Consider the following 55089-nt stretch of genomic DNA (forward strand, 5'->3'; position numbering starts at 1 on the left):
GGCCTCTAGCCCCCTGACGACGTGGTTCAACCCATACACATACACCGTCCTCTGCACAACACCTTCCGCGAGTCGCGGCCGAGCGCCGCACCCGTGGTGGGTTTGATCGAGGGAATTTCGGGACGTGTATCGCGGTCCCCGAGGAGCCGGAAGCAGCTCGATGCGCCGGCAGCTCAATCTCCACGATAACGGTTCCCCACGCGGCAGCGGTCGCGGGAACCCGCCCGCGCTCGCGGGCCAGGGGAGCACGACGGGGGCGGCGCGCACGCGCCGCCCCCGTTGTCACCCCTGGCCGCGAGCGCGGGCGGGTCCCGCGCCCGCTGCCGCGTGGGGACGTGTCGTGGAGATGAGCTGCCGGCTGCATCGAGCTGCTGCCGGCTCCCGGGGACCGCGACACGTCCCCGCCCTTCCCTCGACACCACCACGGGCGCGCCGGCCCGCGCTCGCGGATGGTGTTGTGCACGCGCCGGTGTATGTGTATGGTTGAACACGTCGCAGGGGGCATGAGGCCCCCGGCACCCCGACGGCCAAGGAGGCCCCCATGTCCAAGCACATCTATTCCGCCGGCTCCCTGCGCGCAGCCCTGCGCGCCGGCTCCCTCGCCGCCCGCGTCTCCCCCAACCGCGGCCCCGTCCACCTGGAGGTGCTCCCGGAGAACGCCCTGCGCGTGATCAGCACCCACGAGGACGCCTACGCCTGCGCCTACGCCGACTCCGACCGCCCGGCCCCCGCCGCGCTCGCGGGCCTGCCGCCGGTGGTGCTGTGCGTCCTTGACGTCTCCCAGCTGATGCGCCACCTGGACGCGCTCCCCCTGCCCGAGACCCCGGTCAACGTCACCGCCACCGCCGACCGCGTCCACGTCGACGTCGTCGGCGGCCGCGAGCGCTGGACGTTCGCCAACCTCGCCGCCCCCGGCGTGCCCACTCCCGCCATCCCCCAGGCCCCCGGCCCCGGCGTCGAGCTGCCCGCCCTGCCCGCGACCCTGGGCCTGCCCGGGCTGCTGATGGACGTGCTGAGCGGCGGCGGCCGCCTCCACGGCACCCGCTACCTGAGCCAGCGGATCCACGGCGTGCCCGGCGCACTGGACCTGATCGGCTGGAGCATCGGCACCTGGGCACACGGACGCGCCTACGTCGCCCCCCTGGACGGCTACACGCCGGCCGCCCGCGAGGCCGCCACCCTGGCCGACCGCGACAGCCTGGCCGCCCTGCCCGCCGCCTGACCGGCAGGCCGCGAGCGCGGGGGCTCCCGCGCTCGCGGCATCCCGGGGACGTGTCGTGGAGATGAGCTGCCGGCTGCATCGAGCTGCTGCCGGCTCCCGGGGACCGCGCCACGTCCCCGCCCGGCCCGCGTCACGACCACGGGCGCGTGGACCTGCGCTCGCGGGTGGTGTTGTACTTTTGCCATTGCGTGTGTATGGTTAGACACGTAGCGGGGGGCATGAGGCCCCCGGCACCCCGACCAAGGAGGCACCTCCGATGCCTGAGCACCACCTTCTCGACCTCGACTCCCTGCCCTCCGCCTTCGAGCCCTGCCCGGAGTGCGGCGACGTGATGTGCCAGCCCGACCCGTGGGGCGAGGACTGCGACGACCGCGCCCGGCGCCGCCAGGCCGTGGCCACTCTGGAGGACCAGCGCCGCCAGGCCCACGCCCTCGCGGCCCCCGCCGCCGCCGCGCGCGCCCGCTACAAGCGCCTGGCCCGCCGCGACGAGCCGCACCCCGACCTGGTCCCGGCCCTGGAGGAGGCCATCCGGCTGAGCTGCCAGCGGCGGGACCTGCTGGAGCGCATCGCCACCGACTCCGAGGCCCTGGCCCGCGCGAACACCGCCCACCCCAAGCACGCCGCCCTGGCCCAGAGGGCCGCCGACGACCGCGCCGCCGTGGAGGCCTGCCACGACGTGGACCGCCTGCGCCTGAGCCGCTGACCACCTCGCCAGCCCCCGGCGGCCGCGAGCGCGAGAGACCCCCGCGCTCGCGGCCGCCGGGGGACGTGTCGTGGAGATGAGCGGCCGGCTGCATCGAGCTGCTGCCGGCTCCCGGGGACCGCGACACGTCCCCGCCCTTCCCTCGACACCACCACGGGCGCGCCGGCCCGCGCTCGCGGATGGTGTTGTGCACGCGCCGGTGTATGTGTATGGTTGAACACGTCGCAGGGGGCATGAGGCCCCCGGCACCCCTTCCAAGGAGGCTCCCGTGAGCATCGTCAAGAACCCCACCACCACGATCCGATCCCTGCGCCAGGCCCTCCACGCGGCCCTGGCTCCGCTGGGTTGGGCCAGCGACCACGCCCGCACGCACGGGCGCATCTGGTTCGAGCTGACCGAGGCCGGCTACCGCATCACCGTCTGCCGGCCCCGGGAGTGGGCGCGCACCTACGCCCCCTGCGAGCCGGTCACCCACGGACAGGGCATGGCTCCGGTGGCCCTGTCCTTCCCGGACGCCCTGAACCTCAGCTACGAGCTGGACAGCCTGCCCGGGACCTACCCGGCACACCTGGACACGCGCGCCGGCTGCCTGTTCCTGAAGGTGCACGACCCGGACCGCCCCGGCCACGCCTACCGCCATCGCGTCTACCGCCCCGCCAACCCCGAGAGGGCCAGCGCCCCCGAGGGCCCGTTCCCCCTGCCGCAGGCGGACCAGCTGATCCCCTCTCCGGTCCCCACGCACGCGGGCACCCTCGCGTCCCTGCTGGGCGCAAGCGCCCGCCTGGCCTCCAGCCCCCGCCTCTACGCCGTCCCCGGTCAGCCGACCCTGACGGACTGGAGCATCGGCGATTGGGCCCACGGGCGGCTCTACACGCCCCCGCGCCACCGCACCCGCCCGCGCGACCTGGCCGACGAGCACGCCGGGCTCGCCGCCCGGCACGAGGCCTCCGCCCTCTTCCTGCCCTGATCCCCACCGCACCCCCGGCCCGGCCGTGCGCCCCGCGCTCGCGGTCGGGCCAGGGCGGGGCGGGGACGTGTCGCGGAGATGAGCTGCCGGCTGCATCGAGCTGCTGCCGGCGGCCGCCGTGGACCGCGACACGTCCCGGCCCTGACCGCGTCCCGTCCCCGCCGGCTGCTCTGCCGTGCGGGGGGGACATGCGGGGCCGATCGCGGCCTTATCCCCGGTAGATGCCCCCGGGCGCTGACCCCGGCGCCCCTACCGAGATGGAGTCCTCATGCCCACCCCCATCACCGCCCACCACACCGCCGCCGGAACTTGGCTCATCCCCGCGACCCCCGAGGGCCAGGATCTGCTGGACGCTGTCCATGCGGCCGCCCCGCCGACCAGACCGCTCTTGCACGACCTTCTGGCCCTGGTGGTGCCGCTCGTGGCGGCGTTGGCCTGGGTGGTGCTGGTCCCGCCCCTCACCGCCGCGTCCGCCACACCTCACCCTGACTCCGCCGGCCTGGCGATCAGCCGGGTCTTTGGGGCGGTGCTCACGGCCGCAGCTGGTCTGTTGCTGGCCCCTTCCATCCTGCGAGCGCAGGACCGGGCGCGGGCGGGACGGGCCCGCGTGAGGCTGGAGGAGTCCGGGCTCGCCGTGGAGGCCCCGCCCGTGCTCTGGGGCCAGACCCTGGAGCGGGAGCATCACTACCGCCAGACGCTCCAGCTCGCCGTCGCCCATGGCCGCGAGCGCCCGGAGGACCCCTTCTCCCCCGAGCGGATCGACTCCGCTCTGGCGAGCCTGCCCGACGTCGACGGCGTCCCGGCCCTGCGCGTGCTGTGGCACGCCGGCCAGCAAGGCACCGCCGAGGACGTCGCCCGCGCTCTGCTGGAGCGGCGCGCGGCTCAGGAGGCCGCGGCCGCCCGCGCGGCCCGCGCGGCCCGCGCGGCCCAGGAGGTGGGGCGCGCGCAGGCTCTCCACGCGGCCCACGACGCCGCTACCCATTCCCCCTGACCCCACACGCACGCCGCTCACGGATGGTATTGCATCCGCATGACTTGATGTGTATGGTTATACACATCGCAGGGGGCACGACGCCTCCAGCACCCCAACCCAGGAGGACTCCATGTTCACGTTCACCCGCTCTCACGTCACGGCCGCCCTCTGCCTGTCCGGCTGCCTCATCCTGTCCGGTTGCTCCAGCGACCCCCGAGACACTGGCGAGGAGGTGAACAGTGCCGTAGCCGGCACGCGCGCCATCCCTCAGTCGTGGATCAAAGTCGAGGAGGTCGTCGGGGCCCACGAGGTCCAGCGTCGCTACCTGACCGCGGATGCCCAGCCCGAAGATCAGCTGGTCCCGCTCGCCAACAAGGCAGGCTACGGGGTCACGCAGGAGCGACCCGTGGACGACCCCAGCCAGGGACGGCTCATCCTCAGTCGCCATGTCCCGGCGGGTGACTTCTTCTCCGGCCGGCAGGAGAGCACAACAACCCTGACCATTGGGGCCATCACCCCCGCCTCCCAGGACCCCACGTTGTGCCAGACCACCCCTGCCTCCCGCACGCTGTGCGAGCAGCGCGGCGTGGAGGAGGTCATGATCGTTCCGGTGACATTCGAGCGCATCACCAAGGACTGAGAAGCCCCCTAGATGTTGTGGGTCATGAGGTTCTTGCCACGGGGTACGGGCTGAGATGAGACGAGTGGGCCTCTCCCGCAGGATGGAAGTTCCTACACCACCGACCTGCCCGAGAAGACCCACTCATGACTCACGCTAACGCACCCCTGACCCCGACCGGCCGTCTCAGGATGGTCCACCGCCACCTGCACGACGGGATCCCGCAGGCACACGTGGCCGCCGAGTTCCGGGTGAGCCGGCCCACGGTGGCCACCTGGGTGGCCCGCTACCGCGCCGAGGGCGAGGCCGGGCTGCTCGACCGGCCCAGCCGTCCGCGCCGTTCACCTGCCCAGCTCGACCCCGAGGTGGTGGCCCAGATCCAGACCCTGCGTCGCAGGGAGAAGTGGTCAGCCCGCCGCATCCATCACCACCTCGTCTCTGAAGGCCACCAGCTGTGCCTGCGCACTGTGGGCAGGTGGCTGCACCGACTGGGCATCTCCCGGTTGCCAGACCTCGCGCCCACGGGTGAGGACCTGCGCCAACGACCCCAGAAGATCACCGCCCGCGGCCCGGGGCACATGGTGCACCTGGACGTGAAGAAGATCGGGAAGATCCCTGACGGGGGCGGCTGGCGTGCTCACGGACGTGAAAGTGAAGCAGGCCGTGCTTCCAAGCGTGGTGCCGGCCGGCGGGTCGGGTACACCTACCTGCACTCGGCGATCGACGGGTACACCCGCCTGGCGTACACCGAGGCGTTGGAGGATGAGAAGGCGGTGACCACGATCGGGTTCTTCTGCCGGGCCCGCGCGTTCTTCGCCGCCCACGGCATCACCGTGGACCGGGTGGTCACGGACAACGGGAACAACTACCGGGCCGTGGACTTCACCGCCAAGGTGGTCTCGCTCGGGGGCCGGCATCACCGGATCCGACCCTACACCCCGCGCCATAACGGGAAGGTCGAGCGGTACAACCGGCTGATGGTCGATGAGGTCCTCTACGCCCGCCCGTATACCTCAGAGCAAGCTCGGCGTGAGGCGCTGGCCGTGTGGGTGAACCACTACAACTACCATCGGCCTCATACCTCCTGCGGGAACGCCCCTCCGGCCTCGTTGGCACCGGCCCGAGTCAACAACGTCATGCCCTCCTACACCTAGACACACCGGCCCGCGAGCGTCTAATAGAAGCCACACCCCATCACCCCACCCAAGAAGGGCACCATGACCGCCACCACCTCCCCCCTACCCAAGGGCACCCGTGTTCGCGTCCACAGCGGCCTGCTCACCGCTCCACTGGAGTGCCACGTGATCGCCATTCTCGAACCCCTCCCACCCAAGCAACGCGCCCACCCCAACGCCTCCACCACACGGGAGACGACCACACACGAGCCAGCCACGCCCCCGGAGCCCCTGTACGCCCTTGGGCACATCCACCCTCGCCCATGGCCCTTCCCTCCGCGCATCACCCGACTGCACCACCTAGCCAGCCGCGACCTGCTCGAAGTGCTCGAACTGCCCCCCACCCGTTCCCGCTAACCACACCCGCACCCGTCCCCGCTCGCTCTACGACACCATCACGGGCGCACCGATCCACGCTCGCGGATACTGTTGTGCTGCCGCCGGTATACGTGTATGGTTGAACACGTCGCAGGGGGCACGAGGCCCCCGGCACCCCGACCAAGGAGACCGCCATGGATGACTACTGGGACCAGATCCGCATCACCGAGGCCATGCTGCGCCTGCACGAGCCCACCACCGCCCAGGGCGTCATCGACGTCCTGCACCAGTACGACCCCCACGGTCCCGGCTCTGTCGGCGACGCGTTCTACTCCGGCGCCAACGCCGACCACACCCTCTCCGGCGCGCTGGCCGATGCCGGATGGACCGTGAGCGAGTACGAAGCCCACTACGCCTACACCCTCACCAGCCCCGACGGCCGCGAGCGCCTGCGCTACATCGAGGGCGACGTCTACATCGCCTGACCCACCCCGGGCGGGCCGCCACCTGGCGGCCCGCCCGGCTGGAGGACGAGAAGGCTGAGGGCGCCGGCCCGGACGAGGCCCGCGACGCCGCCGATGACGCCTACCTGGAGATCCTCGAGCTGCACCCGGGCCTGCGGGAGATCACCTTCGGCCTGCCGGCGGATCTGGACCCGGCGACCCCGGGCGCGGACATGATCCGGGCCGCCGAGCACTTGCGCGCGCTGGCCCTGCGCCTGCCCGAGTGGGCCATCCACCGGGCCTTCTGCATGCTCCACCGTCGGGCCACGGTCACCGCCACCGCTGCCGGCTTCGAGCTGCACCAGACCCTGGTCGGCGGCGACGACGTCCACGAGGAGACCACCACGACCGCGCGCGACCCGCGCGCCGACGCTACCGCCCTGCTGGAGGTCCTGGGCCTCTGAGCCGGCCCGCGCTCGCGGGCCGAGATCCTGGGGGGACGTGTCGCGGAGATTCGCTGCGCTCCAGTGTTGCACCCACCCCCCCAGGGTGTGTATGGTTAGACACATCGCAGGGGGCACGAGGCCCCCCGCACCCCGAGGCCAAGGAGGCCCCCGATGTCCCAGCTGCTCTACCGCCCCGCCACCCTCGCCCGCGCGCTCTACGCCGGCTCCCAGGCCGCCCGCGCGGCCGCCACAGACACGGACCCCGACGCCGGCGGCGTGGGCCTGGTCCTCCAGCCAGACGGCTCCCTGCGGATCTACTCCGCGGCAGGGGAGAGCTTCTCCCGCGCCTACGCAGACCCGGCCCCGCGCACGGACACCGGCGACGAGGCCTCGCTCGCAGTGCTCTCGCTCCACGGCACCCAGACCCTGCTGGCCCGCCTGGCCGAACTCGACGACACCTACGAGACCGTGGAGCTGCGCGCCGACGCCGTCGGCATCTACCTGGTGCGCGACCTCTGGGTGATCTTCGCCTCCGCCAGCAACAAGGCCGACACGCTCTCCCCGGTGGACACGCTCGCCGTTCGTCCGCGCGACATGGCCGGCCCGGTGCCCCCGAGCACCCCGGACGGCGCCGTCCCCGGCCCCCTGTGGGGGCTCCACGCCGGCCTGTGCCTGGACCTGCTCACGGGCGGGCCGGCCATGGGCCCCGAGGACAGCCTCGACGCCTGGGCCGTCCGCGAGCGCGACGATCTGCTGGCCTGGCACCTGGGCGACTGGGCGCTGGGCCGCACGCACGCCGCCCACGTGAGCCCGCGCGGCTGACCGGCACCCGTCCCCGCCGGCCTCGCGCCGGCGGGGACGGGGGGACGTGTCGCGGAGACGAGCTGCCGGCTCCATGGAGCTGCCGCCGGCTGCCGGGGACCGCGACACGTCCCCGCCCGCTCCGCGTCACCACCAGGGGCGCGCCGATCCGCGCTCGCGGATGATGTTGTGCAGTCGCCGTTGCATGTGTATGGTTGGACACGTCGCAGGGGGCATGAGGCCCCCAGCACCCCTTCCAAGGAGGAGCCCCATGGGCATCATCACCACCGCCGACCACCTGTACCGAGCCCTGGACCTGGCCGCCTGGCCCACCCGCCTGCCCGCCACCCACACCCCCGGCACCCCGACGCCCGCGGTGATCCTGCGCGCCCGCCAGCAGTGCCTGGAGCTGACCGGCTCCGATGGCACCCACACCTCCCGCGCCGGCGCCCGCGCCCTCGACGTCAGCACCGGCCCCCTCGAGTCTGGGGCCATGCTGCGCGCCGACCAGGCCCACCACCTCATCAAGACCCTGCGCGCCCTGCCCGAGCGCACCCTGCACCCGGTGGCCGTGGAGGCCGACGACGAGCTGGTCTACCTCCACCTGGCCGACTCGACCCTGCGCCTGCCCAACATCGCCGCCACCGTCCGCCCGCCCGTGGTGGACCCCGCGCTGATCGACCCGGACGTGCTGATCACCTGCCGATGCCTGGACACCCACGTCCCCGCCGGAGTCCTCGCCGAGCTGACCCGCACCGCCCACCGTCACCGCCGCCTCGGTCCCCTGCGCCTGCTCGCCGGCGGCCGCCCCGGCTACCTCGGATGGGACCTCAGCGGCTGGGCCCACGGCATGATGCGCCAGGACCCCGCCGAGGCCGTCAGCACCCACCAGCCCCCCTTCCATCTGCCCGAGTCCATCCTGAACCCCGCCCGCTGACCCCTGCCCGCCCGCGAGCGCGGGGCCCACCCTGGCCCCGCGCTCGCGGCACGCCGGGGACGTGTCGCGGAGATGCGGGGCCGGCTGCATCCGTGGCACAGCCGGCGGCTGATGCGACGCAGGGTGTTGCACATCCGCCCGCGTATGTGTATGGTTAGACACATCAGCAGGGATCACCCGGATCCCCGCACCCCATAGAAGGGACAGCCATCATGGCCAACGCAATTCTGATCACCCCCACCGGCGACGTCACCGAGGAGCAGGTCAACGGCCTGGAGGACTTCCAGCGGCACGTCGGCGGCTACGTGGAGGCCCTGTCCTCCGACGATGGCGACCACACCATCTGGCTCAACGAGGAGGGCAAGATCGCCGGCCTGCCGGTCAACTCCAAGGGTCACCGGATCGTCCACGAGCTGACCATCCTCGCCCCGGACGACGTCATCGTCGGCCCGGTGCTGATCACCGGCGACCTGGCCGACGACGGGGAGACCTACCTGCCCCCCACCAAGGCTCTGCGCGAGCGGCTCGGCCTCGACGACTGAGCCCCACGGGCGGGCGGGCCCCGCGGCCCGCCCGCCCCGGCCGCGCCGGGGCCACCCACGAATCCCACGCCCCTGTTGCGCTGTCACTCTTGCGCGTGTATGGTTATACACATCAGCAGGGGTCACCCGGACCCCCGCACCCCCGACGAAAGGGACTCCGATGACCAAGGCCACGATGATCCACCCCGACGGCACCACCGCCGACGTCGAGCTCCACACCATCCCCGCCGACGTCGACCGCCTGCTGGGCGCCACCGCTGAGGTCTACAACCCCGGCGACTACGACGGCATGGACGGCGACTGGTCGCTCTGGGCCGACGCCCGCCACAGTTCCTCCCGCCCGTTCAACTCCACGGCCACCGAGATGATCCACGACGCCGGCTTCGACGCCCGCGAGATCATCACCGGCCCCGTCCTGGTGATCCGCTGATCCTCCCCCGCCCTCCCGCCACACCGGCGGGAGGGCGGGCAGGATGACCATCACGACCTCCACGCCCCCAGGAGACCCCATGCCCCTGAGCGCCCGCTCCCGCATCCTGATCACCCCCCACGGCTCCGAGGAGTCCTTCGAGGGCACCGTCGGCGGCCTGATCCGCCACGTCCGCCACGCCGACCCGTCCGCGATCACCGCGCTGGAGCAGTCTCTGCACCGCGCCTGCCGCCTCCCCGACACCGGCGACGTCCGCGAGGCGAGCCTGGAGCACAACCTCGCGGTCCTCACCGCGGCCGACCTCGAGCGCTTGGAGCCCGGGGCCACCATCACCATCCTGGACGCCTGATCCGCCCCGCACCGAAGGAGACCCCCCTGATGCGCACCCGCCCCCTGATCCTGCTCCCCCTGGCCCTGGCCGGCCTCGCCCTCCAGGGGTGCACCGCCACACCTGCTCCTGCCCCGTCGACGAGCGCGAGCGCGGCCCCCACGGCAGCCGCGAGCAGCACCACGGCACCCACTGCGGCCGCCAGCTCGGCCACCCCCACGACACGTCCCTCCAGCTCGGCCCCCGCCAAGCCCGTGGACGTGCAGATCCGCATCCAGTGGATCCCCCGCGACGGCACCACCACCACGGCAGCCCGCGGCGGCGTGAACCTCTTCGTGGGCGGCACCGGCGCGGACACCCACACCAAAGAGACCATCCCCGCCGAGCCCGCCGGCACCACCCCCCTGACCCTGCGCACCCAGGCCAAGCCCGGTGAAAAGATCCAGGTGATCGCCAACGTCCCACAGCTGCCCGCCGCCGGCGACCTGCACTGCGAGATCATCGCCGACGGCACCACCGCCCCCCTGGACGCCCAGACCGGCGACCCCAAGGGCATGCCCATGGTCCAGTGCGAGGCCACCGTCCCCGAGCCCACCAGCTGAGCATCCCGCGGACACCGCGACACGTCCCCGCAGCACCTCCACGACACCCGCAGCTGCCACGAGCACTGGCTGGCGTCTAGGAAGGACCGGGGACCAGCCCAGATCCCTACGACAGCTCAACCCAGGAGCCGTGAATGCCCCCGGGAGTCTGGCTCATCCCTGCGTGCGCGGGGCTTCCTGTGGTCACCAAGGGGGCCTAGACGGGGGGTAGGGCTCATCCCTGCGTGCGCGGGGCTTCCTGGGAATGGTATCGGCCATGTCAGTTCTCCTTGGGCTCATCCCTGCGTGCGCGGGGCCTCCTCGAACAGCGGGATCTCCGCACGCGTCAGCTGGGGCTCATCCCTGCGTGCGCGGGGCCTCCGTGTGCAGTACGCCGTGGGCGACTGCTGCGCCGGGCTCATCCCTGCGTGCGCGGGGCCTCCACTACCTGGCCAGGGCGGATGCTCCGCGCTCTGCGCTTTCCCCTTCGGTTGAGGGGGGTTGGGATGACCAGCCAGTTGCCCGGCTGGACATGCCCACACCCTGGGGTGCGGGCTTGACGCTTCCACGCCCCTGCCCCGCGGCCCCGCCAGATGGCGGGCCCGAGACAGCAGCTCCACGTCCGTTTCGACTCTCCCGACGGCCTCGGGCGAGCTCGACCCCTGCTCCACGCTCCTCCTGCACAGCCCACGCCCGGATGTTGATCGCGGCGTTCACGTCGCGGTCGATCACCAGGTGGCAGGCCTCGCACTCGAAGGTCCGCTCGGCCAGGGACAGCGTGGATTTGACTGTCCCGCAGCGCGAGCACGCCTTCGAGGAGGGCGCGAATCGGTCGATCATCTTCACCTGGGACCCTGCCCAGGAGGTCTTGTAGTCCAGCTGCCGGCGCAGCATCCCCAGCCCGGCATCCAGGATCGCCCGGTTCAACCCGGACTTGGCGGCCACGTTCCTACCCGGCGCCTCGAGCGTCCCGCGGGCCGAACGGGTCATCCCCGCCACGTTCAGGTCCTCCAGGGCGACCACCGCGAAGTCCGTCGCCAGTCTCGTGGACACCTGATGCAGCAGCCCCGCCCGACGTAGGGCGATCCCGTGATGGAGTGCCGCGATCTGCCGGCGCACGCGCTCGCGGCGGTTCGAGCCGGGCTGGGTGCGGGCGTAGGCGCGCTGGAGGCGGGTCAGGCGGGCGGCCTGGCGGGCACCGGGGCGGCCGTTGTCGATGACCTCGCCGGTGGAGAGGGCGGCCAGGTGCTTGACGCCCAGATCCACGCCGACGGCGCCGTTGGCGCGCTGGCGACGGCTGGGCCCGGTCCGGATGGGGGTGGGGTCGGCAACGAGGATCGAGGCGTACCACCGTCCGCCAGCCTGGGAGATGGTCATGGACCGGATCTGGGCGCCGCGGCGGCAGGCGCGGACCAGGCGGCTGGTCTTGTCGTAGGTGCGGATGGTCCCCAGGGAGGCCAGGCGCAGGTGCCGGTGGTCGGTGATCACCCCGCGGCGGGGCTCGCCGCGCTTGTAGGGGGTGCCCGCGGCGCCGATGACCTCGGGGGCGGGGATGGTGAAGCTGTCCCGGGACCGGCCCTTCTTCTTGAACCGCGGCAGGCCGACGCGTGCACCGGCGCGCGTGCCGGAGGCGGAGGCCATCCAGTTCTCGGTGGCCTTCGCGGCGTTCTGGAGGCCGGAGACCAGGACGCGGCGGGGCACGGTGTGCATCCAGGGCTCGGCGTATCGCTCGTCGGTCCATGCTTCGGCCGGGTCGGCACCGGCGGCGATCGCGGCGGCGGCCTCACGGTGGCGGCGGATCAGCGGGGTCAGGTGGGCCGTGGAGTACGACTGGTAGCTGGCCACGCGGAGGGTGGGGTCGGCGGCGCGCTCGGCCTTCATGCGCGCGGCCAGCTCGGGGCCGGCCAGCCCGCTCTCGGCCAGCTCGGTGCGACGGGCGGCACCGGCGGCCAGGGCGGCCCGGTTGTGGGCGATGAGCATGTTGTAGGCCACGCGCGCGGCGCCGGCGTACTGGGCCAGCAGGGTGGCCTGGGCGGGGTTGGGGTCCAGGCGGTGCTTGAACGCGCGCAGCCTCGGGGCCAGGGCGGTACCCGTGGTAGTCGTCATCGCTCACACCTCCTCCTGCGCCAGCATCGTCCATCCGTTCAGGGGCATGGTCACCCACCCCCCGGACACGTTACGGCCTCGCTCACCCAGCCGGGCAGGAGGCCAACACCCTGCGCATCGCCGCGCGCTCGCGCTCGGTGACGCTCAGCCCCCACTTGGCCTTCACCACCACCTGGTGCTCCACGAGCTCACATCGGCCCGCAACGGTGTCCGGCAGCCAGTCCGCCGCGGTCGCATCCGACTTCGAGGTGTTCGCCGGCCCATCCACGGCCAGCAGATTCGCCGGGTCGTTGGCGAACGCCGTGCGCTGGGACTCGTCCCACGCCCACGCCCCGGAGGCCCAGGCATCGGCAAGGGAGACCGTGTGGTCGATATGCACGGCCTGGGAGTCCTGGGAGGAGAAGGGGATCGTAGCGCCGCTGTAGGGGTCCACGAGCTGGCCGGAAAGCACCTTGCACCCCCGCGTGCCGGGCTTGATCTGCACCTGTGTCAGGTCGCGCCGCAGCACGTCGTTGCGGGTGTCACAGCCGTTGCGGTCCACGTCCGCCCAGCGCTGGCCGAACGCGTCTCGCGTGTAGGCGCTGGCCGGTGCCGCGGAGGTCAGGGCCAGCTGCTCGAGCTGGCCCCCGACCGGGCCGGCCGCCGGCGTCGGGGACGTGTCGCCGAGTGAGGGCAACTCCACTCCGCTGGGCAGCGCCACCTTGGGAAGCTTCACCTCTGGCACCTGGACCCCCTGCACATGTCCACCCCCGACGGCGCCAGCCACACCCAGAGCAGCCACCACGGCGACGACGCTCGAGACCCATCGACGCACGCTCACGAGCCCGCCCCCTCACGCTCCTGCGGAGTAGGCACAGCCTCGATCACGGCGTGCAGCCCATGGCTCACCCGCAGCCGGCGCGCGGCCTCGGCGGTGGCCGCCCGGTGCAGCTCCACGGGAATCACCTCGATGCCATCACCCATGTCCGGCTCCTCCATCTCCGGCAACCACCTGTAGAAGGAACCGCGGGAAGCGTAGGTCAACATCAGCGCGGCACCGGCCTGCTCATGCACGCGCAAGGTCTCGGCGATCAGCTCCTCCACGAGGCGCTCGCGGTAGTCCTCCAGGCGGGTCATGGCCGAGTCGATCCAGGACCAGTCCCGCGGCGGGTTCTTGCCGAACTCCCAGCGGGTGATGCTCTTCTCCGCGACACCCAGGGTGTCGGCGAGGGCGTCGCGGGACAGACCGAGGGCCTCTCGGCGGCACTTCAGCTCGATAGCGTTCATGGCTCAGCCCTCCGCCTTCTGGTCGGCCGGCTCGTCCTGGTCGGTCACGCCGTACTCCTGACGCAGGGCCTCCTCCTCGAGGCGCAGGCGGGTGATGGCCTTCATCAGGGGCTCGCGACGGGTGTGCAGCTCGTTGTTGGCGGCGTCCTCCCAGCTGTCCAGGGTCCAGCCGGCGCCCTGGATCTTGCTGACCATGACGGCATCGGGGGCGCGCAGGTCGTTCTTGATGCGGGTCCAGGTGGAGGGCGAGGTGAAGCCGGCTTGCCGAGCCATCTCGTTGACGGAGTAGTAGAAGGTGGTCATGGGGGCGCTCTCTCAATCTGGAGGCGACAGAATCACCTCACGTAGGTCTAGCGATACACGTCAAACCATACGCGTCATGCCATACACCCGCAACCCTTATCCACAACCTTCCCTCCCCGTCACCACTGCCCCTGCTACGGTTTGCACAGGTCGAACGTGAGCCCATCCCGTAGGGCCTGCGACTTAGAAGCCCTCCTGGCCATCCCCCCTCCGCGCCGGGAGGGCTTCGCTCTGCCTGGCGCCCAGAAGGGACATCACGGCCGCGCGACGGCCTTATCCACGGTGAAGGACACCCGCGGATCGGAGGAGCCATGAGCATCGAGGTCGAGCACCTGGAGGCCGCCCTGGCCGAGGCCAGCGAGGTGGTGACAGACAGCGAGCGCGCGCATGCGAGCACCGCAGCCTGTCATTGGTGGCACTGCTGCCAGGTGCTGCGGCGGTTCATCGACACCCCGGACGCCTTCCCGCCGGCGGCGCTGGTCGCCTAGACTGGACCCCAGAAGCGCCCCGCTTTCCCGTTGATCTGACAGTCGCAGGAACCTCGCGGGGCGCTTTCGCGCGTCCAGAGCTTGTTGCCCTCCACTTGCCAGCCCACCTAGTATGTTGACGTCAGATCAACGTAAGGGTGGAGGTGTCCCTGATGATCCAGGTGTCCTGGCAAGGGCGGATGACCACGTCCCTGCCGAGCACAGATTCCGAGGTGGCCCGCTGGGTCGCCCACGACCGCCCCGAGATGGTGTGCGCCCAGACCGCCGACGGCACCGCCTACCGGCCCGACGCCGCTCAGGTCCTCGCGTTCATGCAAGCCCAGGCCCACCTGGCCCAGATGCTGCGCTTCCAGTACGCCGCCGCCCACGGGCTGGTGCCCGCGCACGCAGGCGCCCTGCTGACCGCGCCCTAGTTGTTGTGGGTCATGAGGTTCTTGACATGGGTACCGGGCTGAGATGAGACGAGTGGGCCTCTCCCGCAGGATGGAAGTTCCTACACCACCGACCTGCCAGAAGAGACCCGCTCATGACTCACGCTAACGCACCCCTGACTCCCACCGGCCGTCTCAGGATGGTCCACCGCCACCTGCACGACGGGATCCCGCAGGCGCACGTGGCCGCCGAGTTCCGGGTGAGCCGGCCCACGGTGGCCACTTGGGTCGCCCGCTACCGCGCCCAGGGAGAAGCCGGCCTTCAGGACCTGCCCAGCCGGCCGCACCGTTCACCTGCCCAGCTCGATCCGGTCTTGGTCGCCCAGATCCACGCCCTGCGGCGGGAGCGCAAGTGGTCCGCACGGCGCATCCATCACTACCTCGTCTCCGAGGGCCACCGGGTGTGTCTTCGTACCGTGGGACGGTGGCTGCACCGACTCGGGATCTCCCGCCTACGGGACCTGACCCCGGCCGGAGAAGACCTGCGCCAACGACCCCAGAAGATCACCGCGAGAGGGCCGGGGCACATGGTGCACCTGGATGTGAAGAAGATCGGGAAGATCCCAGACGGGGGCGGCTGGCGCACCCACGGACGTGAAAGTGAAGCAGGCCGTGCTTCCAAGCGCGGGCCTGGCCGGCGGGTCGGCTACACCTACCTGCACTCGGCGATCGACGGGTACACCCGCCTGGCCTACACCGAGGCGTTGGAGGACGAGCGGGCGGCCACGACCGTGAGCTTCTACTGCCGGGCGCGGGCGTTCTTCGCCGCCCACGGCATCACCGTGGACCGGGTGATCACGGACAACGGGAACAACTATCGGGCTGCGGACTTCACCGCGAAGGTGGTCTCGCTCGGGGGCCGGCACCACCGGATCCGCCCCTACACCCCGCGCCATAACGGGAAGGTGGAGAGGTACAACCGGCTGATGGTCGATGAGGTCCTCTACGCCCGCCCCTACACCTCAGAGCAAGCTCGGCGTGAGGCCCTGCAGGTGTGGGTGAACCACTACAACTACCATCGGCCTCATACCTCCTGCGGAGACGCTCCTCCGGCCTCACTGGCACCGACCCGAGTCAACAACGTCATGCCCTCCTACACCTAGTCCCGCCACTTCTGCGGAATGGCATCCACCATCATCTCTCGAAAGGTCTCGGGAGCGTCTGCCTGGCCCCTCATGGTTGCCTTGTCCTGCACTACCACCGCGACGAGCAGAAACAACGGAGTGAGAGTACTGAGGATGTAGCCCGGAGCAGACCACATCTCCGCCGCAAGGCCCATCACCAGTAGCCACAGAGACCCGTAAAGGATCGTCGCCCATGCGGACCACGGAAACCGCTTCCATCCCGTAGGGCGAAGACTCGCCAGCACCCGCAAGCTGGTTGCCGCCAAGACCGCAAGGACAGCAGACTCCTTTACCCATGCAGGCTCGTCGGCGGTCGCGCCAGCCGCCGCCAGCAGAGCACCCCCCGCCGTTATCACGGAGGCCAACAACGTGATAACCGCCGCTCTGTATCTCCCCTTCCTCGCCCACTTCTCTTGCAGCTCCTTCGCACGAGCAGCCACCACATCATCGGGCAGTGGGTCAGCGGGCCGTGGTGCTCGATCTTGGGCAACCACAGCGCGGAAAGCAGCCACCACCCCGCACACCCCCAGCACCCAATCGACCACGTTCAGCGATCCACTCCTGCGCCCCGGTGCGCGCGACATCCTCAGCACCCCCTCTCGAGGACGCGGGCGTGTAGGGGCGTCTGCCCGGGATCCAGCACCGCGTGTTCAAGACCCGTGCTCTCGGTCATGGTCGTTCTCCGTTCAGGTAGTTCGGCGCCGTCTCAGTCGTCCTCGCCGTGCAGGTAAAAGCGCAACACGCCCACGATTCGCTTGTGGATCTCAGGGGTGGCCGTGACAGACATGGGTACGAACACAAGTGAATCGCCCCGGGTCTGGTGGAGGCTCTGATCCAACGGAAGGATGCAGAGCATGCCAGCACCACGGAAGTACCCCGACGAGCTCCGCGAACGCGCCACGCGGATGACTCTGGAAGCCCGTCAAGACCCCGCCACGAGGACCGGAGCGTTCCGCCGTGTGGGAGAACAGCTCGGGATCAATCCCGAGACGCTGCGCAACTGGGTCCGCCAAACCGAGATCGACCACGGCCACCGCCCCGGGATCACGACCAGCGAGGCCGCCCGGGTGGCCGAGCTGGAGAAGGAGAACCGTGAACTGCGGCGGGCGAACGCGATCCTGCGCTCGGCGTCGGCTTTCTTCGCGGCGGAGCTCGACCGCCCACAGCGCTGATCGTGGACTATATCGACGAACACAAGCACGAGTTCGGTGTCGAGCCGATCTGCACCACGCTCTCCGCAGCAGGCACGCAGATCGCACCGAGCACGTATTACGCGGCCAAGACGCGCCCTCCTTCAGCGCGCAGCCTGCGCGATGAGCAGGTGCTCGTTGAGATCCGGCGGGTGCATGAGGCCAACTACGGGGTCTACGGGGCCCGAAAGGTCCACGCGCAACTGCGGCGGGAGGGCCTGCAGGTGGCCAGGTGCACGGTGGAGCGGCTCATGCGAGCCGCAGGCCTGCGCGGGATCAGCCGCGCGAAGGGCCCGAGGACCACGGTCCCAGGCCGCGGCCCGGATGAGCGTCAGGACCTGGTGCAGCGCGACTTCACCGCGGCGGCTCCGAACCAGCTGTGGGTCGCTGACATCACCTACTGCCGCACTTTCAGCGGATGGGTGTACGCCGCGTTCATCATCGACGTGTTCTCCCGACGGGTGCTGGGCTGGCAGCTGTCGAAGTCGCTGCGCACGGACCTGGCCCTGGACGCGTTGGAGATGGCGTTCTGGACGCGTCAGCGTGCAGGCCAAGACGTGGCCGGGCTACGGCATCACAGCGATAAAGGAGTCCAGGGTGGATTCAATCGGTCGTCGCAACACCCTCTCGGAATCACTGGAGGTATGGGCGATGGCAAGCAAGGACTGGGCGAGGAAGATCAGTGACGTGCCCGAGGGGACACGTCGGCAGTGGAGAGCGGATCGGGCCTTGCGGGCCCCGATGCGCTCTCCTGGCAGGCCGCAGCCCTCACGGGAGGTCCAACGCCAGTTCTGGCGTGTGATCGCCACCGGTGTCACCACGGTCGAGGCATCCCTGACTGTGGGCGTGTCCTGGCCCGTCGGGGCGCGCTGGTTCCGTCACGCTGGCGGGATGACCCCGCTGTCCTTAGCCGAGCCCACCGGCCGGTATCTGTCCTTCGCTGAGCGTGAGGAGCTCGCGATCCTCCATGCCCAGGGCCAGGGGGTCCGTCAGATCGCACGCACGCTGGGACGTGATCCCGGCACGATCAGCCGTGAGCTGCGCCGTAACTGCGCCACTCGTTCCGGGAAGCAGGAGTACCGGGCCACGGTGGCGCAGTGGAAGGCCCAGGAAGCTGCCAGGCGGCCCAAGCCGGCGAAGCTGGCCACGAACCAGCGACTGCACGACTACGTCCAGGCACGCCTGAACGGGGTGGTCCTGGGCCCCGATGGCGTGGCCGTGCCGGGACCGGTCGGGCCCGGTTTCAAGGGGCGGAAGATGAAACCGCGCCGGGCGGACCGGCGGTGGTCCACGGCGTGGAGCCCTGAGCAGATCAGCCACCGGCTGCGCCTGGAGTTCCCGGATGATGTGTCCATGCGGATCTCTCATGAAGCGATCTATCAGTCCCTGTTCATCCAGGGGCGTGGGGCGCTCAAGCGTGAACTCGTCGGGTGCCTACGTACCGGGCGGGCTCTGCGCGAGCCGCGGGCACGTACCCGGAACAAGCCCCAGGGCCACGTCACCGAGGACGTGGTGTTCAGCAAGCGCCCACCCGAGGCCGCTGATCGTGCTGTGCCCGGGCACTGGGAAGGGGACCTGATCATCGGGACCGAGCGTTCAGCGATCGGGACTCTGGCCGAGCGCAAGAGCCGGGCCACGATCCTGGTCCACTTGCCCCGCCTGGAGGGATGGGGTGAGCGGCCGCCGGTGAAGAACGGGCCGTCGCTGGGTGGGTACGGGGCCGAGGCGATGACCGCGGCCCTGATCAAGGCGATGGCGACGGTGCCGGAGCAGCTGCGTCAGAGCTTGACGTGGGATCGGGGCAAGGAGCTGGCCGGGCATGTCCAGTTCACGATGGCCACGGGCACGAAGGTGTTCTTCGCTGACCCCCACTCGCCGTGGCAGCGGCCGACGAACGAGAACACGAACGGGGTGCTGCGGCAGTACTTCCCCAAGGGCACGGACCTGTCGAGATGGTCGGCCGAGGACCTCGCAGCAGTCGCGTACACGCTGAACAACAGGCCCAGGAAGGTCCTGGACTGGAAGACTCCCGCGGAGGTCTTCGCCGAGCAGCTACGCTCGCTCTCAACGCACGGTGTTGCAACGACCGGTTGAACCCGCCCAGTACGTCGCCGTGCGATACACCCAGCGGCTCGCCCAGGCCGGCGCAGTCGCCTCAGTCGGCTCGACGGGGGACTCGTATGACTGTCAGTCTCTGAGGGCCGGATTCCGCGAGGATGAGGAAGTCCTGGCCGTGGTGCTCTGACCCATCTCTACGATTGACCCACATGGTGTCTTGGCGTTGATCTGTCGGGCCCGCGGCCGGGCAGGGCGTGTCAGATGGTCTGTGTAAGCCGTACCGAGAGGAACGGTAAGAATCATGACCATGATCGACGAGAAGAACCCAGGCGAGCCCTCGGGCCAGGACCTGGTCGAGCAGCTGAAAGCCTCAGGGCAGCTTGATGCCCTGTTCGCGCAGATCGACGCGGGCGGCGTCGAGCTCACCGGTGACGGCGGGTTCGTGCCCGCGCTGGTCAAGGCCGCGCTCGAGCGGGGCCTGCAGGCCGAGCTGACCAGCCATCTGGGCTACGAGAAGGGCTCGAGCGAGGCGCCGAAGCACGCCAACTCCCGCAACGGGACCACCCCGAAGACCGTGGAGTCCGAGGTCGGGCCGATCGAGCTGGACGTCCCGCGAGACCGGGGCGGGTCGTTCACCCCGCGCCTGGTGCCCAAGGGCCAGCGGCGCCTCGGGGGCCTGGATGACATGATCATCAGCCTCTATGCCGGCGGAATGACGATCCGGGACATCCAGCACCACCTGGCCTCCACGATCGGCACGGACCTGTCGCACGAGACGATCTCCAACATCACCGACGCCGTGAGCGAAGAGGTCCTGGCGTGGCAGTCGCGGCCGCTGGAGGAGTTCTATCCGGTGATCTATCTCGACGCAATCCGGATCAAGATCCGAGAGAACAGCCAGGTCCTCAACCGTGCCGCCTACATCGCCGTCGGCGTGGACCTCGAGGGCATCAAGCACGTGCTGGGGATCTGGGTCCAGGACACCGAGGGCTCGGCGTTCTGGGCCCACGTCTGCGCCGATCTCGCCAACCGGGGCGTGCAGGACGTGCTGATCGTGTGCTGCGACGGGCTCAAGGGCCTGCCGGAGGCGATCGAGGCGACGTGGCCGGACTCGATGGTCCAGACCTGCGTGGTTCACCTGATCCGGGCCGCGATGCGGTTCGTGGCCTACCAGGACCGCAAGAAGGTCGCCGCCGCGCTGAAGCCGATCTACACCGCCCCCAACGAAGAGACCGCGAGGAAGGCGCTGGCCGAGTTCGAGGCCTCCGAGCTCGGCACGAAGTACCCGTCTGCAGCCGCGACCTGGGCGAACTCCTGGGAGCGGTTCATCCCGTTCCTGCAGTTCCCACCCATGCTCCGCAAGGTCATCTACACGACCAACAGCATCGAGTCGCTGAACTTCCAGCTACGGAAGGTGACCAAGAACCGCGGCCACTTCCCCTCGACCGAGGCGGCGGTGAAGCTGCTCTGGCTGGCGATCTGCAACATCGAAGACAAACGCGCCGCCGAACGCGCTCGGGACCGGGGCAAACCCGCCGGCCAGCGCAAAGCCCAGGGCCGGCTCGTCGAAGGCCAGGCCGTCACGAACTGGAAGCAGGCCCTCGCCCAGCTCGCCGCGGCCTACCCCGACCGGATCAACCCCTACCTGTGACCACCCCGCTTACACAGACAAGTTGACACGCCCGCCGGGCACGTACGACCACTGCCGCCGGTCCGGGCGTGACCTGATAGGAGCCTGGAGCATTTTCGTGACCGTGTCCCCGTGACAGTCCTGTCCGCCCACCGGCGTCGGTGCCGCCCCCGCACCCGTAGCCGAAGGACAGCCTCGTACATGAGCCAGATCGCCCCCACCCGTTCCGGTCACGTCGTGATCGGCGTGGACACCCACAAGCACATCCACGTGGCCGCCGTCATGGACTCGATCGGTGGGATTCTCGCGACCGGCACGATCGCCACCGACCGTGCCGGTTACCAGCAGCTACTGGAATGGGCCGCGGACTACGGCACCATCATCGCGTTCGGCATCGAGGGCACAGGCTCCTACGGGGCTGGTCTGGCCTCGTACATCCGTCGCCAGGGGCACAAGGTCGTGGAAGTCTCGCGCCCAGACCGACGCCTGCGTCGGTTGAACGGGAAGTCCGACACCTTGGACGCTGAGAACGCGGCCCGCGCAGTCCTCGCGGGTTTCGCTACCGCCACGCCCAAGAGCGCCGACGGGAGCGTGGAAATGATCCGTCAGCTCAAAGTCGCTCACGACACTGCGGTCAAAGACCGCTCTGCAGCGATGATCACGTTGAAGGCGATGCTCGTGCACGCCGAAGAAAATCTACGCAAGGTACTGCAGGGGAAGACGCAGAAGATGATCGCCCGCCGCTGCGCTTCCCTGCGCCCCCGCGCGCTGAGCACGCCGGAGGAGGCCAATCGTCATGTGCTCCGGTCGCTGGCCAGGCGGTGGCTGTCGTTAAACGAGGAGATCCTCGAGCTCGAGGCCATGATCAAGGGGCTCGTGATCGCGCGTGCGCCGCACCTGCTCGACCAGTTCGGGATCGGCGTGGACACGGCAGCGGAGATCCTCATCGTGGCCGGGGACAATCCCGAACGGATCAAGAGCGAGGCAGCATTCGCCAAGCTCGCCGGCATCAGCCCCGTGCCTACAGGCTCAGGGATGAGCAGCGGAAAACATCGGATCAATCATGGCGGTCACCGTCAGCTGAACGCAGCCATCTACAGGACAGTCATCGTGCGGATGCGCTTCCATGAGCCCACGATCGCCTACGTGGCACGACGCACCGCGGAGGGCAAGTCCAAGCGAGACATCATTCGCTGCCTCAAGAGGTACGTGATCCGCGAGGTATACCACCTCGTGAAGACCAACCCTCGCACCGGTCAGATCGCGAGTTGACAACTATAGGAGCATCAACGCCCTGGCCGAGAGCGTGAACGGGCTCTACAAGGCCGAACTCATCCACTCCAAGCGGATCTGGGAGTCCGTGTAGGCGGTGGAGCTGGCCACCATGGGGTGGGTGCACTGGTGGAACACCACCCGCCTCCACGAGACCCTCGGCTACCGCACTCCCGCAGAAGTTGAGACGGCCTACACTCACGACCAGGATTCAGCGCCCGTTGCGTCCTGACCTCGGAACGAAACCCAGGGCGCTTCACATCGAGTGTATCGACGTGCCACGAGCGACCCCTTCGCGCGTCTATCAGGATCGACTCGTCCCGTCCCACCCCTTTACGGAACCCCAAATGGCGATATCATCGCCATATGACGATTGATGCGATCCCGGCCGAGCCTCAGTTCGAGGTGGCAGACAGTCATGCCGCGCTCTTCCATGCCCTCGCCGAACCCACACGCTTGGCTCTCCTCCAGCACCTCTCGACCGGTGAGCACCGAGTTCGCGACCTTGTCGAACACATGCACCTTGCCCAGTCGACCGTCAGCAAGCATCTCTCGTGCCTGCGCGACTGCGGTCTGGTCACCGCGCGCACTGAAGGCCGCGCTTCCTGGTTCACCCTCGCCGATCTGCCCCGACTAAAGGGCCTGCTCGAGGTGGCGGACGACCTGCTCGACACCTCCGGGACCACCCTCTCCCTGAAGAACCACCGCGATCACGAGAACCTCGAGGACGGGGACCTCTGATGAGCTCAGGACACGACCATTCGCACGGCGGCAGCGGGTCGAGCACCGCCCGGACGCGACTCGCCATCGCCTTCGCCATCACCTCCGTCATCGTGCTCGCGCAAGCGATCGGGAGCGTCGTCACCGGAAGTCTTGCCCTGCTCACGGACACGGCGCACGCCCTCGTCGACGCCTCCGGACTGCTGGTCGCGCTGATCGCGGCGACCATGATGTTGCGCCCGGCCAGCAGCAGCCGAACCTGGGGATTCGCTCGCATCGAGGTACTGGCAGCCTTGGCCCAGGCCACGCTCCTGATCGTGGTCGGCACCTACACCGCCGTCGAGGGTATCTCGCGACTAACCGACCCCCCGGACGTCCCCTCAGGAGAGCTGCTCATCTTCGGTGTGATCGGCCTGGTCGCGAACATCGCCGCGATCCTCATCCTGGCCGGAGGCAAGGACTCGAGCCTCAACATGCGTGCCGCGTTCCTCGAGGTTCTCAATGACGCTCTCGGTTCGCTCGGCGTGATCACGGCCGCGATCGTGATCCAGCTGACCGGATTCCAACAGGCCGATGCACTGGCTGGTTTGTTCATCGCCGCGCTGATCGTGCCTCGGGCGTTCCGCATCATGGCCGAAACACTGCGGATCCTCATGGAGTACACCCCGAAGGGAGTGGATCTCGATCAGGTGCGCGAGCACATCCTCGCTCTCGACCACGTCCAGGACGTCCACGACCTGCACGCCTCAGCGATCGGGAGCAATCTGCCGATCTTCTCGGCTCACGTCGTCGTCGGGGAGGAGTGCTTCGAATCAGCCCACGCACTGCGGATCCTCGAAGAGGTCCATGTCTGCGTCAGGACGCACTTCCCGATCGCGTTCGAGCACGCCACGATCCAACTGGAGAGCCCGTCGGTGCATCGAGGTGAATCCGAACGTCCCTTGCACACTTAGCGCCCACGGATCCGCACTCCTCCTAACCGCAGGCGAGGGCGACAAAACGGCGCGCACCCCACTCGATGGTGGGGTGCGCGCCGCGGGTAGTCGCTGGGCTCAGCGGAAGGAGACGAAGGTGGGATTACCCCAGATGGTGCGCTCGGTGACAGCCCAGTACGTGATCCGCGAGGTATACCACCTCGTGAAGACCAACCCTCGCACCGGTCAGATCGCGAGTTGACAACTATAGGAGCATCAATGCCCTCGCGGAGGCGTTCAACTCGCTGTTCAAGGCGGAGCTGATCCGGAACAAGGGGCCATTCAAGTCCATCGAGGGCCTGGAGATCGCGGTCGCGGAGTACATCGACTGGTTCAACCATCGGCGTGTGCACGGCGAGATCGGGATGGTTCCTCCGGTCGAGTTCGAGGACGTCTACCGGGCGTGTCAACTTGTCTGTGTAAGCGGGGTGGTCACAGGTAGGGGTTGATCCGGTCGGGGTAGGCCGCGGCGAGCTGGGCGAGGGCCTGCTTCCAGTTCGTGACGGCCTGGCCTTCGACGAGCCGGCCCTGGGCTTTGCGCTGGCCGGCGGGTTTGCCCCGGTCCCGAGCGCGTTCGGCGGCGCGTTTGTCTTCGATGTTGCAGATCGCCAGCCAGAGCAGCTTCACCGCCGCCTCGGTCGAGGGGAAGTGGCCGCGGTTCTTGGTCACCTTCCGTAGCTGGAAGTTCAGCGACTCGATGCTGTTGGTCGTGTAGATGACCTTGCGGAGCATGGGTGGGAACTGCAGGAACGGGATGAACCGCTCCCAGGAGTTCGCCCAGGTCGCGGCTGCAGACGGGTACTTCGTGCCGAGCTCGGAGGCCTCGAACTCGGCCAGCGCCTTCCTCGCGGTCTCTTCGTTGGGGGCAGTGTAGATCGGCTTCAGCGCGGCGGCGACCTTCTTGCGGTCCTGGTAGGCCACGAACCGCATCGCGGCCCGGATCAGGTGAACCACGCAGGTCTGGACCATCGAGTCCGGCCACGTCGCCTCGATCGCCTCCGGCAGGCCCTTGAGCCCGTCGCAGCACACGATCAGCACGTCCTGCACGCCCCGGTTGGCGAGATCGGCGCAGACGTGGGCCCAGAACGCCGAGCCCTCGGTGTCCTGGACCCAGATCCCCAGCACGTGCTTGATGCCCTCGAGGTCCACGCCGACGGCGATGTAGGCGGCACGGTTGAGGACCTGGCTGTTCTCTCGGATCTTGATCCGGATTGCGTCGAGATAGATCACCGGATAGAACTCCTCCAGCGGCCGCGACTGCCACGCCAGGACCTCTTCGCTCACGGCGTCGGTGATGTTGGAGATCGTCTCGTGCGACAGGTCCGTGCCGATCGTGGAGGCCAGGTGGTGCTGGATGTCCCGGATCGTCATTCCGCCGGCATAGAGGCTGATGATCATGTCATCCAGGCCCCCGAGGCGCCGCTGGCCCTTGGGCACCAGGCGCGGGGTGAACGACCCGCCCCGGTCTCGCGGGACGTCCAGCTCGATCGGCCCGACCTCGGACTCCACGGTCTTCGGGGTGGTCCCGTTGCGGGAGTTGGCGTGCTTCGGCGCCTCGCTCGAGCCCTTCTCGTAGCCCAGATGGCTGGTCAGCTCGGCCTGCAGGCCCCGCTCGAGCGCGGCCTTGACCAGCGCGGGCACGAACCCGCCGTCACCGGTGAGCTCGACGCCGCCCGCGTCGATCTGCGCGAACAGGGCATCAAGCTGCCCTGAGGCTTTCAGCTGCTCGACCAGGTCCTGGCCCGAGGGCTCGCCTGGGTTCTTCTCGTCGATCATGGTCATGATTCTTACCGTTCCTCTCGGTACGGCTTACACAGACCATCTGACACGCCCCGTCTACCATCATGAGAATCCCGTGCCGGCGCCTGCCGGGGCGGCACTTACGAGCCTCTAACAAACCCGGGGCGATTCACAAGTCCTCGAGCCGGCCCCCGGGTGGACCAACGCCCACACCCGCAGCCGTCAACGGCCAGGGGATGGGCACCACTGCGGCCGTGCAGCCTCAGTACCGGGTCACCTTAAGGGTGGTGTTCGCGCAGGAGGCGGCCTTCTTCACCAGAAACGCCTTCTCCGTGGCGTCAGCCTTCAACCCCCAGCGGATCTTCACCGCGGTCCAGTCCGCGATGTACTGGCACTGGTTCTTCGGCGGCAGCCACTGCTCCGGACCGCGGGCCTGCTTGGCAGAGTTCAACGCCGAGGTCTGCGCGTTCAGCGACCGGGCATCCCCCAAGTCGTTGTAGAACGCCACCCGCTTGGCCTTGGTCCAGTACCGGGCTCCCGAGCCCCACGCCTCATGCACAGGCACCATGTGATCGATCTGCACCGTCGATGCAGACGTGTGCGTGCGCAGATCCCAGCTGCTCACCCACTTGCCCGTGGCCACCGTGCACTTACGGGCCGTCGTGAACTTCGGGGTGGTCTTGGACTCTGCGATCAACACCTCCGCCCGCGTGTTCTGGCAGTCCCTGTTCGCATCCTTCCAGTCCCCGAACTGGGCAGCCCGGTCATAACCGGCATTTTTCTCCGCCGCCACCGGCAACGACGCCACAGCCGTGCGCAATGGGGCCGAATACGTGGCGCCGGCCGCCGCCGGGCCCGCACCCCCGAGGACAGCGGTGGCGACGAAAACAGCAGCAGTGGCCAGAGAAGCCAGAGAGCGTCGTGACATGGGCGAGTTCCTTACTCGAGCGGATGACGCGATGCGAAGTCGCATCGCAGCTGATCCTAAGCTCGCGTGAAGCCCCTGCTCGGCACGAGATCCCCGGTCCCTAGGATGGGCAGGATTAGCGCGGACAGCGCCCCATGCCACTCGGCCCAGAGAAAGAACACCCGTGTCTCGACTGACTGACCTGCTCGCCCAGGCCCACAAGACCGACCCACAGCTGGCCGCAGACCTGGAAGCTGAGTTCCGTCAACTCACCCAGCGCAGCCAGTTCGGTCTCGTGTTCGAGCGCCATCAGCCCGAAGCCGTCGAGCTGCCCGGCCGACCCGTGCGCCGCGGAGACACCGTCCGGGTACTGCCCCCGCGCGGAAGCCTCACCATCGGGGACACCCGACACTGGGTCGTCACCGACCTCGAACGCACCCCAGACGGCAAGCAAGCCCACCTGACCGAAGCAGACGTCGACCCCGAGGTCCGCGAGCCGGCCACCTCAACAGCAGCACTCGAGGACCTGGTGGTCGTCGCCCGCTTCGAGGACCCGATCTACCCGGGCCTGGTCGAGACAGGCCGCGTCGAAAACGGCGGGGACAAACCGTTCCACACGGTCATCAACGCCGAGAACTTCCACGCCCTCGAAATGCTCACATACACCCACCGCCACAAGGTGGACTGCATCTACATCGACCCGCCGTACAACACGGGCGCGAAGGACTGGAAGTACAACAACGACTATGTCGCCGCCGACGACGACTACCGCCACTCCAAGTGGCTGTCCTTCATGGAACGCCGCCTCCTCATCGCCAAGGAACTGCTCAATCCCGAGGATTCCGTCCTGATCGTCACCATTGACGAGAAGGAGTACCTCCGACTCGGAATGCTCCTCGAGCAGGTCTTCTCGGAGGCACGCATTCAGATGATCTCCGCGAATATCAATGTGCGCGCAGTTGCCCGCTCGGGCGAGTTTGGGCGTGTCAATGAGTTCATTTTCATCGTCCAATTAGGGGCCTCAGCCCCTGCACCTCAGTCTTTGGACAAGATGTGGCTCGCGCAAGGCGCTGAGGGGAAAACCGTGCGAGGGGCCATGCACTGGGCATCCCTTAGCCGCACCGATTCGACAGGGTACCGACGCTACAGCCCCGGAGGTTTTTACCCGATTTACGTCTCTACCGACGGATCAGGAATTCATTCCGTGGGCAACCCATTGGCGCTCAATGTAGATGTTTCCAACGCACATGAGCCGCCGCGCGGGACCATCGCAGTATGGCCGCGTCGAAGCGATGGCCAAGAGGGTCGGTGGCAGATCAGCGCGCCAAACGCACGCGAACTGATTCGGGATGGTTTTATGCGCAGTGGTCCGGTGAAAAAGCGGAGGGCGGCAATCTACTACGTCAAGAAGGGTGACCGAGATCGGGTCGCCTCGGGGGAGTATGTTGTGGTGGGTCGTGAAGCCGACGGTTCTTTAGTGACCAAGCCGGCAAGTAATGGCCCCGGGAAGTTCGTCCCGCCTAGCGTGTGGAACATTCCTAGACACGATGCCGGCGTACATGGGTCCCGACTTATCGAGACACTGATTGGAAAGGGGAAGTTTTCCTACCCCAAGTCTCTCTATGCAGTGGAAGACACTTTACGGTTCTTCGTCTCTACTAAGCCTAACGCGGTCGTTTTGGACTTCTTCTCTGGGTCCGGCACCACGGCCCACGCAGTCATGCGCCTGAACAAGCAGGACGGTGGGCGTCGTCAGTGCATCTCCGTGACGAACAACGAGGTGTCCGCTGAGGAGCAGAAGGGTCTTCGGGCGAAGGGGCTGCGCCCGGGGGATGCGGAGTGGGAGCAGTGGGGCATCTGCGACTACGTCACCAAGCCCCGCGTGACCGCTGCGATCACCGGTAGGACCCCGGCCGGGGACCCGATCAAGGGCGAGTACAAGTTCACCGACGAGTTCCCCATGGCCGATGGCTTCGAGGAGAACGCGGCGTTCTTCACCCTGACCTATGAGGCGCCCCGGCAGGTGCGCCGCAACCGTGCCTTCGCCCGGGTCGCGCCGATGCTCTGGCTCAAGGCCGGCTCTCGCGGCCGGATCATCTCCAGCCTTCCGGAACGAGGCTGGGATGTGGCTCAGGCTTACGGGGTGCTCGAGGACATGGACCATGCCCCCGAGTTCTTGGCCGCTCTGGAGGGCGACCCCCAGGTAGGGGTGGCGTTCATCGTGACCGACTCCGAGGCGGCCTTCCAGTCCGTGGCCCGGCAGCTGCCCGAACACACCACGCCGGTGCGCCTGTACGAGTCCTACCTGCACAACTTCCAGATCAACCGGAGGGCCTGACCCCCATGCGTTACACCCTCAAGGACTACCAGGCCCAGGCTGTCGAGCAGGTCCTGAACCGGCTGCATCGGGCCAGGAAGAACTACCAGGACGACGGCGTCCTGTCCCAGTTCTCCCTGGCCGCGGCCACCGGGGCTGGCAAGACCGTGATGGCCGCAGCCATCATCGAGGCCCTGTTCTTCGGCTCCGACCAGTACACCGAGGACATCGCCCCCGACCCCGGGGCCACCGTGCTCTGGTTCTCCGACGACCCGGACCTGAACGATCAGTCCCGCGCCCGGATCCACGCCGCCTCCTCCGAGCTCGATGGCCGGCTGCGCACCGTGGAGAACTCCTTCGCCGAGACCACCTTCGCCGCCGGCCAGGTGTACTTCCTCAACGCTCAGAAGCTGCGTGAAGGGGCCCGCCTGGTGCGCGGGGCCCAGGACCCCACCAACGCTGCCACCCCGGTGATGACCGCCCCCGACATGGCCCAGCGGACCATCTACGACGTCATCGCCAACACCGTGGCCACCCCCGGACGAACCCTGTACTTCATCCTGGACGAGGCCCACCGGGGCATGAAGACCACCAAGAAGAACGACCAGGAACGGGCCACCATCGTCCAGCGCCTGATCAACGGCACCGCCCTGGCCCCGGCCATGCCGATCGTGCTCGGGATCTCCGCCACCGTGGAACGCTTCACCCAGGCCATGGCCCACGCCACCGACCGGGACGCGCTCTCCCCCGTGCAGGTGGACCCCGCGCTCGTGCAGGCCTCCGGGCTGCTCAAGGACGATGTGGTCCTCACCATCCCCGAGGAAGCCGGCGCCTTCGACACCACGCTGCTGCGCGAGGCCGTGGCCCGCACGAAGGCTTCCACCAGGGCCTGGGCCGCCTACGCCGCCGAGCAGGGCGAACCGAACCCGGTGGTGCCGCTGCTGGTCGTGCAGGTCGCCGACAAGCCTTCCGATGAGCACCTTTCCCGGATCCTGGACGTCATCCACCAGGAGTGGCCCGAGCTACGGCCCCAGGACATCGCCCACGTCTTCGGCACCCACACCGACCGGCACCTGCCCGGCCAGATCGTCAACTACATCGCCCCACAGCGAGTGCAGGAAACCACGCACATCCGGGTGCTGCTGGCCATGGAGGCGATCTCCACCGGATGGGACTGCCCCAGGGCGGAAGTGCTGATGTCCTTCCGCACCTACAAGGACGCCACCTACGTCCACCAGCTGCTGGGCCGGATGGTCCGCACCCCCCTGGCCCGACGCATCCCAGGCAACGAGGTGCTCAACTCCATCGACTGCTTCCTGCCCCACTTCGACAAGACCACCTCCACCGCCATCGCCCAAACCTTGATGCGCGGACAGTCCGACATGGACGACACCACCTCCGACCCCGGCAAGCAGGCCGCCCGGCGGGTGCTGTTCGACCCGGTCACCCTGACACCGAACCCGGCGGTGGCAGAAGAGGTGTGGGCGGTGTTCGACGCCCTGCCCTCGATGAACATCCCCCAGGGCGCCACCAAACCGCTCAAGCGCCTGGACATCCTGGCCAACGCCCTCTCCCACGACGAGCTGCTGCCCGGGGCGGTCAAGACCGCCAAACAGTCGATGTGCAAGCTCCTGGACGGATGCAGGGTCCAGTATTCCGAGCAGATCGCCGCGGCCCGCCAGGATGTGCTCACCCTGTCGGCCCAGCGGTTGACCGGCCGGCTGGGCACCGCAAAGCTGAGCACCACCAGTCTGGAGCTGCTGGCCAATGACCGGGCCATCGAGGAGGCCGCCGCCGCGGCGGCCCGCACCCTCACCGGCTGGATCGCCGGGGCCTACATCGATCACATCGTCCCCGAGGACGAAGAGGAGCTGGACCTGCGCGAGGGGGACATCATCATCGCCTCCCTGGCCCGCACCCCCGAGGTCCTCGCCGATCTGGAGGCCAAGGCCGACAAGCTCGTGCAGGACTGGCTGAGCCAACACCGCGTGCAGATCAACGGTCTGAGCGATGAGCGCCAGGCCGTCTACGACCGGGTGCGGGAGATGGCCCGTCAACCTGAACGTGTGGACCTGACCCGCCCGAAGTTGGCCCAGGCCGACCAGCAGGAGCGCCTCCCTGATGGCAGCGAGCGTCCTCTGGAGACCCGCACCCTGCATTTGATGGCCGCCGAGGACGGCACCGCACCAGTGGATCTGAACACCTGGGAGCGGCAGGTACTGGACTCCGAAGCAGCCGAGCCCTCCTTCCGGGGCTGGTACCGCAACCCCTCCCGGACCTCCAAGCAGTCTTTGGCGATCCCGTACCAGGACGGCACCGGCCAGTGGCAGGCCCTGCGCCCGGACTTCGTGTTCTTCCACGCCAACCAGGACGGCACGATCCGCGCGGACATCGTGGACCCCCACGGCACGCACCTGGCCGACGCCTTGCCCAAGCTGCGGGGCCTGGCCGAGTACGCCCAGACCCACGGGGACGCATTCGGCCGGATCGAAGCCGTCGCTGAGATCGAGGGGCAGCTGCGGGTGCTGGACATGAAGAACGACGTCGTCCAGGCCGGCGTCCACGCAGCCCAAGACGCCCAATCCCTGTACAAGGCCGCGCCCGCGTACTGAAGCAGAAACTCAAGGGACGCCGGCGGCCGAGGATGAGCTCAGTCTGAGGCTGGCCGGCGCAACGAGGTGTACAGTGTCTGCCGGCTCACCCCGAACGTGCGCGCCACCTCCGCCTTCGGGATCCCCATCTCGATCATCACGCGCGCCTGCTCCACGTCCTGATCAGACATCTTCGGGGCCTGCACGTACTTGCCGCGAGCAAGGCCGAGCGCAGGATCGCGTTCGCCCGCCGCAACTCACGGTTCTCCTTCTCCAGCTCGGCCACCCGGGAGGCTTCGCTGGAGGTGATCCTGGGGCGGTGGCCACCGTCGATCTCGGCTTGGCGGACCCAGCTGCGCAGCGTCTCAGGGTTGATCCCGAGCTGTTCTCCTACGCGGCGGAATGCTCCGGTCCTCGTGGCGGGGTCTTGGCGGGCTTCCAGGGTCATCCGCGTGGCACGTTCGCGGAGCTCGTCAGGGTACTTCCATGATGCTGACATGGCCTGCACCCTTCCCGTTGGATCAGAGCCTCCACCAGACCCGGGGCGATTCAGCACGCGCCTACCTGCCCGTGGCCCACTTCGAACCCGACGTCACCATCTCCAACAAGGTCTACGGCGCCGTGGACCCCGACGGCATCGTCTTCGCCGTGGCCTCCTCCTCGATGTTCATCACCTGGATGAAGACCGTCGGAGGACGCATGAAGTCCGATCTCTCGTTCTCCAGCACGATCACCTGGAACGGCTTCCCCCTGCCCGCCCTCACCGACAAGGAACGGGCCTCCCTAACTAGGGCCGGCCAGAAGGTCCTCGAAGCCCGGGCTCTCCATCCCGAGCACTCCCTGGCCCAGCACTATGCACCTCTGAGCATGGACCCGGCCCTGGTGAAGGCTCCGACGGCATCGACACCGTGGTGGACAAGATCATGGGAGCACCCCGCCGGTGCCGGACTGAGCTGGAGCGGCAGGGACTGCTCTTTACCCGCTGCGCCAAAATGGGCGTCTGATCGCACGGGTCGCAGTCAGCTCCAATCGCACCGGGTCTCGCCACGACACCAGGTTTTATTATCCTTCGGCAACTCTTTGAAGGGTGATGCGTTTGCCCTCGACTTGCCAGCATTCTTCGAGCCCGTCTTCAGCGAGTTGGGCGTCACCGCATCGCCGGCCGGTGAAGAATTGATCGACCTCCCCCAAATCAATCCACGTTCCACAGATATCTATACTAAAGGAGAAACGGGATCGCACCTGGTCTCGGTCGCTAGTGAATGCGTCAGATGGTCCCCTAATCTCCCTCATACCGACGATGTGCACCTTGTGTCCCCGTGCAAGGTGGCCCGCTATCTGGATGTCTCTGAAGCTGTCTTGTAAATCCTCGTCACTGGGCATGAGGAGCTCCACACTGGTGAACTGCTGCAGAGCCGCCAACGAGCTGGCGACCGCTAAGATGGCCCGGTGACGCTCGAGTTGATCCGAATTCATAGGGGGAAGTGGAACCGCTTTAGCCTCGTTACAGGGTCCATACTCTGGCGCCACGAGTAGACGATTAGGCTCTGTCGCGTTAGCCAAGAATTGGGCTACCGGCAGTACTCTGATAGCCGCCCGCCCGACCATATCGGCACGCTCATCTATGTTAATTTTAGCCTCATCCGCAGCCCTGGAATAGGTCACCGCCAGCGCGATGGCTCCAAGCTCATCATGGAACTCGCTATAAGCCCCCACGGGGCCGAGTTCGTCTTGCGCTATTCCGGTGGTAGCCAAGACTTGCGTCATCAAGAGTTCAGCGGCTTTGGAACCGTCAGGAGCTACAAGCCGGGCGCGAATCTTCGATGAAGCAGTTGGGGCATGGGGGGTGATGCGTATCGCGGCACCCTGCTGTTGGCCACCCAGCCCACCCGGGGCAGTAAGATCAACGTCGACGGATCCAAAGGGCAGGTCCAGCGGCTTGCCGAATACTAGAGCTTCTTTCCAGACCCCAGTATGAGCACTCTCCGCGCCGAACCGGGGGCTCACTTTCACCTCGAGAGGTTCAAGGGCGTAGGAGAGTGACGTCTTCGCGTGCACCTGCAGAACGCTGATCCAGGGTCCACTAACACGAGCAGCTACCATCATAGGAACGGGATACTGGGAGACCGCCTGCACGTGCTCGGAAATGAACTCTTTTATATCCGCCACCCCTTCGGGGATTGGTGTGGAAGAGACCCCGTATTTGTAATGGGGATCCTGCCTGCTTAGGGTCTCAGCTGTACCCTGCACGTAATCCAGAGTATCCACCGGGTCCCATGTTGCCACCTGGCCAGGGTCCGGCTTGAATATCTTCAAAAGATCCTGAGCTTTGGCCTTTATCGTTTCCCTGCTGCCTTCGAAGTAGTAGTCAATAATATCGGGGTACTTCGCCGCCCAGGCATCACATGCCGAGATTCCATGCCATACAGGCTCGGGAAGACCTTTGCTTTTTGCTGTTTCTCGAAGCCATTTCTTGGCCTCCAAAGTCGGGTCCAAGGGCATAACTAGGTGCCATTGACGAACATCCAGGCCTTGAGTTCTAGGATCACTTCGCAACGCTTCCATGGACTCTTCCACTTGGCGCTTCTGACTAGAGGTGAGGTTCTTCGCCCGCTGGTCCGCGGAGCCAAAGCTCTTGACTTGGTACACGGCAAACCCTGGATCCAGGCGCACGAGGATGTCGATCCCCCCATCACCTCGTGAGGGCTTGATATTTTCTGCAGCCGTCGGGAAGTCTCGTGCAAGAAACATTGCTACCGCATGCTCGACATCTTCACCGGAGTGCCGGTCCCAAGAAATTCTGTCCACAGAGAACATGATCTACCATCCCCGGCATCCACGTCGACGACGCGCGTGAGCGGCACTATCGGGGGACGCGAAGAGAAGACTCGTCGGAATCCGTCCATCCTTTCAAGGCCCGCGTGGCGACATACAGGCTGCCCGACCCATCCCGATGTCTTCGTAGACATGCCCAGCCCTGAGAGGATGTCACCATGGACCAGACCAGCCCGCCCAGCAGCATCCAAGAGCAGATTTGGGGCGCGATCGACCCTCTCGGTGAGATCCGCTCGTTCATGGAAGCCGTCAACCCCGGAGACGCAGGGGAGTCATGGACAGCTGCGCTTGGCCGGGAACTAGGGGCCGAATGGGAGCGAATTGCTCAGACAGGGGCCGCCTTCCGTAGTGTGCTCAGAGACATCGAAGGGGCGTTCACGGTTCTAGTGCCCCGCGGTTGGGCTGTCATGGGTATGGACACTGCGGTCATCCGGCGAGCACTCCAGCTCGTCTCGGAGGGGCGTGGGGACGAAGCCGATGCGGAACTGGCTCTGCAGTGGCGGAACGAGGGCTCATGGCGCATTAAGCAAGTGTGCGCTCGGGTACAGACGATGGCGGTCGATGACCCTGAGATGGGTCCCCTATATAAAGAGCGCGCACGACTGCTTCGCCTTGCTGCCACGCATCATGAGAACAGCCGGTATGAGGCCTCCATCCCCCTTATCCACGCTCAGATAGAAGGAATAGCTGCAGACGTCACGGAGGGTAAGAAATTCTTCAGCGCCTCAGAGAAATGGAGGGCCGACGTCGTCGATCCCCGTCTTCTCGTAAGTGTCGCATCCGGCCTGGCAGCGTTGCAGTCGACGTACGGTGCAAGCGTGCATGCCACCCAGGCGGACGGCAGCTTGTCTCGTCACGGCATTGCCCATGGTCGAGAGCTGGCCTATGACACTGAGATCAACTCCGCGAAGAGCTGGTCAGTTCTGGATGCCTTGGTCGAGTGGGCGCAGCCGCGGATGCAGCACCTCACGGAGCGTCGCCGCACTAGTAGAGAAGAGGAGAACGCGGGTAGCTCCGCTTTGGACTCGCAGGGCCGACGCATTGACCAACGCGAGTTCCGCGAGACCAAGAGTGTTCTGCACCTGCTCGCCAACTCGGCTATGGGGTGGCACCGTCGGCTAGGCCATTTCCGGACAGACCTCGTAGGCGCTGTCTATGACACGACTGACTTCACCAAGCGGGGGCTCCCCCTGGTCCATGGTGTAGATCAACACGTTGCGGGGAGCGGCGATTCTGCCTTCTACTGGAGAGAGACCACCTCGGGCTGGGTCCTTGGGAAGGGTATTCATTACCGGGATGGAAATTTCTTCGAGAGTTACTACGCCGGGCCGACCCCACCGGTGAATTTCGTCATGGAGGAGACGTGGGAAGTGGCTGGAGTATTGCCGGACTGGTCTTAGAGTGTCTGCCTTGAAGTTGGGTTTGCGGTATTCCCACCGGAGGGCCCAGATGTTCGTCATGACTCCACGACCATCGCCGGCTTCACCGGGGAGCTCATCTAGGTGCAGGAAGGAATCTGTCTGCGCGTGGCGCACGGCGGCCAGGATCCGGTGCCGTGCTCCTGCACGGGGACCCGCGAACCTTGATGACGTGGCGCGTGGTGGCCCCCGCTCTCGCTGCGGCGGGGATCGCTGAGGTCTGTCGGAAGCTGCGCGGATACGGACAGTCCTCCACGCCGGAGCCGGATCCCGGCCACCCCGTCTACAGCAATCGGGCCATGGCCAAGAACGTCGCCCGACTAATGTCCCGCCTGGGGCACGAACGCTTCGCCGCAGGCGGGCACGACCGCGGCAGCTATGTGGGCTGCCGGACAGCCCTTAACCACCCCGAGCGGGTCTCCGGGCTTGCCGCGCTGGACGGTGTGCCCAGCCTCGAGGCCGTGGAGCGCGGACGCCCGATCCGCGCAGAAGTGGTGGCACCGGTTCTTCTTCGTCTCCCCGAAGGCCGAACCGGTCATCACGGCCGACCCGCTGGGCTGGTACCGGCCCGGCCCGGAACGCATGGGCGAGGCCAACCACGCGGATCCGGCCCGGGCCATCACATTTCTGAAGACAACCCCGAACAGCTCAGTGCGGTTCTGACGGCGTTCCTGCACGCGCCGACACCTAAGCAACAGAGCGCTCTAATGAGGTGTACAGCGTCTGCCGGCTGACCCCGAACGTGCGCGCCACCTCCGCCTTGGGGATACCCATGTCGATCATCGCCCGGGCCTGCTCCACATCCCTGTCTGACATCTTCGGGGCCTGCACGTACTTGCCGCGGGCCTTGGCCAGGGCGATACCCTCCGCCTGACGCTCCTTGATCCGCCGGCGCTCGAATTCGGCGAACGCCGCCAGGATGCTCAGCATGAGCCCATCGACCGGGGAGGTGCCGAACTTGTCCACGGTGATCCGCTCGGACACGAACTGCACCGCGCACCCCTTGGCAGTGAGCTCATCCACGATGGCGTACAAGTCGCGGGTGTCCCGGCCGAGCCGGTCCATCGAGGCAACCCTCACCAGGTCCCCCTCACGGACGTACTGCATCAGCTCCGCCAACCCGGCGCGCTTGGCTCGGGAGCTGCCGGAGATCTTGTCTTCGAAGATGCGGTCGCACTCCCCCACCGCCTCGAGTTGGCGGTCCAGGTTCTGCTCGGCCGAGCTCACCCGCACGTACCCTACGGTCTGTCCAACCACGTCTTAGACCCTCCGACACTTCTGTCTAACGACCCGGTTTGGGACCGTCTCTGACGTGATGGTCTCGTGCGGGCCCGGGGCGTGTAAAGGGGTATACCCGGCTTGACGCCGGGATGGGGCAATGAACACCCAGCTGGATTGTGAGGCATCCCTCTGTCGGAGCGTTGACGTTTACTTTACTAACCTGTTATTATAGTTTCGTTGATGCGACTACAGGCAGAGGACAGGGGTACAACAGTGAACGACGTTGGATCATCGCCGCGGCGGTGGTGGCTGCTCATGACCGTGGGGGCCGGCCTGCTACTCATCACCCTCGACAATTCGATCCTCTACACCGCCTTGCCTACGTTGACCGCAGACCTCGGCGCGTCCGGATCCTCGACACTGTGGATCATCAACGCCTACCCCCTGGTCATGGCTGGCCTCCTCTTGGGAGCAGGCACACTGGGCGATCGCATCGGCCACCGCCGAATGTTCGTCGTCGGCCTGTGGATCTTCGGTGCCGCATCACTGGCAGCGGCATTCTCGCCCAACCCTGCCTTCCTGATCGGCGCCAGGGCACTCCTCGCTGTGGGGGCCGCAGCGATGATGCCCGCCACGCTTGCTCTGATCCGCCTCGCGTTCGACGATCCTCGTGAGCGCAACATCGCCATCGCCATCTGGGGGAGCCTGTCGATCGCGGGGGCAGCGCTCGGACCCATTCTCGGCGGCGCCCTTCTCGAACGGTTCTGGTGGGGATCTGTTTTCCTCATCAATGTCCCCGTTGTTGCCATCGCACTTGTGGCGACCGCAATCATCGCGCCGCACAACCATCCCGATCCGTCGAAGAAGTGGGATCTCGTCTCATCCCTCTATGCGATGGTCGGGCTGGTGGGCACCGTGCTCGTCATCAAGGAACTGGCCCATATTCCACAGAACTGGGTTCTGATCGCAGGGGCGCTGGCGTCAGCAGTCATCGGGTTCGTCCTCTTCGTGCGACGCCAGGGCCGATTGGAAGAACCACTCATCGAGTTCTCCATCTTCCGCAACCGCGCCTTCGCTGGCGGCTCTCTGGCAGCCTTCTTCGCGATGTTCACCATCGCTGGCGCCCAGCTCGCGACCACACAGCGCTTCCAGCTCGTCGAGGGCTTCACCCCCCTGCAAGCAGGCCTGCTAGTCGCAGCCATCGCGCTTGGCGCCCTGCCCTCAGGTGTCCTAGGGGCCGCGATCCTGCACATCGTGGGCCTGCGGATCATTATCTCCGGCAGCCTCGCCATCGCCGCCCTAGGACTAGCTCTCGCCGTGCTGGCCTCTGCGAACGGATCACTACCCCTGCTGGTCGTCAGCTTCATCGTGACCGGCTTCGGCCTGGGCGGCACCTTCGCCGTCGCTTCCGCCGCCATTATGGGCAACGCGCCTCCGCGAAAGGCCGGCATGGCGGCCTCGATCGAAGAAGTCTCCTATGAGATGGGCTCCCTCTCGGCTGTAGCACTCCTCGGGAGCCTCCTGACCTTCGTCTACGCCACAGTCGTCCGACTCCCGGATGGCACTCCCGCCGCAGCGGGGGAGAGCATTGCCGATGCCCTCGGGATCGCCGACGGAGATCTCGACGTGATCGCAGCCGCCACCTCCGCCTACGACACGGCCTATTTGGTCACGATGATCGTCCTCGCTGTCATGCTGGCTAGTGGAGCCGCTCTGACCAATCGGCTGCTCCGCGCTTACGGGCGCGGCAGCGAGGCAATGGAGTACGCCGAAAACCACTGAACCAATCGGAGGGGCGCATGATGGTGCGTGAGAGCAAGAAGACCATGATCCTCGACGCCGCGATCCAAGTGATCGAGGAAGACGGGATCACAGCAGTCACGTTTGACTCTGTCGCGGCCGCTGCAGGGATCACCAGGGCCGGGATCATCTACCACTTCCCGTCACGAGACGACTTGATCGCTGCGATCCACCAGAGACTCGCTGATCGCTGGGAGCGGCAGTTAGAGATCGCCTGTGGAAAGCCGACCGCTGAGGCAACGCCGATGGAGCGCCTGACCGCCTACATACTCACTTGTTCGACAGCCGCCTCCCGCGCCGAGTTCCAGATGATTCTCGACAGCCAGCACACCCAGCACAAGGCGATCTGGGAAGACCTCATCGACCGATGGACCGGACGTAGCGAACGAGACGAAGCTGAGCGCGACCAGATGACCTCGCTCGCCCTGCTCGCTGCTGACGGGCTCTGGGTCAACGACCTGATCGGAAGCAGGCCCATCTCACAGGACCACCGGAGTGAAACCGCAAAGCAGATCATCGCGCTACTCCAGAATGACGTCCATGAATCCGAGGCCAAGCCCAACGGGTAAGCGAGCCAGCGCGCGGTTGGAGAAGGCCGGATCGACGAATCCGTCGAGCGCGATGATGGGCAACCCTGTCAAGCAAGATCGCACCCTGGCACCTCTGTCCAGCAGCACCCAACTGGCTCTGACACATGCGCCTAGTGGGTATACCCCCTTGGACAGCCTGCTTCTCGACGGGGCGGCACCGCTGCGCAATGAAGGTGGGGACGATTCATCCTCGAGTCGAGCTCGGCACCAGCCAGATGGCAGCCGCATCCGTCTCGATGAGTTCCACGGGCCCGACTGCGACCACGCGCAGTCGGAAGTGGCCGGCCTCGGCCACCTCGACGACACTGTCGGGAACGATTCCGGCCTGCTGGAAGCGGATCAGACGCTGCGGGTCGGCGTCGGAGATGCGTAGGACCCGGTAGAACCCCGGCTCGGCTGCATCCAGGCGGACCGCGTGGGCCGGCCGCTCCCGCTGCCCTACGGGAGTGGGGATGGGGTCGCCGTGGGGATCGTGCGTGGGGTGGCCCAGCATCTGATCGATCCGCTCGATCAGCTCGTCGGAGGCGGCGTGCTCGAGTCGTTCGGCTTCCGCGTGGACCTCGTCCCAGGAGTAGCCTAGGCTCGCGGCGAGGAAGCTTTCCAGCAGCCGGTGCCGGCGGACCATCGCGATCGCGTGCTCGCATCCCTTCCCGGTGAGGGTCACGGGCTTGTAGGGCTGGTACTCGACCAGGCCCTGGGCTGCCAGGCGCTTGACCGTCTCGGTGACGTTGGGCGCGGTGGTGCCCATGCGTGCGGCCAGGCTCTTCGTGCTCAGCGGCGCGTCTCCCCACTCCGTGGCGGACCAGATCGCCTTGAGGTAGTCCTGGGCCACCGGAGTGATCTCGTCGAGGCTCATGGCCTGCACGATAGCGGGACCTCCTTCACCCCTGCCCGGTCAACGTCAGCCACAGCAGCACGGCGTTCAGGGCCACGATCAGAGCCACGACCACCCATGCCACCGTCTGCAGGGGCGTGGAGTTCGCGTGTCGGCCCATCACGGCCCGGGCACCGGTCAGTCGGACCAGGGGGATCATGGCAAAGGGGATGCCGATACTGAGCAGCACCTGGGAGAGGACGAGCGCCCAGGTGGGGTCCACCCCGGAGGCGATGACCAGCAGCGCGGGGATCAGCGTGAGCACCCGCCGCAGCATCTGAGGGATGCGCCAGCGCAGCAGCCCGCCCATGATCTCCGACCCCGCATAGGAGCCCACCGCGGTGGAGGCCAGCCCGGAGGCCAACAGGCCGACGCCGAAGAGCACGCCCACCGCCGGCCCCAGTGCGGTCGTGATCGCCGCGTGGGCGCCTTCGATGCTGTCCGTCCCGGAGACCCCGGAGAGATTGGCCGCCGCCAGCAGCAGCATCGCGATGTTCACCGACCCTGCCACCAGAAGCGACAGCCCCACATCCCACCGGGTGGCCCGCAGCAGCCTGCCAAGGGTGCCCGGATGAGCGTGGGCCCCCTGATGGCGGTCACGCGCCAGAGCTGAGTGCACATAGATCGCGTGGGGCATCACCGTGGCCCCCAACATGCCGGCCGCCAGGAGCACCGTCTGGGTTCCCTCGAACCGGGGGACCATGCCCGCCACGGCCTCACCCCAGGAGATGGGCCCGTAGAACAGTCCCGAGACGAACCCGAGGGTGATCACGGCCAGCAGGCCCACGACGACGAACTCGAAGGGCTGCTGCCCGCGCCGGGACTGCACACCCAACAGGATCATCGAGACCACCCCGACGATCACCCCGCCGGCCAGCAGGGGGATACCGAAGAGGATGTGCAGGGCAATGGCCCCTCCGATCACCTCGGCCAGATCCGTGGCGGCGGCCACGATCTCCGCCTGCACCCAGTACGCCAAACGCCGCCCGCGCGGCAACCGGTGCCCCAGCAGCTCCGGAAGCGAGCGGCCGGTGACGAGCCCGAGCTTCGCCGAGAGGTACTGCACGAGCATGGCCATCAGGTTCGCTGCGACCAGCACCCAGACCAGCAGGTACCCGTACTGGGCCCCCGCCGTCAGGTTCGCAGCCACATTGCCGGGGTCCACATAGGCCACCGCCGCCACGAAGGCCGGCCCCAGCAGCCGCATTCCCCGACGACCGGGGCGATCCACCCTCTCCACGGCGACCTTGCCATCCGCCGGCCGATCCACACCGGCGGTCATCCGAGGCTCCAATGGCGATGCATGCATGAGATTTAACATACCTGAACTCTGAGGAGACAGGTGGTCTGACCACACCCCGGCACCCCGGCAGTCTCAGATGCACCGACGGCCGTAGCCGAACACTCCTGCTTTCACGAACCTAATCGTGTGCACCTGAATTCTTTTGTGTGCCCTAACTGGAGTACCCCTCATGGAAATCTCCCGCCGTTCAGTAGCCACCGGCCTCGCCTGGGCCGTGCCGGCCGTGGCCGCATCGACGGCCGCGCCCGCCATGGCCGCCTCCTCCTGCGCGGGGTACACCGCAGGCAAGCCCCTCCCAGCCTCGGCGTTCACCCTGACCTACCTGCGCATCACCAACGAGACGCTCGGCAGGCTGTCCAACAAGCAGGTGGCCCTCGATTTCGACTTCCGCCTCAGCGACGAGGCCGCGGCCTGCGGGGTGCGCACCGGATCCGTCTCCTCCACCAGCAACGGCGGCACCTCCCGGATCGCCTTGAACAACGGGAAGACCTACAACGCGACCAACGGCCTCGCCGTCCCGGCCAACGGATCCGTAGGACGCACCGACGGTACCTGCCGGCTCGGCCTGGACCGCACTGAGGCCTGCGGCACCACGGGGCAGTCCCCCTACAGCGTCGCCGGGTCCACGGGCGCCAGCTCGACCGCCGTCACGGCCATCTCCCTCTACCGGTCCATCACGGTCTCCGGCTACGGCACCACCGTCGTCTACCTCAACGCCACGGGTGTGGGCACCAACCTGTCCGTGAGCGCCGCACCGCTGATCTGACCCCCGCACGACGGACCGCCATGCCGCCTCTGAAGGATCAGGACCTCGCCCTCACACCAGGACAACGCCCCCACCATCCCCTGAGGGACAGGGGGTCGCTTCTGGCATACCCGACTGGACGGTTTCTCAGACACACCCTAGCCGTGCGTGCGCCCGTAGGGGGCGCGCCAGGCCGATTCTTCTGCCCGAATGCGGGTGACCCACCCAGCGGGCACCCATGCCTGCAACCGTTCGGTGTCGGGCGGCTCCTCCCAGGCGATCAGCACATGGGTGCTCGACCAGCGGGCAGCCATCGCATCGACCCGTCCTCGGTCGGGGAGCATGACCCGCACGTAGGGGGCGTCCTGGTAGAGCGCGGAGTGGACCTCCTCGGGGCTGCGGAAGGCCGGCGGCTCGTAGACCGGGATCACGATGCCGCGCGCGGGCTGCGGGCGGCGTCGTGGCGGGCCTTGCGGGCCGCGCGCATGCTGGCCTTCTGGGCCGGCTGCTCGTAGAGGACGAAGGCGGCCTCCCAGAGCAGCTCGGCGACGTCGGCGATCTCCTCGGCGGCGTACTGCACGCCGGCATGGATGCTGTCGTTGCCCACGATGCGGGACTCGTGCAGGTCCTCCAGCACCTCGGCGTCCAGCCGCGGGGTCAGGCTGTTGATCTTGGCCTTGAGGTCCCGGCCGGTGCCGCCCTGGTCCTTGACCATCTCCTCGGTGGCCGCGCGGTAGAGCACGCCGGCGGCGCGCAGTGCCCCGGCGTCCTCGCAGATGCTGGCCTCCTCGTAGAGCGAGGCGACGCCCGCTGGGGCGGCCTCGGGTAGCTGCCGCGGGGGCTTGGCCGGGACGATCATCGTCCGTCTGACGCGCTCCAGAGACGGATGCCCGGCGGCGTCGGTTTCGACCTTCTGCCAGTGCTCGAGGAAGGCGATCGGTCCCTGGCAGAACTGGCAGGCGTAGCCCGCGATCGTGTCCCTCGCCTCGGGCATACGGGCCGCCGAGGCCGGATCCACGGAGGAGCGTCGCGCGTAGTTGATGTCCCACCGCGGGCTGACCTGGATCTTGCCGGCGTAGGTCGCGGCCACATGGTGCCCGCAGTGGGGGCAGAGGCCGGTGCCGTCGGTGAAGTCCTCGCTCATGCCGGTCAGTCTAGGGGCGGGCTCCGCGCGTCTGGGCCTGCTCACGCTGGGCCACACGCGCGCTGTGCAGCGCTCCGGGGCGGGGGGAGGTCTCGTGCTTGAAGGCCAGGTAGTCGACGACGTCAGGCTCGCACCAGAGCCGGCCGCGGGTGACCGGCTCGGGGAACTGGCGGTCGCGCTGGCGCAGGGAGCGGGCCGAGCGCTCGGCCACGCCCAGCAGCTCGTTGACCCGCGGCTCGGCGATCAGGCCGATCACCCGCGGGTCCAGGCCCGCCTCGTGCAGCTCGGTGGCCGCACTGGCCGCGCGGTGGCGCACGGCGGTGGTGGCCGCCTCGTAGGAGTTGGCCCCGGCCGCGCGGGCGAGGATGTCCAGCAGTGCCGCGGGGGGCCGGTAGGGGCCCTGGTGGGCGTGGGGGTCCAGGGCCTCGTCCCACCGGCGTGCCGGCGGGGCCGGCTTCTCGTGCTGATTCATCCCCATCGGGTGCGTCCTCCTCGTCGTCCCCACCGGCGGGCGCCGGCCTCATCCTGGGCCACGCGTTCCTCCTTGGAGCGCACGGCGTTGAAGCTGGTCACGGACAGTCCCACCAGCTGGCCCTGCGTGACGGCGTCGCGGGCGTAGCGGTCGCCCATCTGGGAGGCGATCCATCCGCCCATGTCCCCGCCGTTGCGGTCGCGCACGTCGGAGACGACGTCGGCGGCCAGGTAGCCGCCCTTGGAGCCGACGTCGAAGGTGCGGGTGCGGCCGCCGCCGATGTCCACGGTGGCGCGGATGTGCACGCGCTTGTCCTGGTGGCGGGCGCCGCGGGCGACGTTGACGATGGACATGCGGGCCGCGTGCAGGCCGGCCCCGCGCTCGGGCGATCCGACGGTCTTGGGCAGCTGGATCCGCACGATGCGGTTGCCGTCGGGCAGGTGGGTGGTCGTGGTGGAGTGGCGGGTCAGGGAGGGCCCGCGCCGGGTGTCCTTGGGGACCACGGTGGGCTTCTTGGCACCTCGCTTGGCTCGCACGGGCACGATCTTGCCGGCGGCGTTGCGTCGACGCCGGGGTGCCTTGGAGACGGCGCCGGTCTCGTGTAGCTCGGTCAGCGCGTCCCGGTAGGACTCACCCGAGGTCTCCCCGCGGGCGATCTTCTGCATCATGCGCGGGGAGCGGTTCATGGCCGCGCCGAGTTCGGCCCAGGTGAGTCCGTAGGCCGAGCGCACCCGGGTGACGAGCTCGGCGGGGCTCAGCTGTGCCGGGTCACTCACCGTCGGCCTCCTGCTCGTCGTCGCCGGGCAGGTAGTCCGTCCCGTCGACGGGGGCGGCCTGCATCTCGTATTCGGAGTAGGCGGCGTCCACGCCCAGGCGCGCGGCCTTGGCGCGCAGCCTGTTGCGGGCGGTCTCGTCGGCGGGAATCTTCAGCGGTCCGGGGACGTAGCCCTGGAGGCGCATGCGTCCCACCCGGCCGTCATCGCCGCCGCCACGTTCCTCGGTCAGGGACCAGGAGGGGACCTCGGTGGTGTAGATCGCGTCGCCGCGCACGCCCAGCAGGGTGTGGGCCGGCACGTGCAGGGCCCCGCCCTGGAGGCCACCGGCCATGGGTCCGGAGAGCATGCGCGCCCGGGCCCGGCCCCAGACCTGCACGGCGAACTCGGGGTGGTAGTAGCGCTGAGCCTGGCCGTCGAAGCGCGGCTTGGTGGTCCAGATGAAGGCCTTGCCGTGCTGCTTGACGTCGGGGGCGTTGGCCGGGACCTCCTTGGGGTCGAAGGTGATGTGGGTCTGCACGCGCCCGCGGGCCGCGAAGTTGCCGATCGTGTTGATCAGGATCGAGCGCAGTGCCGCGGAGACGGCGGTCTTGATGATCTCGTCCATCAGCGGGTCGCCGGCGACGGCGGCGCGAGCCTTGACCAGGTTGTCCTTCCAGGTGTCCAGCGGGCGTGCACGCACGCGCCGGTCGCGGTCGCGGGCGCCGGGGACATCGGTGGTGAACGCGACGGACTCGATGGGGTCCAGCTGCCAGCCGTGGCGGGCGGCGACGAAGAACTCGGCGGCGTCGATCCAGGCGCTCCCGGTGGCGCCGGGGCGGTTGGGCCAGTACCAGCCCTCGGAAGCCTTCTCGTGCTGGACGCCGATCAGGCCGATGTGGTCCCAGGTGTCGGGGACCTTGAACTGCACGTGCACGCGAGCGCGGGCGTAGGGGTTCTCCCGGAGCATGTCCGCGGTGTCGTCGCGGCGCAGCCGGTAGCCGGGGCCGATGCCCAGCTCACTGCACATGGCTCCGTACATGAAGCGGCCGTCGACGTAGGCGAAGCCGTCGATCTTGGGGGTCTTCGCCGGGTCGTGCAGGGGGATGCAGTCCGGGTGAGTGTCCGAGGAGGATCCGGCCACGAGGTGCTCGACGTGGTGCTGGCCGGAGGTGCGGTGCAGCTCCTCGGCGATGTCCTCGGTCAGCGGGTACGGCTCGAGGTTCTTCGGCAGGGTCAGGGCCCAGAGGTTGGCGCCGGTGGCGGTGGGGCTGTCCATGAGCTTGGCTCCGCGGAAGTGCGCACCGATGATGCCTTCGGTGGCCTGCCAGGCCAGGCGTGCCTGCTCCGGGCTCAGCGGGGCGTCGCCGAACCACCCGGAGACGAACTGCACCAGCATGCGCTTGCCGGTCTGGCGGTGCTCGAAACGGCCGGTGGCCGGGGAGCCGAGGTTGTGTCCTCCGTCGATCCAGCCGGGAGTCTGCACCAGCAGCCAGTGGCGCTTGCCCGGCGTGGCCACCGGGGTCTTGCCCGTGAAGAAGATCCGGTCCACACCGACGGCGGCCGCAGTGTCGAGCATGTCGGTGAGGTTCGGGTTCTTCCGACGCGGGCCGATCTTCGGCGGCACCGCCTGCCCGTTGTCCAACACGCCCCGGCCCGTGGTGTAGTCCGCCCACAGGTTCTTGCGGGCGGCGAGGTTGCGGTAGGCCACGGGGCGGAACGTGGTGGGGGTGTTGTCGCGCAGGCCAGCGCGCCCTCCGGGACGCTCGCGGTTGGAGTAGGCCATGGGGACCTCCGGTCGATCTGACAGTTAGGGCAACCCTACATTGCGCTAAGCCTCCTCGGTAGGGAGCAGGTCCAGCCCATCGAGCTGGCCGGGCAGCGGCACCGGCGGGGACGTGTCGTGGAGGTCGGCGTCGAGCTGCACCAGGTCCCCCTTCTCAGGCCGCAGGCTGCGCCGCCGGGATGGCCCGCAGCTGCTTGACGATGCGCGCGAGGAGCCAGCAGATCACGGGGATCCAGCCCAGGGTCAAGCCGAGGTGCACGCCCTGGTCGGCGCCGACGGCCGTCCACACCGCCCAGGGCAGGAGCGAGCTCATCTGGACCGCCAGGTCCCACCCGGTGGGGATGCCCCGACGGGCCATGCGCAGCCCCATCCCCCCTGCGCAGAGCACCAGAGCGCCGGCGCCGGCCAGGCCCACGATCACCTCCCCCGCGTGGCCGGTCCGGGCGACGATCACCACTCCGGCGACCGCCATGGCCACGTCGCGGAGCAGGAAGACGGCTCGGTCGGCGGTCGCCATGATCGCGCGGGCTGCGGATCCGGCGGGGGCCGCACGGTTCCACGCCCGCGAGGTCAGGGTCGCGAGCGCGGCGGCCGCGAGGACGGCAGCCGCCAGGGCGACGAGGGACGGGTCGGGGGCACCTGTCAGGGCGGGCAGCGCCGCCATGTTGGCGAGGAGGACGAGCGTTGCGACGTCGGTGGTCAGCTGGAGGCCGCGGGCGGCAGCCCAGCGTCCTCGCAGCTGGGAGGGGGAGAGCGTGGTGGTGGGCATGGGTTGGCTCCGTTCCTGGGGCATGGGTCAGTTCGTCGAGGGGTCAGATCGCGTGGTCCGGTGACCGCGCCTCACGCCAGGCCTGCGACAGTTCCCGCGGCGGCAGGTGGGCCAGCGTGGTCATCTTCGGCGGCGGCACCGGATCCAGCTGGAAGGGGACGTGGGCGCTCTGGTGCAGGAAGGTCTCGTAGTGCTCACCCTCGGGACCCCAGAGCGGCAACGGGGCCGGGCATGCGATCCCTGATCCCTCGAGGAGTCGTCTTGCGCGGCTGTTCCGGCACTGGGAGACGGCCTTCACTGCCTTGACGGTGAGGGACCAGACGGCGCGGAAGGCGATCAGTGCCATTAGCAGCCAGAGGAGCCAGAGCGGCAGCCCGAGATCCTGGTCCATCACCGCGAGGGCGGCCATGAAGACCGTGTAGCCGGCGAGGATGCCGAGTGCGTTGCTCCCCAGAATGCGGGCGTGGGCGCGCTCTGCCGGCCAGGGCTGGCGGGCGGCCGGCACCTGGGCGATCACCGCCCGCCCCTGTTCGGTGTCCGGGATCAGCCAGACCCCCACGCGGGTGGGGTGGGGGATGATGGCCGGCTCCTCAAGAGGACCGTGCCCGCTCGAGGCCGGCTCACCCGGCATGGCTAAGCTCCTCGAGCGGGACGGTGCGCCATAGGGAGGTGTAGACCACGGTGGCCCCGAGGTCGGCGGCCAGGGACTGGCCGAGGTGGTGGGCGATGCCGCGGCAGGACACGCTCAGGTGGATCCCGACGGAGCGGCCCAGGCGATGGATGCCCAGCAGGAGGTTCTCGGCGACGTCGGCCTCGTGCTCCCCGGCCGGGGCGAGGTCGGCCCAGCGCTGGCGCAGATGGGCGTAGTCGTCCAGGACGAGCACGATGGGCTGGAAGGGCTCGGGGCGCTCCTTGGCGAGGGAGGCGACCTCCACCAGGTGGTAGCGCTCGCGCATCAGCTCGCTGGCGGCACGGATGCGCTCGAGCTGGTCGCTGACGTCGGCGGTGACCACCTGCGCGTACCGATGGTCCTCGACCTTGTCCAGCTCCCCGGGCAGGCCCAGGCCCCAGGCCTGCCAGCCCACGGAGACCGCGGTCTCCATGATCCCGCGCTGGATCACGCTCTTGCCGCTGTCGCGGTCGCCGATGATCAGCAGGTGACCCTGGTGGGGGTCCCAGAGCACGTGCTCGCCGGCCTCGACGGGGCCCAGGTCGATCGTGGCCTGCATGTCGGCGGCCGGCGCGCTGGAGTAGCCCATCTTGCGCAGCTTCTCGACGGCCGCGGGGTCCTGGGAGACGTCGACGAGGGTGTGCGGGATCTTGTGGGCGCGCAGGTGGGCCTTCACGGCCATGCAGGGGCCGCAGCCGGGGCTGGTGTAGATCGTGTACATGGGTGCTCCTCGGTCGGAGATGGTCGGGGCCGTGGCCGGCCCTCACTTCCCATAAGGCCGGCATCCGGCGCTGATGTCCCTCCCCGTTCCGGGGTCAGATTTCATGCGCCGGGTGCAGCAGCAACGCGTCGGCGGGGATCGTCGAGGTGTGCTCGAGGTGCCCGACCTCGAGGCCGGCGGCCAGCAGGGCCTGGACCGCGGGATGGTCCTCGGCCAGGTCCTGGAGGAGGACCAGGGGGACGTGTCGCGGAGATGCGGCCGGCGCCGCTTCCTCGGCCGGCGCGGCCGGCAGCGGCGACTCCGTCGCACCATCCGCGGCGAGGGTGCCTTCTGGCTCGGCTTCTGGCGTGGGTTGTGGCGTGGAGTCCAGGCCGGCCTTCCGTTGCAGGCGGGCGAGGTCGGCGTGGCGGGCCGGGGGCAGCTTGGCGGTCTCGAGCAGCTCGAGGGCGCTGGTGAGTCCGGTGTGGTCGCCGCTGGCGAGCCAGGTGGCCACGATCAGGCCCACGCGACCGGCCTTGCCGGAGTCATGGCCGGGGTCGCCGGGAACAGGGTGGGCCGCGGTGAGGTCGTCGAGCTGGGCGTGCTTGAGCCCGGCGGTGAGCAGGCCGGTCAGCGCACGGCGGTCGCGGGCGGAGAAGGTGCGGGGCACCTGGTCAGGATGCCAGGTAGCCCAGGACGGCGAGCAAGGCGAGCACGTGCCCGGCGACGAGGTGCGGGGCCATGGGCACGCGAGTCTTGCGCTGGCCGCGCAGCAGGGCCGGGACCGCACCGAACAGGGCGGCGAGCACGTAGCTGGCCAGGATGGCCAGCACCCAGGCACCGGGACCGTGGACACCGATGGCCAGGGCGGCCACGGTGACGAGCTTGACGTCGCCCATGCCGGTGCCGCCGATCAGGTGCATCACCATCAGCACGACGGCGGCGATCACGGTGACCACCAGCCCCTGGAGGGCCCAGGCGCCGTATCCGGTGACCAGCAGGCCCACCGCGGCGCCGAGGTTGATGGCGCCCAGGGCGGCCACGGCCCAGTTCGGGATGAGCCGGTGGGCCCGGTCCACGCGCGCCATGTAGATGCCCAGGCAGGCCAGGGCGATCAGGGCGAGCGCGGCGTGGACCATGAGCACGGGCAGCCCGGCGACCGCGGCGCCGGTGATGCCCAGCAGGGCAGCCAGGGCCCCGCCGGGGCCGATCAGGGTGCGCACCGTCCGCGGCGGCACCGTGTAGGGCGCCGGCGCGGGGTCGGTGGCCGCGGGGGACGTGTCGTGGAGATCAGGCGACACGGTAGCCATGGGCCCGCAGCTCCTCGATCAGGGCGGTGGTTTCCACCTCGGGCTCGAGGTCCTCCTCGAAGGACTCCAGGTAGGAGTAGAGCTTCTCGATCAGGCGGGTGACCTCGGTGTGGTTGCCCGAGGCGGCCTCGGTGACCAGAGCGTCGCGCCAGGCGGCCTCGTTGGCGGGGTCGATCGCGCGGCCGACGCGGGCGGCCAGCTGGGCGTGCTCGCGGTGGCCGACGGCCAGGGAGCGGGCCACGAGCTCGTGGGCGGCGTCGCAAATGGTCTGGACCATCTCCTGGACCAGGGTCTCGGTCCAGGCGACGTTGGAGGCCTTGGCGTGCTCGAAGGGCACTCCCCTCACCAGACGCATGGCGGCGACCAGGGCGGGGGTGGAGGCCTTCACGGGGTCATCGCCGATCAGGGACTGCACGACCTGCCAGTCGGTGAGCACGTCCTCGTGGACGCGGTAGCCCTCGCTGCCCACGGCGGGCAGGTAGGGGGTGCCGTCCGCGGCCTGGCCGAGCAGGCGGCGGGTCTGGCCGGTGAGCTTGTTGCGGTTGCTGGAGGCGGACTTGCCGTCGGAGCGCTGGGTGGGCCAGAACGCGGCGTGGACGGCCTCGGCGCTCGCGCCGGGGTGCAGGGCCAGGTAGGCGGCCAAGGCGACGCAGCGGGCGGTCTGGGTCGCCGAGACCTCGCCGGTGGCCGCGGTGACGGGGGCCTGGCCCTGGGCGCCGACGAGCTTGAGCTCGCCGAGCATCAGGATCATCGGGGCCTGGGTGGTGGCCTGCTCCAGCAGGTGTGCGGCGTCCAGGTCGATCTGCTTCTGCGGGTCGGTCGAGCCCAGCTGCTCGGGGGCGGCGTCCTTCTCGTCCTCCTCCTCGTCCTCCGCGGGGGACGTGTCGTGGAGATCGGTGGCCACCTCCTGCTGCGCCGGCTCGGCGGTCGCGGCAGTCTCGGGCTCGGGCTCGGGCTCGGGCTCGGGCTCGGGCTCGGGCTCGGGGGCAGTCTCGGCGGGTCCCGCGGTCTCGGTGACTGCGACGACGGCCGGGGTCTGGTCCTGGGCCTCTGGGGTGATGTCCTCGGGCTCGGTCGGCACGGCGGCCGCCGCGGCCTGGTCCTGGCTCTCCTCGTCCTCGTCCAGGGTGTCGTGCGGGGCGGGCGCAGAGGTCGGGGTGTGGCGGGCGGCCTGGGCGGCGAGCACGTCCTCCTCGTTCTCCTCGGCCGGATCGGTCTCGTCCTCGGCGGTCTCAGCGGCGGGGACCGCGGGCTCGGGGGTCAGGGGCAGGTCCTGGGTGTTCTCCTCCTCGTGGAGCATCTCCTCGAGATCGGCCACCGCGCTGAGGTGGGGGCGCTCGTCCAGGACGGTGTTGATGTCGATCGTGGCGGTCGTCCCCCGGCCGGTGGAGCGGGGGTCCTCCAGGGCGGTGGCCAGCAGCTCCTTGATCCGCTCGCCCTCCTCGGGGGTGATCTTCTGCGGGCGCAGGTGCTGATTGACCGGGAGCAGGTCGGCGTGGTTCTCGTCCTCGAGGTTCAGGATCCAGTCGGAGGCCAGGGGGTTGGCGGTGGTGACCGCGGCGATGCCCAGCCGCGGGATGGCGCCGGCCAGGTCGGTGAGGCGACGAGCCTGGGCGGGGGTGGGCTCCAGGCCCAGCAGGACGATCTCGGGACCGAAGGCCTCTTCCTGGTTGGCGGCGCGGGCCTGGTCGAGGGTGGCGGCGTCCTGCTCGTCGAGGGCGCGGCGAATGTCCTTGGCCTTGCCGTCGAGCTGGCCGATCAGCTGGTCCAGGTCGTCGATCTGGCGGACGCGGCCGTCGCTGACGACCTTGGCCAGGCCGTCGGCGACTCCGACGAGCGTGATGGTGACGTTCTCGGACCAGCTGGAGGTGGCCAGCTCCACGGCCATGGCATCGAGGACCTGGGTGGTCAGCTGGGGGTCGCCGTCGATGCCGAGGGTGCCCAGGCGCTCGAGGTCGAGCAGGACCTGGGAGCGAGTGTCGTCCTGGCCAACGGTGACCAGCGAGGGGTAGGGGGCGGCGGGCAGGTCGGGGTCGATGTCGATGGAGCCGGAGGCCAGCGTCCAGACGACGCCGTCGTCGGTCTCGGCCACGAAGGGCTCGGGCAGCTGCGCGGGGGCCATGAGGTAGAGGGCGATCTGCTCGGGCGAGACGCGCACGAGGAACAGCTCAGGCAGGTCCTGGCCGTTCTCGTGGGCCCAGCGGGCCAGCCAGCGCTGGACGACGTCGAGCTCCTCAGCCTGCTCGGGCTCGGCGACCACGCGCAGCTGGGTCTCCAGCTGCGCGGTCTGCTCCTCGGGCATGGGGACGGACTGGCCGGGCTGGCGGCGGCGGCGCTGGAGCTGGCGGCGCAGGCCGACGATGCCCAGCAGTCCGGCCGCGGCGAAGGCGCCGATGCCGCCGATGGTGGCCCATGCGGGGACCTCCTCCGGGGCAGCCTGCTCCTGGTGGGAGGACAGATCGGCGGGGGCCGGCGCGGTCTGCGTGAACGCGCCGCCGGGGACGGCGGAGGGGCCCTCCTGCTCGGCGGGGGCCATGGAGGGTGCCGCAGACACGGCCTCGCCGGGCAGCGGGTGCTGGGCGTCCTGGGCCGGCGTGGAGTCCGAGGCGGCGCTCGGGGCGGCGGCCGCCTCGGGGGCCGGCGTGGCCGAGTCGTCGGCAGGGGCGGAGGGTTCGGCCGACGCCGATGCGGAGGGCGCCGCAGGAGCGGGGGCCGCCTGGGCGTCCGTGTCGGCCTGCGCCGGAGCGGGGTCCTGCTGGGAGGGGGCCGGTGTCGCGGAGGTGGAGCCGGCGCCGGTGGGGCCGTCGGGCAGCTCCACGGTCCAGCCGGTCATGATGAGGTCGGGATCGGTGAGGGTCTGGCCGTCGGCCTGGGGCGTGGAGCGCATCTGCTCGGCGAGCTCGCCCCACCGGCTGCCCTGGCCCAACTCGTCCCGGGCGATGCCCCAGAGCGTGTCGCCCTCCTGCACGGTGTAGGTCCGCTCCCCCGCGGCGGCAGGGGCGTCCTGGGTCGTGTCCTGGGTGGTCTGGCCCTCCTGGGCCATGGCGACGGCGGCGGGAGCGGAGGCGGTGTCCTGCGGGGTCAGGGCGAAGGCGGGGCTGCCACCGCCAAGAGCGAGCACGGCGGCGATCAGCGCGCCGGCCAGGGCCTGCTGCGGGCGCAGCGCTCCGCCCAGGTTGGGGGTCTCGACGCGGCGGATGAGGCTGATCACCTCGACCACGAGCGAGTAGACGAAGGAGGCCCAGAAGCCCCACGCGATCAGTGGCAGCACGGTGCCCATCAGGAACGTGCCGCCGAAGTCGATGCCGGTCAGGGCCTGCTGGAGCTCGGCAGTGCTGGGGATGGGGTTGCCGGCCAGCAGGATCAGGGCGGCGGGGATGCCGACCACCAGGGCGGTCAGGGCCAGCAGGGCCGCAAGGCCTTTGAGGGTGCGCATGGGGCGTGTCTCCGCTCGCGTGGGTAGAGGTCTTCACGGGGTAGAAGGCTGGGGCAGTCCCCCGATGTCCCTTCTAAGTTGATCTGAGGTCAGTTTAGGCGGTGAGGTGGGCCACCTCAAGGCTGTCACGCTCCGCGCCACCTTGCCGGAACAGCATCCGCATGGCCGCCAGGGCCGCGGTTCGAGCCGGAGACTCCACTCCCGCGGCCGCCGCGCGCGCTCGCGCATCCGCCTGGCGATCCCGGTGCATCGCCTCGCGCGCCGCCTCCGCCCGCTCACGAGCTCGGGCAGAGGCTGAGGCGAGCACGAGCCCGCCGGCGTCCTTCCAGTGCTCCAGGCGCCACCGCAGGTAGCCGCGAGCTCGAGCGGTGTCCTGGCCGGCGTCCAGGCTGTGGAGCCGGTGCGCGCCCTGGGGGGTGTGGTCCAGGGCGTGGAGAAGGTCGGCCGGGGTCCAGCCGGCCTCGAGGAAGGGACGGATCAGCGAGCGGACGTCCCGGGCCGAGAGCACGCGCAGACCCAGAGCCCGATCCTGGACGGTGCGGGCGGCGGCCAGCTGCTGACGACGGGTGGCCACTGCGCGGTTGCAGGGCCAGAGCTCGACGAGTCCGCGGTCGCGCGCGTGCGTGGTTCCTCTACGAGTTCTAGTAAGTGAATCCTCTAGCGAGGAAGGGTGCCAGTTTTTCTCCACAGCCCCACGGATCCGACGCTGACCTGCACGCTCCCGTGCTTCGGCCGCGGCGTCGGCACGGTGCCTAGCGAGGATCTTCTCCACGTCCAGGTGGGCGGTGCAGCACAGCACGTAGACCGCCGCCTCGTTGATCCGCTTGCCACGCTCGTCCGGGGTCGCGTAGGCGGCAGAGCGTCCGGCGGCGACGCGTCCGATCACCCCGTGTCGCATCAGCCAGGCGATGGCCGCGGTCACCGTCGAGGCGCTCCGGCCGATCATCTTCGCCAGGCGCTTGTGCCCGGGACGGGAGATCATCTTCGACCAGTCCGCGCAGGCCGCCAGCGCACCCACCAGAGATTCCATCAGCCGCCGACGGATCCGGGAGAGGTCCTGCCAGGCAGGCAGTGCCCGCAGGGCGGGAACGGCGTCGCCCAGGTGCTCCAGACGCCGGGAGCCGGCGGGCACCGCGGCCAAGATCACGTCGATGTCGCCCTCCCGGGCACGCGAGGGCCGGCGCCAGTTCTGACGGCACGGATTCGTGATCCGACCCCGCACGGGCCGGGCTGGTTTCTGGCGATGGCGCAGCAGTCGGGCGAGGGTGGACTCCCCCAGGCACGGCGCCGAGGACACGGCCGACGGGAGGGGGGACGTGTCGCGGAGAGGGATTTTGGGTAGACTCGGGCACGACAAGAGAGACGTACCTCCTTCAGGTACACCTTGAGATCCAGCCCGTGTCGCCAAACACGGAGCCGGAACTCGAATCCAGAACCGAATGCCATGCCGGGTAAGCACTAGGGCATTCGGAACAACTTCAAACGTCAGTCACTACCTGTCGTCAGCAGGTCTTGACTCCAAGAAGCGGATCCGCGCCAACGGGTCCGCTTCTTGCTTTTTATGCGGATTTCAGGTCAAACGCCTCCTGGCCGTGCTCTTCGGGAATCTCGTGGGCGTCCAGATGCTCCGTAACCAAGGCGGTCACGTAGTCGTTGATGCTC

57 protein-coding genes, 3 pseudogenes, 1 CRISPR repeat array and 1 other annotated feature (1 of these 62 only partly in view) are annotated in these 55089 nt (G+C 68.7%); of the genes and pseudogenes, 34 read left to right on the forward strand and 26 right to left on the reverse strand.

Features of this window, described 5'->3' with window-relative positions:
- Nucleotides 1-541 precede the first annotated feature (541 nt).
- The 14 genes from HDA34_RS11295 to HDA34_RS11360 all read left to right on the forward strand — a co-directional run bounded on the left by HDA34_RS11295 (nt 542) and on the right by HDA34_RS11360 (nt 10506).
- On the forward strand, nt 542-1222 hold the full coding sequence (locus tag HDA34_RS11295) for a hypothetical protein (RefSeq protein WP_134377205.1): 681 nt from the start codon (nt 542-544) through the stop codon (nt 1220-1222).
- Between the two features lie 256 nt (nt 1223-1478).
- Entirely contained in the window at nt 1479-1925 is a 447-nt protein-coding gene (locus HDA34_RS11300) for a hypothetical protein (protein WP_134377204.1), read from the forward strand.
- Nucleotides 1926-2193: 268 nt separating this feature from the next.
- Nucleotides 2194-2892, forward strand: a complete 699-nt coding sequence (locus HDA34_RS11305; RefSeq protein WP_134377203.1) for a hypothetical protein — start codon at nt 2194-2196, stop codon at nt 2890-2892.
- A gap of 268 nt (nt 2893-3160) precedes the next feature.
- Complete coding sequence (locus tag HDA34_RS11310; RefSeq protein WP_134377202.1) at nt 3161-3883, forward strand: hypothetical protein; 723 nt, start codon at nt 3161-3163, stop codon at nt 3881-3883.
- 112 nt (nt 3884-3995) lie between these two features.
- On the forward strand, nt 3996-4505 hold the full coding sequence (locus HDA34_RS11315) for a hypothetical protein (RefSeq protein WP_134377201.1): 510 nt from the start codon (nt 3996-3998) through the stop codon (nt 4503-4505).
- A gap of 125 nt (nt 4506-4630) precedes the next feature.
- Nucleotides 4631-5638 carry an IS481 family transposase gene (locus HDA34_RS11320; RefSeq protein ID WP_182496721.1) on the forward strand — a complete coding sequence of 336 codons (1008 nt, stop codon included), beginning with the start codon at nt 4631-4633 and terminating at the stop codon, nt 5636-5638.
- 533 nt (nt 5639-6171) lie between these two features.
- Nucleotides 6172-6462 (forward strand): hypothetical protein, encoded by a 291-nt coding sequence (locus tag HDA34_RS11325; RefSeq protein WP_087113805.1) that lies wholly within the window; start codon nt 6172-6174, stop codon nt 6460-6462.
- Between the two features lie 191 nt (nt 6463-6653).
- Entirely contained in the window at nt 6654-6884 is a 231-nt protein-coding gene (locus HDA34_RS11330) for a hypothetical protein (protein ID WP_134377199.1), read from the forward strand.
- 153 nt (nt 6885-7037) lie between these two features.
- Nucleotides 7038-7688 (forward strand): hypothetical protein, encoded by a 651-nt coding sequence (locus HDA34_RS11335; RefSeq protein WP_134377198.1) that lies wholly within the window; start codon nt 7038-7040, stop codon nt 7686-7688.
- Nucleotides 7689-7938: 250 nt separating this feature from the next.
- Entirely contained in the window at nt 7939-8604 is a 666-nt protein-coding gene (locus HDA34_RS11340; RefSeq protein WP_134377197.1) for a hypothetical protein, read from the forward strand.
- 212 nt (nt 8605-8816) lie between these two features.
- Entirely contained in the window at nt 8817-9146 is a 330-nt protein-coding gene (locus HDA34_RS11345; RefSeq protein WP_087113810.1) for a DUF3846 domain-containing protein, read from the forward strand.
- A gap of 160 nt (nt 9147-9306) precedes the next feature.
- Nucleotides 9307-9576, forward strand: coding sequence for a hypothetical protein (locus tag HDA34_RS11350; protein WP_031943817.1), 270 nt, complete (start codon nt 9307-9309; stop codon nt 9574-9576).
- Between the two features lie 79 nt (nt 9577-9655).
- Nucleotides 9656-9925: a hypothetical protein gene (locus HDA34_RS11355; RefSeq protein WP_087113811.1), complete on the forward strand. Its 270-nt coding sequence runs from the start codon at nt 9656-9658 to the stop codon at nt 9923-9925.
- Between the two features lie 29 nt (nt 9926-9954).
- On the forward strand, nt 9955-10506 hold the full coding sequence (locus tag HDA34_RS11360; RefSeq protein WP_069941830.1) for a hypothetical protein: 552 nt from the start codon (nt 9955-9957) through the stop codon (nt 10504-10506).
- A gap of 149 nt (nt 10507-10655) precedes the next feature.
- A CRISPR array of direct repeats spans nt 10656-10928; the repeat unit is 29 nt; unit sequence GGGCTCATCCCTGCGTGCGCGGGGCCTCC.
- 1 nt (nt 10929) lies between these two features.
- Here HDA34_RS11360 and HDA34_RS11365 read toward each other — a convergent pair.
- The 4 genes from HDA34_RS11365 to HDA34_RS11380 all read right to left on the reverse strand — a co-directional run bounded on the left by HDA34_RS11365 (nt 10930) and on the right by HDA34_RS11380 (nt 14160).
- Nucleotides 10930-12591: an RNA-guided endonuclease InsQ/TnpB family protein gene (locus tag HDA34_RS11365; RefSeq protein ID WP_087113812.1), complete on the reverse strand. Its 1662-nt coding sequence runs from the start codon at nt 12589-12591 to the stop codon at nt 10930-10932.
- Nucleotides 12592-12673: 82 nt separating this feature from the next.
- Nucleotides 12674-13306: an HNH endonuclease family protein gene (locus HDA34_RS11370; RefSeq protein ID WP_233437077.1), complete on the reverse strand. Its 633-nt coding sequence runs from the start codon at nt 13304-13306 to the stop codon at nt 12674-12676.
- Between the two features lie 101 nt (nt 13307-13407).
- The gene (locus tag HDA34_RS11375) at nt 13408-13857 is read right to left on the reverse strand and encodes a helix-turn-helix domain-containing protein (protein ID WP_049159095.1); all 450 of its coding nucleotides are present in this window, start codon (nt 13855-13857) and stop codon (nt 13408-13410) included.
- Nucleotides 13858-13860: 3 nt separating this feature from the next.
- Nucleotides 13861-14160, reverse strand: a complete 300-nt coding sequence (locus tag HDA34_RS11380) for a hypothetical protein (protein WP_031943823.1) — start codon at nt 14158-14160, stop codon at nt 13861-13863.
- 311 nt (nt 14161-14471) lie between these two features.
- Here HDA34_RS11380 and HDA34_RS11385 point away from each other — a divergent pair, with 311 nt between their 5' ends.
- From HDA34_RS11385 to HDA34_RS11395, 3 genes are all read left to right on the forward strand, one after another.
- Nucleotides 14472-14648 carry a hypothetical protein gene (locus tag HDA34_RS11385; RefSeq protein ID WP_160312128.1) on the forward strand — a complete coding sequence of 59 codons (177 nt, stop codon included), beginning with the start codon at nt 14472-14474 and terminating at the stop codon, nt 14646-14648.
- Between the two features lie 152 nt (nt 14649-14800).
- Nucleotides 14801-15061, forward strand: coding sequence for a hypothetical protein (locus tag HDA34_RS11390; protein WP_087113814.1), 261 nt, complete (start codon nt 14801-14803; stop codon nt 15059-15061).
- Between the two features lie 113 nt (nt 15062-15174).
- Nucleotides 15175-16182, forward strand: a complete 1008-nt coding sequence (locus HDA34_RS11395; protein WP_182496722.1) for an IS481 family transposase — start codon at nt 15175-15177, stop codon at nt 16180-16182.
- Here the strand turns inward: HDA34_RS11395 and HDA34_RS11400 are convergent.
- Nucleotides 16179-16643, reverse strand: coding sequence for a hypothetical protein (locus tag HDA34_RS11400; protein WP_069941825.1), 465 nt, complete (start codon nt 16641-16643; stop codon nt 16179-16181). The genes HDA34_RS11395 and HDA34_RS11400 overlap by 4 nt on opposite strands.
- Nucleotides 16644-17057: 414 nt before the next feature.
- On the opposite strand from HDA34_RS11400, the gene HDA34_RS11405 reads away from it, so the two are divergent.
- The 9 genes and pseudogenes from HDA34_RS11405 to HDA34_RS12175 all read left to right on the forward strand — a co-directional run bounded on the left by HDA34_RS11405 (nt 17058) and on the right by HDA34_RS12175 (nt 24496).
- Nucleotides 17058-17375, forward strand: a complete 318-nt coding sequence (locus HDA34_RS11405; protein WP_166795229.1) for a transposase — start codon at nt 17058-17060, stop codon at nt 17373-17375.
- Nucleotides 17336-17464, forward strand: a sequence feature (AL1L pseudoknot). (Overlaps the previous gene by 40 nt.)
- Nucleotides 17378-18079: an IS3 family transposase gene (locus HDA34_RS11410; RefSeq protein ID WP_166795230.1), complete on the forward strand. Its 702-nt coding sequence runs from the start codon at nt 17378-17380 to the stop codon at nt 18077-18079. Its footprint overlaps the feature before it by 87 nt.
- Nucleotides 18045-19487, forward strand: a complete 1443-nt coding sequence (locus HDA34_RS11415) for an IS30 family transposase (RefSeq protein ID WP_445668755.1) — start codon at nt 18045-18047, stop codon at nt 19485-19487. The genes HDA34_RS11410 and HDA34_RS11415 overlap by 35 nt, the downstream gene beginning before the upstream one ends.
- Before the next feature lie 271 nt (nt 19488-19758).
- Entirely contained in the window at nt 19759-21102 is a 1344-nt protein-coding gene (locus HDA34_RS11420) for an IS256-like element ISMlu11 family transposase (protein ID WP_012750929.1), read from the forward strand.
- A 180-nt stretch (nt 21103-21282) separates the two neighbouring features.
- Entirely contained in the window at nt 21283-22353 is a 1071-nt protein-coding gene (locus HDA34_RS11425; RefSeq protein WP_041103455.1) for an IS110 family RNA-guided transposase, read from the forward strand.
- A 16-nt stretch (nt 22354-22369) separates the two neighbouring features.
- Nucleotides 22370-22585: pseudogene (locus HDA34_RS12080) on the forward strand (integrase core domain-containing protein); the annotation flags it as partial.
- A 134-nt stretch (nt 22586-22719) separates the two neighbouring features.
- The gene (locus HDA34_RS11435; RefSeq protein ID WP_041103453.1) at nt 22720-23094 is read left to right on the forward strand and encodes an ArsR/SmtB family transcription factor; all 375 of its coding nucleotides are present in this window, start codon (nt 22720-22722) and stop codon (nt 23092-23094) included.
- Nucleotides 23094-24026, forward strand: coding sequence for a cation diffusion facilitator family transporter (locus tag HDA34_RS11440; protein WP_041103451.1), 933 nt, complete (start codon nt 23094-23096; stop codon nt 24024-24026). The genes HDA34_RS11435 and HDA34_RS11440 overlap by 1 nt, the downstream gene beginning before the upstream one ends.
- Before the next feature lie 236 nt (nt 24027-24262).
- The gene (locus HDA34_RS12175) at nt 24263-24496 is read left to right on the forward strand and encodes an IS3 family transposase (protein ID WP_134377536.1); all 234 of its coding nucleotides are present in this window, start codon (nt 24263-24265) and stop codon (nt 24494-24496) included.
- On the opposite strand, the gene HDA34_RS11450 is transcribed toward HDA34_RS12175, so the two are convergent.
- Together HDA34_RS11450 and HDA34_RS11455 are read right to left on the reverse strand one after the other, a co-directional pair.
- Nucleotides 24480-25823 (reverse strand): IS256-like element ISMlu11 family transposase, encoded by a 1344-nt coding sequence (locus tag HDA34_RS11450; protein ID WP_012750929.1) that lies wholly within the window; start codon nt 25821-25823, stop codon nt 24480-24482. The two genes, HDA34_RS12175 and HDA34_RS11450, sit on opposite strands and share 17 nt — an antisense overlap.
- Before the next feature lie 226 nt (nt 25824-26049).
- The gene (locus HDA34_RS11455) at nt 26050-26715 is read right to left on the reverse strand and encodes an HNH endonuclease family protein (RefSeq protein ID WP_098471929.1); all 666 of its coding nucleotides are present in this window, start codon (nt 26713-26715) and stop codon (nt 26050-26052) included.
- Between the two features lie 163 nt (nt 26716-26878).
- Here HDA34_RS11455 and HDA34_RS11460 point away from each other — a divergent pair, with 163 nt between their 5' ends.
- Nucleotides 26879-29032, forward strand: coding sequence for a site-specific DNA-methyltransferase (locus HDA34_RS11460; RefSeq protein ID WP_134377513.1), 2154 nt, complete (start codon nt 26879-26881; stop codon nt 29030-29032).
- Nucleotides 29033-29037: 5 nt separating this feature from the next.
- The gene (locus HDA34_RS11465; RefSeq protein ID WP_134377514.1) at nt 29038-31623 is read left to right on the forward strand and encodes a DEAD/DEAH box helicase; all 2586 of its coding nucleotides are present in this window, start codon (nt 29038-29040) and stop codon (nt 31621-31623) included.
- Nucleotides 31624-31661: 38 nt separating this feature from the next.
- Here the strand turns inward: HDA34_RS11465 and HDA34_RS11470 are convergent, their stop codons facing one another.
- Both HDA34_RS11470 and HDA34_RS12180 read right to left on the reverse strand, forming a co-directional pair.
- Nucleotides 31662-31793, reverse strand: a complete 132-nt coding sequence (locus tag HDA34_RS11470) for a helix-turn-helix domain-containing protein (protein WP_233437107.1) — start codon at nt 31791-31793, stop codon at nt 31662-31664.
- A 32-nt stretch (nt 31794-31825) separates the two neighbouring features.
- Nucleotides 31826-32101: pseudogene (locus tag HDA34_RS12180) on the reverse strand (transposase); the annotation flags it as partial.
- Here HDA34_RS12180 and HDA34_RS12140 point away from each other — a divergent pair.
- Nucleotides 32092-32433 (forward strand): annotated as a pseudogene (locus tag HDA34_RS12140) (type IIL restriction-modification enzyme MmeI); the annotation flags it as partial. The pseudogenes HDA34_RS12180 and HDA34_RS12140 overlap by 10 nt on opposite strands.
- Nucleotides 32434-32664: 231 nt before the next feature.
- Here HDA34_RS12140 and HDA34_RS11475 read toward each other — a convergent pair.
- Nucleotides 32665-34419: a hypothetical protein gene (locus tag HDA34_RS11475; protein WP_134377515.1), complete on the reverse strand. Its 1755-nt coding sequence runs from the start codon at nt 34417-34419 to the stop codon at nt 32665-32667.
- 176 nt (nt 34420-34595) lie between these two features.
- Between HDA34_RS11475 and HDA34_RS11480 the strand changes: the two genes are divergently transcribed.
- Together HDA34_RS11480 and HDA34_RS12185 are read left to right on the forward strand one after the other, a co-directional pair.
- Nucleotides 34596-35837 (forward strand): hypothetical protein, encoded by a 1242-nt coding sequence (locus tag HDA34_RS11480; RefSeq protein WP_134377516.1) that lies wholly within the window; start codon nt 34596-34598, stop codon nt 35835-35837.
- A gap of 155 nt (nt 35838-35992) precedes the next feature.
- Nucleotides 35993-36589 (forward strand): alpha/beta fold hydrolase, encoded by a 597-nt coding sequence (locus HDA34_RS12185; RefSeq protein WP_208537661.1) that lies wholly within the window; start codon nt 35993-35995, stop codon nt 36587-36589.
- On the opposite strand, the gene HDA34_RS11490 is transcribed toward HDA34_RS12185, so the two are convergent.
- Nucleotides 36543-37112, reverse strand: a complete 570-nt coding sequence (locus HDA34_RS11490) for a recombinase family protein (RefSeq protein WP_134377517.1) — start codon at nt 37110-37112, stop codon at nt 36543-36545. The genes HDA34_RS12185 and HDA34_RS11490 overlap by 47 nt on opposite strands.
- A 279-nt stretch (nt 37113-37391) precedes the next feature.
- Here HDA34_RS11490 and HDA34_RS11495 point away from each other — a divergent pair, with 279 nt between their 5' ends.
- Nucleotides 37392-38858 carry an MFS transporter gene (locus tag HDA34_RS11495; RefSeq protein WP_036316244.1) on the forward strand — a complete coding sequence of 489 codons (1467 nt, stop codon included), beginning with the start codon at nt 37392-37394 and terminating at the stop codon, nt 38856-38858.
- A 17-nt stretch (nt 38859-38875) separates the two neighbouring features.
- Nucleotides 38876-39445, forward strand: coding sequence for a TetR/AcrR family transcriptional regulator (locus HDA34_RS11500; protein ID WP_060973480.1), 570 nt, complete (start codon nt 38876-38878; stop codon nt 39443-39445).
- Between the two features lie 205 nt (nt 39446-39650).
- On the opposite strand, the gene HDA34_RS11505 is transcribed toward HDA34_RS11500, so the two are convergent.
- Entirely contained in the window at nt 39651-40322 is a 672-nt protein-coding gene (locus HDA34_RS11505) for a metal-dependent transcriptional regulator (RefSeq protein WP_036317499.1), read from the reverse strand.
- A gap of 25 nt (nt 40323-40347) precedes the next feature.
- Nucleotides 40348-41622, reverse strand: coding sequence for an Nramp family divalent metal transporter (locus tag HDA34_RS11510; RefSeq protein ID WP_080694935.1), 1275 nt, complete (start codon nt 41620-41622; stop codon nt 40348-40350).
- A 190-nt stretch (nt 41623-41812) separates the two neighbouring features.
- Here HDA34_RS11510 and HDA34_RS11515 point away from each other — a divergent pair, with 190 nt between their 5' ends.
- A complete protein-coding gene (locus HDA34_RS11515) occupies nt 41813-42409 on the forward strand; it encodes a hypothetical protein (RefSeq protein WP_036317467.1) in 597 nt (198 codons plus the stop codon).
- Between the two features lie 137 nt (nt 42410-42546).
- Here HDA34_RS11515 and HDA34_RS11520 read toward each other — a convergent pair whose 3' ends face one another.
- The 13 genes from HDA34_RS11520 to HDA34_RS11580 form a co-directional block, all read right to left on the reverse strand.
- Nucleotides 42547-42819, reverse strand: coding sequence for a hypothetical protein (locus HDA34_RS11520; RefSeq protein WP_031943844.1), 273 nt, complete (start codon nt 42817-42819; stop codon nt 42547-42549).
- Nucleotides 42816-43532 (reverse strand): DUF4145 domain-containing protein, encoded by a 717-nt coding sequence (locus HDA34_RS11525; protein ID WP_098471909.1) that lies wholly within the window; start codon nt 43530-43532, stop codon nt 42816-42818. The genes HDA34_RS11520 and HDA34_RS11525 overlap by 4 nt, the downstream gene beginning before the upstream one ends.
- 10 nt (nt 43533-43542) lie before the next feature.
- Nucleotides 43543-44004 (reverse strand): hypothetical protein, encoded by a 462-nt coding sequence (locus HDA34_RS11530; protein ID WP_134377206.1) that lies wholly within the window; start codon nt 44002-44004, stop codon nt 43543-43545.
- On the reverse strand, nt 44001-44780 hold the full coding sequence (locus HDA34_RS11535) for a hypothetical protein (RefSeq protein WP_031943847.1): 780 nt from the start codon (nt 44778-44780) through the stop codon (nt 44001-44003). Before HDA34_RS11535 ends, HDA34_RS11530 begins: the two co-directional genes overlap by 4 nt.
- Nucleotides 44773-46542, reverse strand: coding sequence for a hypothetical protein (locus HDA34_RS11540; RefSeq protein ID WP_031943848.1), 1770 nt, complete (start codon nt 46540-46542; stop codon nt 44773-44775). The genes HDA34_RS11535 and HDA34_RS11540 overlap by 8 nt, the downstream gene beginning before the upstream one ends.
- 154 nt (nt 46543-46696) lie before the next feature.
- Nucleotides 46697-47311: a hypothetical protein gene (locus HDA34_RS11545; protein ID WP_134377207.1), complete on the reverse strand. Its 615-nt coding sequence runs from the start codon at nt 47309-47311 to the stop codon at nt 46697-46699.
- 43 nt (nt 47312-47354) lie between these two features.
- Nucleotides 47355-47942, reverse strand: a complete 588-nt coding sequence (locus HDA34_RS11550) for a hypothetical protein (protein WP_031943850.1) — start codon at nt 47940-47942, stop codon at nt 47355-47357.
- Nucleotides 47932-48702 carry a glutaredoxin family protein gene (locus HDA34_RS11555; protein WP_031943851.1) on the reverse strand — a complete coding sequence of 257 codons (771 nt, stop codon included), beginning with the start codon at nt 48700-48702 and terminating at the stop codon, nt 47932-47934. The genes HDA34_RS11550 and HDA34_RS11555 overlap by 11 nt, the downstream gene beginning before the upstream one ends.
- Before the next feature lie 94 nt (nt 48703-48796).
- Nucleotides 48797-49351 (reverse strand): hypothetical protein, encoded by a 555-nt coding sequence (locus tag HDA34_RS11560; RefSeq protein WP_031943852.1) that lies wholly within the window; start codon nt 49349-49351, stop codon nt 48797-48799.
- A gap of 4 nt (nt 49352-49355) precedes the next feature.
- Entirely contained in the window at nt 49356-49991 is a 636-nt protein-coding gene (locus HDA34_RS11565; RefSeq protein ID WP_031943853.1) for a prepilin peptidase, read from the reverse strand.
- On the reverse strand, nt 49972-53427 hold the full coding sequence (locus tag HDA34_RS11570; protein WP_134377208.1) for a BTAD domain-containing putative transcriptional regulator: 3456 nt from the start codon (nt 53425-53427) through the stop codon (nt 49972-49974). The genes HDA34_RS11565 and HDA34_RS11570 overlap by 20 nt, the downstream gene beginning before the upstream one ends.
- A gap of 94 nt (nt 53428-53521) precedes the next feature.
- Nucleotides 53522-54574: a hypothetical protein gene (locus tag HDA34_RS11575; RefSeq protein WP_031943855.1), complete on the reverse strand. Its 1053-nt coding sequence runs from the start codon at nt 54572-54574 to the stop codon at nt 53522-53524.
- A 412-nt stretch (nt 54575-54986) separates the two neighbouring features.
- Nucleotides 54987-55089, reverse strand: the end of a protein-coding gene (locus HDA34_RS11580; RefSeq protein WP_087114226.1) for a hypothetical protein. The gene runs 134 nt beyond the window's last position; only the last 103 of its 237 coding nucleotides appear in the window; the start codon falls outside the window, past its right edge; it ends in the stop codon at nt 54987-54989.

The sequence above is a fragment of the Micrococcus luteus genome (assembly GCF_014138885.1).
In the GTDB taxonomy this organism is placed as follows: domain Bacteria; phylum Actinomycetota; class Actinomycetes; order Actinomycetales; family Micrococcaceae; genus Micrococcus; species Micrococcus luteus.

Coding starts and splice junctions, on each gene's coding strand:
- HDA34_RS11295 (WP_134377205.1), top strand. CDS start 542: ATGTCCAAGCACATCTATTCCGCCGGCTCCCTGCGCGCAGCCCTGCGC.
- HDA34_RS11300 (WP_134377204.1), top strand. CDS start 1,479: ATGCCTGAGCACCACCTTCTCGACCTCGACTCCCTGCCCTCCGCCTTC.
- HDA34_RS11310 (WP_134377202.1), top strand. CDS start 3,161: ATGCCCACCCCCATCACCGCCCACCACACCGCCGCCGGAACTTGGCTC.
- HDA34_RS11315 (WP_134377201.1), top strand. CDS start 3,996: ATGTTCACGTTCACCCGCTCTCACGTCACGGCCGCCCTCTGCCTGTCC.
- HDA34_RS11320 (WP_182496721.1), top strand. CDS start 4,631: ATGACTCACGCTAACGCACCCCTGACCCCGACCGGCCGTCTCAGGATG.
- HDA34_RS11325 (WP_087113805.1), top strand. CDS start 6,172: ATGGATGACTACTGGGACCAGATCCGCATCACCGAGGCCATGCTGCGC.
- HDA34_RS11330 (WP_134377199.1), top strand. CDS start 6,654: ATGATCCGGGCCGCCGAGCACTTGCGCGCGCTGGCCCTGCGCCTGCCC.
- HDA34_RS11335 (WP_134377198.1), top strand. CDS start 7,038: ATGTCCCAGCTGCTCTACCGCCCCGCCACCCTCGCCCGCGCGCTCTAC.
- HDA34_RS11340 (WP_134377197.1), top strand. CDS start 7,939: ATGGGCATCATCACCACCGCCGACCACCTGTACCGAGCCCTGGACCTG.
- HDA34_RS11345 (WP_087113810.1), top strand. CDS start 8,817: ATGGCCAACGCAATTCTGATCACCCCCACCGGCGACGTCACCGAGGAG.
- HDA34_RS11350 (WP_031943817.1), top strand. CDS start 9,307: ATGACCAAGGCCACGATGATCCACCCCGACGGCACCACCGCCGACGTC.
- HDA34_RS11355 (WP_087113811.1), top strand. CDS start 9,656: ATGCCCCTGAGCGCCCGCTCCCGCATCCTGATCACCCCCCACGGCTCC.
- HDA34_RS11360 (WP_069941830.1), top strand. CDS start 9,955: ATGCGCACCCGCCCCCTGATCCTGCTCCCCCTGGCCCTGGCCGGCCTC.
- HDA34_RS11365 (WP_087113812.1), bottom strand. CDS start 12,591: ATGACGACTACCACGGGTACCGCCCTGGCCCCGAGGCTGCGCGCGTTC.
- HDA34_RS11375 (WP_049159095.1), bottom strand. CDS start 13,857: ATGAACGCTATCGAGCTGAAGTGCCGCCGAGAGGCCCTCGGTCTGTCC.
- HDA34_RS11380 (WP_031943823.1), bottom strand. CDS start 14,160: ATGACCACCTTCTACTACTCCGTCAACGAGATGGCTCGGCAAGCCGGC.
- HDA34_RS11385 (WP_160312128.1), top strand. CDS start 14,472: ATGAGCATCGAGGTCGAGCACCTGGAGGCCGCCCTGGCCGAGGCCAGC.
- HDA34_RS11390 (WP_087113814.1), top strand. CDS start 14,801: ATGATCCAGGTGTCCTGGCAAGGGCGGATGACCACGTCCCTGCCGAGC.
- HDA34_RS11395 (WP_182496722.1), top strand. CDS start 15,175: ATGACTCACGCTAACGCACCCCTGACTCCCACCGGCCGTCTCAGGATG.
- HDA34_RS11405 (WP_166795229.1), top strand. CDS start 17,058: ATGCCAGCACCACGGAAGTACCCCGACGAGCTCCGCGAACGCGCCACG.
- HDA34_RS11415 (WP_445668755.1), top strand. CDS start 18,045: ATGGCAAGCAAGGACTGGGCGAGGAAGATCAGTGACGTGCCCGAGGGG.
- HDA34_RS11420 (WP_012750929.1), top strand. CDS start 19,759: ATGATCGACGAGAAGAACCCAGGCGAGCCCTCGGGCCAGGACCTGGTC.
- HDA34_RS11425 (WP_041103455.1), top strand. CDS start 21,283: ATGAGCCAGATCGCCCCCACCCGTTCCGGTCACGTCGTGATCGGCGTG.
- HDA34_RS11435 (WP_041103453.1), top strand. CDS start 22,720: ATGACGATTGATGCGATCCCGGCCGAGCCTCAGTTCGAGGTGGCAGAC.
- HDA34_RS11440 (WP_041103451.1), top strand. CDS start 23,094: ATGAGCTCAGGACACGACCATTCGCACGGCGGCAGCGGGTCGAGCACC.
- HDA34_RS11450 (WP_012750929.1), bottom strand. CDS start 25,823: ATGATCGACGAGAAGAACCCAGGCGAGCCCTCGGGCCAGGACCTGGTC.
- HDA34_RS11455 (WP_098471929.1), bottom strand. CDS start 26,715: ATGTCACGACGCTCTCTGGCTTCTCTGGCCACTGCTGCTGTTTTCGTC.
- HDA34_RS11465 (WP_134377514.1), top strand. CDS start 29,038: ATGCGTTACACCCTCAAGGACTACCAGGCCCAGGCTGTCGAGCAGGTC.
- HDA34_RS11470 (WP_233437107.1), bottom strand. CDS start 31,793: ATGTCTGATCAGGACGTGGAGCAGGCGCGCGTGATGATCGAGATGGGG.
- HDA34_RS11475 (WP_134377515.1), bottom strand. CDS start 34,419: ATGTTCTCTGTGGACAGAATTTCTTGGGACCGGCACTCCGGTGAAGAT.
- HDA34_RS11480 (WP_134377516.1), top strand. CDS start 34,596: ATGGACCAGACCAGCCCGCCCAGCAGCATCCAAGAGCAGATTTGGGGC.
- HDA34_RS11495 (WP_036316244.1), top strand. CDS start 37,392: ATGACCGTGGGGGCCGGCCTGCTACTCATCACCCTCGACAATTCGATC.
- HDA34_RS11500 (WP_060973480.1), top strand. CDS start 38,876: ATGATGGTGCGTGAGAGCAAGAAGACCATGATCCTCGACGCCGCGATC.
- HDA34_RS11505 (WP_036317499.1), bottom strand. CDS start 40,322: ATGAGCCTCGACGAGATCACTCCGGTGGCCCAGGACTACCTCAAGGCG.
- HDA34_RS11510 (WP_080694935.1), bottom strand. CDS start 41,622: ATGACCGCCGGTGTGGATCGGCCGGCGGATGGCAAGGTCGCCGTGGAG.
- HDA34_RS11515 (WP_036317467.1), top strand. CDS start 41,813: ATGGAAATCTCCCGCCGTTCAGTAGCCACCGGCCTCGCCTGGGCCGTG.
- HDA34_RS11525 (WP_098471909.1), bottom strand. CDS start 43,532: ATGAGCGAGGACTTCACCGACGGCACCGGCCTCTGCCCCCACTGCGGG.
- HDA34_RS11530 (WP_134377206.1), bottom strand. CDS start 44,004: ATGAATCAGCACGAGAAGCCGGCCCCGCCGGCACGCCGGTGGGACGAG.
- HDA34_RS11540 (WP_031943848.1), bottom strand. CDS start 46,542: ATGGCCTACTCCAACCGCGAGCGTCCCGGAGGGCGCGCTGGCCTGCGC.
- HDA34_RS11545 (WP_134377207.1), bottom strand. CDS start 47,311: ATGCCCACCACCACGCTCTCCCCCTCCCAGCTGCGAGGACGCTGGGCT.
- HDA34_RS11550 (WP_031943850.1), bottom strand. CDS start 47,942: ATGCCGGGTGAGCCGGCCTCGAGCGGGCACGGTCCTCTTGAGGAGCCG.
- HDA34_RS11555 (WP_031943851.1), bottom strand. CDS start 48,702: ATGTACACGATCTACACCAGCCCCGGCTGCGGCCCCTGCATGGCCGTG.
- HDA34_RS11565 (WP_031943853.1), bottom strand. CDS start 49,991: ATGGCTACCGTGTCGCCTGATCTCCACGACACGTCCCCCGCGGCCACC.
- HDA34_RS11570 (WP_134377208.1), bottom strand. CDS start 53,427: ATGCGCACCCTCAAAGGCCTTGCGGCCCTGCTGGCCCTGACCGCCCTG.